Raw genomic sequence first — 57,671 nt, 5'->3', positions numbered from 1 at the left:
TGTTCTTATATGTCTTCGAGCTGGTGACCCGCTACAAATGCTGGCAGGAAATCAAGAAGGGAAATATGGCCGTCGCGATGGCGACAGGGGGCAAAATCTTTGGGATTTGCAACTTGTTTCGATTTTCCATCGAGGCGAACGAAACCGTATATCAGAGCATGATCTGGGCTACGTTCGGTTTCGCGCTGCTGCTCGCCGCTTATTTTCTATTTGAATTTCTTACGCCTGTCTTTCGCATTGATGATGAGATTCAGAAGGATAATCGGGCCGTCGGCTTTATTGCCATGATTATTTCGATATCGCTGTCTTACGTAATTGGTGCTACCATTGCCTAGCGCGCTGCCCGGCACGAAGATCTGGAGGATGACAACACAAATGAAGTATTTATGGGGAACTTTATTTGCGATTGCCGCACTATTCGTCATTTTTGGCGTCGTATACTTATTACAATAATAGAGAAACAAGGAGAGACCGTACATGAACGACAAGCATGAGCATAACGATCCCGTGATTTGCCCTTGGTGTCACACGGAAATCGTTTGGGATGAAGAGATCGGGCCGGAGCGCTATTGCCCGCATTGCGAGAACGAGCTTACCGGTTACCGTACGCTTCAACTCGGACTGGATGATGAGGAAGAGGTTGATGAAACTGCGGTGCAGCCCGTAGAGGATGAGGATGAGGACGAGGAGGAAGCCGATTGGGAAGCAGACAGCCCACGGGACTTGACGGATCTTCGGGAATTCGGCCGTGAACGGCTGGCGCTTGAGGAGACGATGGAGGGCATTCTCGATGAGCAGCTGGAAGCGCCGGAATGTCCGTCTTGCCGCGAGTTTATGCTCGAAGCCGGCACGCAGTTCGTAACCGGCGAACAGTTCAAGCCAAGAACGCCAGCCGTGCTCGGCGAACCGATCGTCGAGACGCCATTCGCGCTGCTGCTCTACGTTTGTCCGTCGTGCTTTCATACGGAGAGCCGTCTTTCCGTGCATGACCAAGAACGACTGGTGCATCTGCTGACGAAAGCTTCCGCTACTGATTCTGAGGAACAATAAGAGTACGATCCATCACGAGCCAGTTGGCAAGTATTTGTAATTCGCGTTTTTCGGCATGCCTCCCGTCCCATGAGGGAAACTTACGCCTAGCAGCTGCAAGTGAAGCAGCAGGCGGGAGGGATCGATTTGGAGCAAGGTAAACATGCCGCGAAGCCGCGTCGGTTTGCAGGCGGAGACAGTGCTAAGATGCGTACGGTTTCAAGCGATAGCGGCAGCAAACGAAATTATACCGAGCGTTCGCTGGACGGTCAGGCTATGCTGCTGTTGGCCGTGCAGGCAATGCTGGGGACGGCCAACGCACTATCCGGCACCTTTTTGCCGGTCTATTTGTGGAAAGCGAGCCAGTCGTTTGCTGTGATCGGCTGGTTTAATTTTGTCCAATTTGTTGTCAGCGGGCTTACGTTTTGGCTCGCGGGCAAATGGGTTAAGGAACATAATAAGATGAACAGTCTCCGGCTCGGCGTCGCGCTGTCCGGCTTGTTTTATTTTGTGGTGCTGCTCCTCGGCAAGTCCGCGGTGACGTATGTGGTTCCATTAGGCATGCTGATTGGACTAGGCAACGGTTTCTTTTGGCTGGCCTTCAATGTGGTCTACTTTGAAGTGACGGAACCGGGCAACCGCGACCGCTTCAACGGCTGGGCAGGGCTGCTTGGCTCGGGAGCGGGCATTATCGCGCCGTGGATTTCCGGATGGCTCATTACGGCTAACAAAGGCGAACGGGGCTACACGATTATATTTACGGTTTCGGCTGTTATCTTCGCGCTTGCGGTCGTGCTCAGCTTCTGGCTGAAGAAGCGGCAAACGGACGGGACTTACAAGTGGCTCTACGGCATCAGGCAGCTCCGCCAGTCCGGCAATCCTTGGCGATATGCAGTCCCAGCGATCATCTGCCAAGGCGTGAGGGAAGGCGTCTATATGTTTTTCGTCGGACTACTCGTTTTCCTAGCGACGAAGAACGAGGGGAAACTTGGCAACTTCTCGCTGATCACATCGATCATGGCGCTTTTCAGCTTCTGGATGATCGGAAGACTGCTGACGCCGCAGCGAAGAAGGACCGCCATGCTGATCGGCGCTTTGATGATCACGGCTGTCACGGCGGTTCTCTTCTGGCCGCTCAGCTACCGGACGCTGCTTATTTTCGGCATTGGGACAGCGCTGTTCATACCGCTTTATATAATTCCGATGACGTCAACGGTGTTTGATCTCATCGGCAGCAACGAAGAGAGCGCCAAGCAGCGCGAGGAGTTCGTTATTTTGAGGGAAGCCGGACTTACGGTCGGAAGGATGGTCGGTGTAACGGCCTATTTGATCGTGCTGCCGTACATGGAACGTTCTCCTTACGTCGTGCCGGGCTTAATGGTGGCCGTAGGCGCTTTTCCGATTCTAGGCTGGTGGCTGATGCGGCGCTTATTGGGCCATACGATTCAAAGGAATAGCAAAGCTTCGACCTGAGGCGGATGGAGAGGAGGGCGAATGATGCCCCGCGTTGTTGACAATGTAACGGAATTAATCGGGGAGACGCCCGTGGTGGCGCTGAACCGGATGCAAGAGAAAGGTGCTGCGCAGGTCTTGGTTAAGCTGGAACGATTTAATCCAAGCGGCAGCGTGAAAGACCGCGCAGCCTCGGCGCTGATCGCCGCAGGCGAAGCACAAGGACTCATACAGCCTGGGGCGACTATTATCGAGCCGACCAGCGGAAATACGGGCATCGGCCTTGCGATGAACGCTGCGGCCAAAGGCTACAAGCTCATACTCGTCATGCCTGATAACATGTCGAAGGAACGTATCGGACTGCTGAAGGCCTACGGCGCCGAAGTCGAATTAACGCCCGCGGCTGAACGGATGCCCGGCGCAATCAAGCGCGCGTTCGAGCTGCAGGCGGTACGTCCCGGCAGCTTCATTCCGAATCAATTCGAGAATGAAGCAAACCCGGACATTCACCGTGTCACGACCGCCCGGGAAATCCTACGCCAGACGGAAGGCCGGCTGGACGTATTCGTGGCTACAGCAGGTACGGGCGGCACGATTACAGGCACCGGCGAGACGCTGAAGGCCGCGCTGCCCGAACTCTATGTCGCGGTCGTAGAACCGCAGGGATCGCCTGTGCTGTCGGGCGGCAAGCCGGGTCCTCATAAGCTGGTCGGCACAAGTCCCGGCTTTGTCCCGTCGATCCTGAACACGTCCGTCTACGACGAAATTGTTCAAGTGTCAGACGAGGCCGCAATCGATACGATGCGCAGACTTGCCCGTGAAGAAGGGCTGCTGCTTGGACCATCGTCCGGCGCAGCCGTCTGGGCGGCGATGGAGCAGGCCCGCCGGATCGGATCGGGCGGGCGAGTGCTTTGTATCGCGCCGGACAGCGGCGAGCGATATTTAAGTATGAATTTGTTCTAAGGACTTCAGCCGTGTCCCGCAAGGGCAGGCATGCGCTAATCTTTCCACGTTTTTAATTCTGCAATAATAATGGCCCTGCGCTCGTTGATGTAGCTGCGAAACAATTCCGGCTCCGCTTCGAATGAGCGAAAGGGCCATTTGCGCGTGAAATCGTCCCTGATGGCGGGCGTAAGCTTCTCGTACAGCGCCTCAATGACGGGTTCGATTGCGCTGAGCGTGAATTTACTCACGAGCAGTCTGGCAAGAATTTTGCGGTACGCCCTCCGGCACGCTTTATAGGACAATACTTTGCGGGTCAGCATGTTATAGCCTTTCACGTCTACCAAATCGCTGCCGCATAGTCTTCCATAGCAGTTTCTACCCCAAGTCCCCTCGTAATCCCACGGTATAATCCGGTATTTCCCTGTCGTTTTGTGCTCATAGAGCGCATAGTTCTGGTCAAACCCATCATAGTTTCCCGTCAATACGGCACCTGCGAGCCATTTCAAATATAAGGAAATATCAAGCCGCTTCGCCATGTACGTGCGGAGTGAGCGCCCCGGCAGCTGATTGATGTCGCGAACGAAGCGGACCAAACGCTTTCTGGTATAGTCGGTGCCCTTCATGACGCGGTAGCCCTCAAACAGCGATTCCTTCTTCTCCGCGGTATCGGGATCGATGAGGCTGAAGTTCGCCTTATCATTAATCGCATAGATGAGCGCGCGCGAGCTGATGTTCCGTTTTCGGAAGAAGGTGGAGTCGACAGATTCAATCTCCAGGTAGACGCCGTGCGGATACCCGTTCCACTCCAGCCACATATGCTTCGTAGTCGGCGAAGGCACGCCCATGGAATTGAAGAAATGGAAGGAGAGCGCATTGCGGATCATGGACGGGTCATCGAACTCTGCATTCCAGTGCAGAATTTGATTGTTTCCATAATGGATTTCGTAGGACTTCTTCGGATAATTCCGTGTATGGCCTCCGCGAAACCTCAGCTTGGCGTCTATCTCTTCGCCGTTTAATTCGAGCTTCACAGTTGCAAACTCATTGCTCCACACGTTCTCTTCGAGCCGCTGCAGATCGGCTTTCGCAATCGTTATCTTGCGAGTAGGCAGTCCTTCCCCGGACATGAGACCATCTCCTTAGGCAAAAGATAAAGCCTATCTCAATCGATAGGCTTCAGCTTATTTACACTATGCGGGCGATCGTCTATTGGTCACACCTTACCTTGCGCCGCGGGAACCGTTGGAGCCTTTAGAACCTTTAGAACCTTTAGAACCCTTTGAGCCTCGAGATCCCTTGGAACCTTGCGAGCCACGGGAACCTTGGGTGCCGCCTACGCCTTTCGAGCCATGCGAACCACGGGAACCTTGGGTGCCGCCTTCGCCTTTCGAGCCTTTCGAACCGCGGGAGCCTTGCGTGCCGCCTTCGCCTGGGGAACCCATGGAACCTTGCGTGCCGCCCACACCTTGTGTCCGGTCGTAACCGTAAACACCTTCAGAACGCTGTTGAGCCTTTTGATTTTTCTTCTGATTGTTTGGCAATTGCTCCAACTCCTTTTAATAGTTTCTATACAAGCTATGTCTTAAATCTAGTAATCGATCTGGGTCATATGCTTAATCTTATAGAAAATAGATATCAATCTAGTACCGCTCTCATACGGGATACATATAAATACATTATAAATTGTCTCCCATGATAGATTTCACAGGGGCAAGTAATGGAGGGATGAGTGCCGAAGCGAGTAGATGAACCGTTATTTTGGTAGTGGTAATCGGATCGTGTTGCGCCCTTTGGTCTTTCATGGGTACAGGTTAGAATCTATTAATTACGGAGGGATTTTAGTATGAATTATTGGAACGATGCAGTGAGCTACAAACCGTACGGTATGTATGCGAACCAAGGTATGGGTAACCAAGGTATGGGCAACCAAAATCACTGCTGCGACAAAGGCCACAAGAGTCACAAGAGCCACAGAACGTCCGGAAGCCAAAACTTCCTGGCAGCTCAAGTCGGCATGAATGTTAAAATCAACCGCGGCGGCCCGGAATCGCTTGAAGGTAAATTGGTTTCCGTTCAGCGTGGCTACGTCGTCCTCAAAACAACAGGCGGCCTTGTATATATCAATGCCAGCCATGTTAAAAGCGTCACCGATCTTGCAGGCAATACGAGCAAATCCGGCGGCAACACGCAAGTAATCGTAGCAGGCAGCTTCGTCGGCGTTCTTCGCCAGCTGACGCAAAAATTCGTGCAAATCAACTGGGGCGGCCCTGAGAAAATCGAAGGCTTCATCACGCAAGTCGGCAACGAATCGCTTCTACTTGTCGTAGGCCAAGAGCTTGTCACGATTCCTCTCTACCATATCAAAACGGTTAAAACCGCTGGTATGTATGCAAGCAACAACACCAAAGGCAGCAACGGCAGCGGCGGAAACAAATCCGGCAAATCCTCCGGCTCAAACAAAAACGCAGCGAACAACAACACAAGCAGCAAAAGCGGCGGCAAAAAAAGCGGTAAAACTTCCAGCACGCGTACAGGCTCTCCGCGCGGCAATAAAGGCTGATTGCTAGACAGGGCTGGCCTCGGCCGCCAGCCCTGTCGCCAGCCTCATAAGCTGGCATGGGGGGAGTTCAATTGCTGGCATTCTGTGCGGCGGTCATCGGTTTGCTGACCGGAGTTCCGTTCGTACTCATGCATCATTTTGGCCGTCGTCCTATTCACATGCACGATTCCTTTCACCGTTTGGCGCCCCCAGCATTTATTTCCCATCCTTCCTTCAACAGCAGGAGCCGTCGTTCTTATTGCAGCCGGCATCGTACCTTCCGAGCAGCTCATTCCTGCCGCCAATATCGTCAGCGGCGCCGCGATTACGATCCTCGCTTCCTGTCCGATGTCAATTCTGCTGGACAGCATCGGCTTCTGCACGCGGGTCCGGCATTGATTATTCTGATTTATTCTGGCGCTTTGCTTCCTGATTGGCATTCGTGTCATGACAGGGCTGCTGTATCTTATTTTTCTCAGACAAATACCTAGGCAGATTTCGCCGCCTCGTTCAGCAGGGACGAAGCATAACGAAGCTGCCGACGGCAGAGAGCGTAATGCCATGGATGAAAGAAGCTGCTTTAGGAAGAAGAAGCCTGTTTGAATCTTTCATGGAATCCCATGAGGATGCTCCTGTCGATTGGCGGCTTTTTCAAATTTGTATGTCCATCGTCGTGGCCACCCGGGCGGGGTTCTTTATTGGATCCGGCCTAGGCGTGCCGATGGAATGGCTTGCTGCTGCTGCGCTGCTGTCCTTATTGGCGTTAGGGAGCTGATGTCCTCACCCTTCATCATTTCCGGACATCATGCAGGCGATCTATTATGCAAGCATGTTTGGCAGCAATGTCTGTTCAATCTCTATGCATGGATGCAAATTATAAGATGAAAGGAGGTCGATTTCATGAAACAACGCCACCCTTTATTAGATCGATTTGTAGAATTGGATATTTCAGGGAAAACACTCCCGATACGCGGTAAGCTCATTGATTTGGGTCAAGATATTCTCGTTATTCATAACGGTACACAGTTCCTCTACATTCCGCTTCTTCATCTGCAGCAGCTCCGCTTGGCGAAAAGCGAGACGCAGGAAATTGATGTACCCGATCTTCCGTTCGAACCGCAGAATGACCCCATCTCTTACCGTAAAGTGCTCATGAACGCCAAGGGGATGTTCTCCGAAATTTATATCACAGGAAATCAGTCTATCCACGGGTATTTAACGAGCGTGATGAATGATTTCTTCGTTTTCTACTCGCCGGTGTATCATTCCGTGATCGTGTCACTGCAGCATCTGAAGTTTTTGATCCCCTACAACCCGAACGTTACGCCGTACACGCTGACGCCGGAGCAATTCCCGCTTAAACCGTCACCCATCACGCTTGCCCGCACCTTTGATCAACAGCTACGCAAGCTGATCGGCGAATTCGTTATTTTGGACCTTGGCGAGAATCCAAGCAAGATCGGCGTGCTCAAGAGCCTCGACCAAAATATGATCGAGCTGTCCACGGCGGGCGGAAACGCGGTCTATCTACATTTTGATCATGTGAAGACGGTGCATTTGCCTTAGATGCCGCCTGAATCGGTTTCTTCCCTTCGGGGGAGAAGCGTTACATAGGAAATAACCGGGCAGGACATACTAAACTGGGGTTAAATGCCATGGAAATTAGGAGGGGTTATGTTGATTCAAGCGTTAACGTCCAAGGAATTGGAATACCTGGTAGACTGCATTTCAAATGAGGATTTGCTCATTAAACAGAATGCGGTCATGGCTGTATCGGCGAACAACGCCGCGCTCAAACAAGCGAGCATGCATATGATTCAGCAGCATCAGCAGCACGCCCAAATGCTGCTTCAAGCAATCGGTCAGCATCAGCAGCTTGCGCCTACACAGCCGCAGCAGCATTAATTCATGAAACCAATACAGCGGGAGGAATAACCTATATGTATCAACAACAAGGACAAGCCCAAGCGCACGCTCATGCCCTGCTGTCGGACGAGGACCTGGCATCCTCGGTGCTGTCCGACCTGAAGCGCGTAGTCGGCGAATATGCGACTGCGGCAACGGAATCCAGCAGTCAGCAGGTTCGCCAATTGTTCACTAACTTATTGAACAGCACCCTGCAAATGCAGGGACAGTTCTTTCAAGTGATGGAACAGAACCAATTATATACCGCGGCATCGCCGGTGCTTCGCCAGGAGATTGACAAGCAGTTGAAGCAGAATCAGCAGATGGAACAAAAGACGGTTCAGCTGCTGCAGCAGCTGGGTCTGGGTCAATCGATCCACAACCAGCAGTACCAGAACCAGCAGCATCAGACCTATCAGCAAACGCAGCCGCAGAGCGGCCAGCAGCAGGGGCAACATCAGTTCTATATGTAGCGGCTTCAGGAAGACCCCATTCGGGGTCTTTTTCATTTTGATCGCTATGCGGCAGGGAATCCATCTTCGGCAAGGGGCGGGCTTTGACGCTTTTATGCTTTGCAGGAAGCTTGGATTCGTTGTAATATAGTCCTTATAGTTAAGATCAGGAGGGTTTGACGATGAATGAACGGAAAATGCAAATACTTGAACTGCTGAAAGAGGATGCAAGACGCTCTGCGGATTTGATCGCGACGATGCTCGCCGCACCCGTGGATGAAGTGAAGCAGGCGATTGCGGAGATGGAGCAGGATCATGTCATCGTCAAATATGCGACCGTTGTCAATTGGAGCAAGGTTGAAGATGAGAAGGTTACCGCACTTATAGAGGTTCAGATCACGCCGGAACGCGGCCGAGGCTTCGAGGGCATCGCGGAACGGATTTATTTATATCCTGAGGTGAAATCGGTTTATCTCATGTCGGGCGCGTACGACCTGCTTGTTGAAGTACAAGGGAAAACATTGAAAGACGTTGCTTCCTTCGTATCCAATAAGCTGTCCCCGATCGATGCCGTGCTTTCCACGAAAACCTTTTTTATTTTGAAAAAATATAAGCAGGACGGCATTATATTCGAAGAGCATGAGGATGACCATCGTCTTCTCATCTCACCGTAAGGGGTGATTTCCTTATGATTAAAGACGAGGAAAAACAAATCGCGCCGGCTATGCGCGCATCGATGGCCGACTATTTATCGCCGCAGGTTAGAGCGATTAAACCTTCAGGCATCCGCCGTTTCTTCGATTTGGCAAGCGGCCGCAAGGATATCATCACGCTGGGCGTCGGCGAGCCGGATTTCGTCACGCCGTGGCATGTCCGTGAAGCCTGCGTCTATGCGCTGGAGATGGGCAAGACGCAATATACGTCCAATGCGGGAACGCCCGAGCTTCGCGAGGAAATCGGCTATTATTTGCACAGCCAGTTTGATGTTACTTATGATCCGGGTAAAGAAATTATAGTGACCGTCGGAGGCAGCGAAGCGATCGATTTGGCGCTGCGCGCCTTGATTGCTCCCGGGGATGAGATTCTGGTTCCGGAGCCGTGCTACATCTCTTACTCGCCGATTACGTCGCTGAGCGGCGGCGTGCCGGTTGGCGTGGAGACGTTCGCGAAAGATCAATTCAAGCTGACGGCGGAATCGCTGCGGGCTTCGATTACGCCGCGCTCTAAGGTGCTTATTCTCTGTTATCCGAGCAATCCGACGGGCGGCATCATGACCTATGAGGATTGGCTGCCGATCGCGAAGGTGGTGGAAGAGAACGATCTGATTGTCATCTCCGATGAAATTTATGCGGAGCTTACGTACGGCACGAAACATGTCAGCTTCGCGGCGATGCCGGGCATGAAGGATCGCACGATTCTAGTCAGCGGCTTCTCGAAGTCGTTCGCTATGACAGGCTGGCGGATCGGGTACGCCTGCGGACATCCGGACCTGATCTCCGCAATGCTGAAGATTCATCAATACACGGTTATGTGCGCCTCCAATATGGCGCAGGTGGCAGCGCTTGAAGCGCTTCGCAACGGCATGGAAGAGAAGAATCGCATGGTGGAATCGTATAATCAGCGCCGTAGGCTGGTCGTACACGGCTTCCGCGAGATCGGACTCCAGTGCCATGAGCCGCAAGGTGCATTCTATGCGTTTCCTTCCATTGCGGGCTTCGGCCTGACCTCGGAAGAATTCGCTACCGGGCTGCTGAACGATCAGAAGGTCGCGGCTGTACCAGGCGACGTGTTCGGGCTCGGCGGCGAAGGACATCTGCGCTGCTCCTACGCGACTTCCGTGACGCTCATTACGGAGGCGATCGAACGCATCGGCCTCTACGTTCGGAAGCTTAAAGGGGAATAACAGGATCCGTTTACTTCGTTGATTGATGACAGGAGGGATGGCATTGACTTGTGCGAGAACGGGTCTTACGCTTGTATCCTCATCGTCCATACGACGATTGGAAGACGAAATCAATATGCTGCGCCTCAAAATGGAACAATCCTACGTGGAAGAAGCGACGTTCGATTCGGAGAAGGTCATCGGCATCAGCCGGCTGCTGGATACGAAAATTAATGAATATATGCAATCTCAGAGAAAATGGGTTCAGACCTCAAATTGAGGAACCTTATTGAAATTGCTGGAGAGAGGTCCTTCGCGGGACTTCTTTTCTTTTTGCCAGAGGAAGGAGGTTCATCGCCATATGCATAGACCTGCAGCCATGCTGCGTGCGTTTAATTTTCTGTTCTTTGCACTGCTCGCTATTTTCATTTCATTCCTTCCTGTCTATCTCGATGCGCAGGGCATCTCGGCCTCGCGGATCGGCATCATTATCGGAACCGGCGGCTTTGTCTCGATTTTCTCCTCGCCATTCTGGGGCATCGTCAGCGACCGCGCCAAAACGATTCGCGGCGTGCTTCTCGTCCTGATTGCGTGCGCCACCGTCGTAGGCTATTTCCTCTACACGTCGGGCAGCTTCCTGCTGCTCGTTGTATTTACGATGCTGTTGTTCTTCTTCCTGCTCCCGATGGATCCGCTGACGGAGAGTCTGAACTTCCAGTCCTCCGAGATGATGAGTATCAGCTATGGCTCCATCCGTACGTTCGGGGCGCTCGGCTACGCCGTTATGGCGCTTACCGTCGGTTACGTCATGCTCTATTTCGGCAAAGAAAGCTTGGGACTGCTGTTTGCGCTTTTCGGCGTAATCAGCTTTATCGTTTGCTTGCTGCTGCGCGATGCGCCGTCGACAGGTAAGCCGGTCTCCATGAAGAGTCTGGGACAGTTTCTTGCTCATCGCGAAACGCTGATGTTCCTCATTCTCATCTTCATTGCGGCGATCCCAGCTCGGATGAACGACACGTATCTGGGGGTACACCTGCATGCGCTCGGCGGCGGCTCCGAGCTTGTCGGGCAGGCGTGGTTCCTGGCTGCTGGAAGCGAAATTCTGGTCTTCGCGCTCAGCTTCTGGTGGATGCGCAAGGGCAGGGAGATGGCCCTGATTGCGCTGGCGAGCTTTTTCTATTTTCTCCGTTTCTTCCTATCGGCTTGGATTACGGATCCGCATGCCATGACGTACCTGCAGCTGCTGCAGGTAGTTACGTTCCCGGTCTTCTATTCCGCGGCCATTCAGTATTTGTACCGGATCGTTCCGGAGGAATGGAAGGCGACGGGACAAACGGTACTGGCGCTGGTGTTCTTCGGTATATCAGGCATAGTTGCATCCTACGCGGGAGGATGGCTGTACGAGAAGGTGCAGGGCCAACATTTCTATCTGATTCTCTCCGCGATGTCGCTCGCCGCCCTGCTGTTCAGCCTTGTACTGATCGCGGTATATCGAACGGGGCAATTCCGCGGGGAGGCTGCCCAAGAGCGAACGGCTTAGACGTTCGAAGCTGTTTGAAGCGGCGAGGTCTGCGAATCGCAGCCGCCTGGCTTGATAGGGGTGCGCTCGATCGGCAGCCGTGTCGGCGGGCGCCTGTAAATGTGCTATAGTTTAACTAGTGTTATGCGAGTACGAGGGGGAGTAATGACAGGATGAAATTATATACGCGAACAGGAGACGGCGGGGAAACGTCAGTCAAAGGCGGACGCGTCCGCAAGGACGACAGCCGGGTAGAGGCGTACGGCACGATCGATGAATTGAACAGCTTCGTTGGCCAGGCGGCTGCGCTGGCAGCGGCTGCGGGTCAGCTGGATGAGCTGGCTGCCCAGCTCCTTGAAATTCAACAGGAGCTGTTCGACTGCGGCTCTGATCTGGCGTTTCAAGATCCGGAGGGACGGGATTTCAAGCTGGCTGCGGAGTCGGCGGCGCGCCTTGAAGCGTGGATGGATGAACATGTCGCGGCATCGCCGGAGATTACGCGGTTTATCCTGCCCGGGGGCAGTGAGGTGTCCGCACTGCTGCATGTATGCCGGACGGTTTGCCGCAGGGCAGAACGTCGCGTCGTGACGCTTAGCGGGGAGATGAAGGTGCATCAGCCGGTCATGATATACATCAACCGGTTATCGGATTATTTCTTCGCAGCCGCCCGTGCAGCGAATGCGAAGCTGGGCGTGCCGGATACGGAATACGTGCGAAGCGCGCAAGTGTTCCGCACGCGGAAATCATGAGCGAGCTGCAGTACTATCCGCCATTGACGGTGGACGTAACGGCGGAAGATGAGGGGAAAATGGTGCGCACCGTACTGGAGCGGCGGCTGGGTGTTTCGCGCAAGCTGCTGTCGCGGCTGAAGCTGACTGATCATGGCATTACCGTGAACGGGGAGCGGGTCTATACCAACGACCGGGTAGCCGCGGGCGATTTGCTGGAGCTGCGCATGGAGCAGGAAGAATCGGATGATATTCTGCCGGAGCCGATGTCGCTCGATATCGTCTACGAGGATGCTGACCTGCTCGTTGTCAATAAGCCCCCTGGTATCATCGTGCATCCGACGCACGGCCATTATACGGGAACGCTGGCCAATGGGGTCGTGTACCACTGGAAGCAGCGCGGCGAACGCGTGCGGTTCCGACCGATCCATCGGCTCGACGAGGAAACCTCAGGGCTGGTCGCCATAGCTAAAACCGCCTATATTCATCAGCAGCTGTCCGAACAGCTGCAGAGCGGCGAAGTGGATAAGCGCTATCGAGCTTACGTGTATGGCTGCCCGGCAAAGCGTGCGGCAACGATTGACGAACCGATTGACAGGGATGCGGATCAGCCGCATCTCCGCGTCGTGACGCCTGACGGCTATCCGTCCGTTACGCATTATGAAGTCGAGGCCGTTTACGGGGAGGCAGCCGCTTCTAAAGTGAATCTGAAGCTGGAGACGGGCCGGACGCACCAAATTCGGGTACATATGAAGCATGTCGGCTGCCCATTGATTGGCGATAAGCTGTACGGCTTCGCGATCGGCGCGGGCGCTGCTGCGAAGGCTGGCACAGAAGCGAGAGAGCCGAATGTGCCGAGAGCAGAGGGTGATGCGGCCGTGAAGCCTGGAGGCTCCGCGAGGCTCGAGGCTGCTGTGAACCGTCAAGCGCTGCACGCTGCGCTGCTCTCGTTCACCCACCCCATCACGAAGCAGCGATTAACCTTTGAAGCTTCGCTGCCGGGTGATTTACGGCAGCTGGAGGACGAACTGCTTCGGCTGAAGCCGTGAGGGAACAGTGACGCTGATTAACTTGGCTGCATGCAGCCCAATATTTTGAGGAATTGGAGTAGCTGAACAACGATGAAGAAGCTGACGATGTACGAATATCCCAAATGCGGAACATGCCGCAGCGCAATAAAGTCGCTGGAGAGCAGAGGCTTTCAACTCGAGAAGCATAACCTGTTTGAAGCCGCGCCGTCCGCGGACGAGCTTGAGGCGATCATTAAGCGCAGCGGCCTTGAGGTGAAGAAGTTTTTCAATACCTCCGGCGAGGTTTACAAGGAAATGGGACTGAAGGATAAACTGGCGGGCATGTCCGACCGCGAGAAAATCGAATTACTGGCTTCCAACGGCCGCCTGATCAAGCGCCCGGTCGTCACGGACGGAGCTGTTGTAACCGTCGGCTTCAAGGATGAAGAATACGACCGCATATGGTCGAACGACTAGGGGGCGAGTGCTTGTGACGACGAAACAATGGCGCGCCGAGCGGCTGTCCCGGCTCGGCTCTTCGATCTTCGCGGAGGTTGCGGAGTGGAAGCGAACTGCAGCGAGCAGAGGGCTCGATGTCATTGACCTCAGCATCGGCAGTCCGGATCTTCCGCCGTCTGCCGCGATCAGACAGGCACTGAGCGATGCCGCTTCGCGGGCAGATGCATACGGCTACCCCGGCTCGAAAGGGACAAAGGCTTTCCTGTCGCAGGCTGCGAAATGGCTGCAATATCGCTTCGGCGTCGAAATTGATCCCGAGCATGAGCTCGTCTCCCTGATGGGCTCGCAGGATGGGCTGGGCCACTTGGCCTTGTCGCTGTGCAATCCGGGAGATATCGCCTTGCTCCCGGACCCCGGCTACCCTGTATACGCAGCCGGCCTTGCGCTGGCAGGCGTAGAGCCTTACCTGATGCCTCTGAAGGCGAAGAATCAGTATTTGCCTGATTTCACCGCCATTCCCGAAGACATCTGGCAGCGCGCAAAGTTCATGCTGCTGAATTATCCAAGCAATCCTGTGTCGGCGGTTGCGGACTTATCGTTCTTCAAGCATGCCGTTGAAACGGCAAAGCAGCATGGCGTCCTTATCGTTCATGATTTGGCTTATTCCGAGATGGCATTCGACGGTTATCGGCCGCCAAGCATTCTGCAGGCAGAAGGCGCGGTAGAGACGGCGGTCGAATTCCACTCCTTGTCCAAGAGCTTCAATATGGCGGGCTGCCGAATCGGCTTCCTCGCAGGCAATCGCGAGGCGGTCGCCGCTCTTCGCGAGCTGAAAGCCAATATCGACTATGGCGTGTTTCTACCGGTGCAGGAGGCGGGCATTACCGCGCTTGAACTGGATATGCAGGGCGCACAGCCAGCGGTCGGCCAGTTGTACGAAAGCCGGCGCGATACGCTTGTGCAGGCCCTTCTCCAGCAGGGCTGGGAAGTAGCCTTACCTAAGGCGACGATGTTCCTATGGGCCAAACTGCCTAAGATGCAGTGGAATATGTCCGAACCGTGGACTTCGCGTCGAATTTCCCGGGAAATGCTCGAACGGGCGGGCGTAGCCGTTATTCCCGGCGATGCTTTCGGGGCAGAGGGCGAGGGTTATGTCAGAATTGCTTTGGTCGAGAAGGAAGAGCGTCTTGCGGAAGCGGCGCTGCGGATCGGTAAATTCATTCGCGGCGAGTTGTAATACGCTGCCGCGTCCAAGTGACTGTGCAACAAATACGATAAAGGCGATGCCGGCTCATGATGTTCATGAATCCGGCATCGCCTTTATTTGATTGATTTTAGCGTAGTAAATTCACAGTTAGAACAGCAGCGTTAAGAAGGCAATGTGATTATGCCTGCTCCACTTTACGAGTGTCCAGGTGGGATCGGCTTGACGAAGAAGCACGGATGCGCCTCTTACGCACAAGGACGACGATCACCGTCAGTGAAAGTGCTAAGAAGATAGCAGAACCTGTTATGGCTGATCCTGCAGCATGAGCAAGCACGTATTGTGCCTCCGTGTGCGACGCGCCTGCCGAAGGAGATGGCTGGCTGGCTGCATGGCGGCTGGCAGTGCCGAATACGGTGATTAGAATCGCAAGTCCGAGCGAAGCGCCCATTTGGTGGGCGACGTTCACGAGACCGGATGCCGCGCCGGCATCACTTGGTTCAACGCCCGTAATGCCCGCAGCGGTCAGCGGAATAAAGGCGATGCCCGCACCAACCCCAAGGACGACAAGCGGAATGGCGATGCTTGGGAAGTAGGCCGAGTCCACCGTGATTCGGCTGATCCAGACCATCCCCGCTAAGGCAATCAGAACGCCGCCGCTCAGCAGGCGGATGCTTCCGAGGCGGGCCAAGAGGCCGGGCACCGCGTAAACCATGCCGAACATGACGCCTGTCATCGGCACGAAAGCAATGCCTGCCGTAAGCGCGCTGAAATTCGTGACGCCCTGCAAGTATTGCGTCAGGAAGAAAAACATCGAAGACATGCCGCCGACGAAGAGCAGCCGGGCCAGGTAAGCGCCGGAACGTTCGCGGCTTGCGAACAAGCGAAGCGGCGTAATGGGCTGCACGGCCCGCTTTTCAATGACGATGAAGGAAGCCAGCAGGATGACGCCTGCGATGAAAGCAGTCATGGCCAAGCCGCTGCCCCAGCCGTTGGCAGCAGCGCGCACGAAGCCGTACACGAGGGAGGTCATCCCAAGCGTGGAGGTCACAGCGCCAGCAATATCAAAGCGTCCTGGTCGCCGTTCCGTTTCGATCAAGAAACGCGGCGCCAGCAGAACAAGCGCAATGCCGATCGGCACATTAATAAACATGCCCCAACGCCAAGAAATCAAGTCGGTGAGCACGCCGCCGAGCACAAGGCCGACGCTTCCGCCGGCTCCCGAAACGGCGCTGTACAGCGATATGGCGCGTGTGCGCTCCTTGCCTTCGCGGAAGCTGACCATGAGCAGCGCCAGCGTGGATGGAGCAGCGAAAGCGGCGGCGATGCCTTGAACTGCCCGTGCAATCAGCAGGCTTTCAGCGGATTGAGACAATCCCGCGATGAGGGAAGCTATCGTAAATAATGCGATACCGCCCATAAAGACGCGCCTGCGTCCCCAAATATCGCCGGTACGGGCACCGAGCAGCAGAAAGCCGCCGAACGTCAGCGTATAAGCATTTTGTACCCAGGAAAGGCCTGTGGCGGATAAACCCAGACTCCTGCCGATTTCAGGCAGCGACGTGAGGACGATGGAAGCGTCCAGAATAATGATGAGCTGGCACGCGAGTATAATGGCCAGGACGAGATTCGAAGAGGAAGAACGCCCGTTTTGTTGAGAAGCGGTTGAAGTCATTTCGATGGTTCATCCTTTCAATTTGGAATGTTTAATCCATGGTCATCATCATATAGCGCCATTGAGATGAAGTCAAGCGGATTTTGGAATATTTACTCCAAGTAAACTTTAGATTAAGGGGGCAAATAGCAATTATATTTGATTTTAATCCTATTTTTCATTGAATAGATTGAATGTATAATCCAAATACTTGACGTATTCTTCTGCACATACTAAAGTGAGTTTAATGAGGTGTGTACAATGAGCAAACGCCAAGATATTCTTGAAGCAACGCTGGATTTGATCGACGAAGAAGGCTTGCAATCCGTCACTTTTGCCAAAATCATGAAGAGGGCGAATGTCGGCTCCGGCACGATCTTTAATTATTTCAGTAATAAGGAAGACCTGGTGAACGAGCTATACCGGGACTGCAGAAGGCTTCTGGGCGACCATCTTATGATGGGCTACGACCCAGAGCAAAATTTGTACGAACGGTTCAAATATTTGCAGCGAAATCGGTTGAAATTCGCGGTCGAATTTCCGAAGCAATTTCGGTTTATTGACGCGTATTCGTATTCTCCCTGCATCAAGCCGGAGATGCGTAATTTGGATGACGACGCGGCTTCTCGTGAAGCCGTGCTTGCGATCATTACGGAAGGGCAGAAGCTCGGCATCATTCGGGAGATGGATCCTAAGCTTTGCCACTCCATATCCCATGGTATCGTTACAGCGATTGTCAAAGGCTTCCATGTGAACAAGTTCCCGCTGACCGACCAACAAATCCAGCAGACGATGGAAGCTTCCTGGAAAGCGATTCTAGTATAAAGAGGCCGGATAGCCGGTCATACCCGTGTCAAGAAGACAGATGAAAATAGCTAAGCTGCCAACGCGCATCGATACTCAATCGGTGCGCGTTGTTTTCATTTGGCTTATACGTCTCGCGAAGAGAAGGTGATGCCGAATTTTTTTGACGTATGTGGCTCAAGACAAATGAGTGCAATGAGCAAACAGAAGAAGGCAGCTGAGAGGATCAGCTGCCTTCGTTTAACTACAGAACCGACCATCTTTCTGAGGAGCCTGAAACGGCTCGGCGTTTAACGACTCCTCCGATAGGCCTTTGGGGACATGCCATATGCTTTGGTAAACTGACGTGTGAAATAGTTGCTATCGTTGAAGCCGCTTTTAAAAGAGATTTCCGATATAGGGATGTCTTTCGTCTCAAGCAGCATAGATGCATGTTCCAAGCGAAGCTTCTGGAGGTAAGCAAAGGGTGTCGTCTGGTAATAGGATTGGAAAATCCGATTCAAATGTCTGACGGAGATATTGGATTCGGCTGCAATTTGCTCACGCGACAATTGCTCTAGATAGTGATCTTCGATAAAGGAAATGGCATTTGCTAAATGCATCAAGTTGCCCTGAACACCTTGTCGCTCCTGATTCTCATACTGCCTCGACAAGTAGACCACGAGTTCCATAAACCGAGATCGCAGCATCGTTTGATAGCCCTGCAGTTTATTGCCGTATTCCTCGATCATGAACGCAACGAGAGACGAAACGTATTCCAGACTCGGGATTACCAAGCTCAGTTTACTTTCGAAATGATTGATATTGCGGTAAAACGGTTCCAAAACAAAAAGCGCCTGATAGCCATTGGACGTTCTAAGATCCGGTCCGGCCAATTTCAGAAAATCAGGACGATACATAATGTTGCAAATGCGAAATTCATGAGGATCTTTGTAGGCATGAGAAGTTGAGCCGTCAATGACGAAAACGTCCCCTTTCTTGATAAACGTTTCTTCCTTATTGACGACATGCGTGGCATTTCCGCGTAACACAATGACGAGCTCGGAGAAATCAACGTGATGATGCATGTACATGTCCTCATCGTGCTCGCCGTATTGAATATAGAATTGGAATTGCTCATCGGTCGTAAACCATTCCAAATGTATGCTTCTCATGTCTACTCCCCTTCCATCACGGTATACGGTTGTCCTAATCATGCTAGTTTACGACCTTAAAATCAAGGTTTGAGAGGTGCTGCTTGAACTATAATGCTAGATGAAAGCATGGTTTTTGCAACGCCTGGTTCAGCAGAAATACCTCTATTTCATGTCAATTCCTTTCGTGATTTGGGCTTTTCTTTCGCATCCTTTTCAAGACGACCCGTTTTTAAACGCGCTCAGGAATACGCTTGCAATGAGCGCCATGGAGCTCGTTGCTTGGTTTACGGTTCCAATCCTATTTGCCGTCTACCGATGTAACGGGCATGACGCTTGGCGTCGTGAAGAGTTAGCCGTTCTGGTTTGGCATTCAGTATTGGCAGGGAAACTTGTTTATACAATATATCGATCTTAAATGGGGGATTGAAATGAGGAAAATGTGGAAAACACCGCAGTTATTCCTGGCGATGACGCTCGGGGTCGCCTTGCTGGCCGGCTGCAGCAATGACAACGGAGGCGGTAACGGGAACGGCGGTACGTCGAACAGCACAGGAACAGCAAATCAGACGAAAGAAAACGATACGTCACCGGTTACCTTTACCTTCTTCAGCGCGGATCCGAATCCAAATTGGCAGAAGATGCAGGATGACGTTGGTAAAGAAATTACGAAGCAGACTGGCGTAACGTTGGATGCCGAATTCGCGGTCGGCGACCCGGCACAAAAGATTGCTCTGATTGCAACTAGCGGTGAATATCCGGATCTAATCAGCCCCAAGGGAGAACTCAACAAACTGGTTGACGCGGGAGCCATGCTGGATCTTACCGATCTGGTCGATAAGTATGCTCCGAACCTTAAGAAACTGTTCGGCAGCCAAATGAAACGCCTTCGCTACGGCAACGACGATCAATCGATTTACGTGATTCCGTCGTATTCGGCCGTTGACGGGAAGACCTTTGTCGCAGGCGGCGGATTTGAATTGCAGCACCGCGCCGTTAAGGAAGCGGGCTACCCTCCAATCAAGACGCTGCAGGATTACGAGAAAGTTATTAAATCTTATCTCGATAAGCATCCGACCGATGAAGCGGGAAACAAGAATATCGGTCTTTCCCTTAATGCGGATGATTGGCGGATGTACATATCCGTCACGAACCCGGCTGCCGAAACGACGGGTAAATCGGGAGACGGAGAGTATTACATCAATCCGGAATCGTATGAAGCCACTTATCACTTCCGCACAGAAGGAGAGAAAGAGTATTTCAAGTGGCTCAACCATATGTATAATGCCGGCTTGCTCGATAAAGAAAGCTTCGTGCAGAAGTATGACCAGTATCAGGCTAAGGTAGCTTCGGGACGAGTTATCGGGCTGGTCGATGCGGACTGGGATTATGCGGACAGCGAGAAGTCTCTTAAGACTGCGGGCAAGCTTGACCAGACATACGGGCATTACGCTGTGATGCTTTCCGACACGTACAAGGACAACCGATTCCAACCGACAGGCTTCATGGCCGGATGGGGTATAGGCATTACCAAAGACTGTAAAGACCCTGTCCGTGCAATCAAATTCCTGGATTACTTGGCATCAGAGCAGGCGCAGATTCTCAACAATTGGGGCATTGAAGGTAAAGATTATCAGATGACGAACGGCAAACGGGTCGTTCCTGAGGATGTGCAGCAGCGAATTGTCAATGACAACACGGCGTTCAGCAAGGAGTCAGGCATCGGTTTTTATACGATCAGTGCTCATTACGGTGATGGTGTGAAGGATTCCAGTGGAAATTATTTTACAAAGAATTTCCCGGAACAAATTTTGGATGGGTACACGAAAGCCGACAAGGAAACGTTGAAGGCTTACGGTGCGACAACATGGCTGGACTTGTTTCCGAAAGAGGATGAATTCCAGCCAAAAGCCTGGGGAGCGGCTTGGAATATTGCCGTCCCTGGCGATGACGATGTCACGATTCTTGGCAATAAGATGAAGGATATTACGTGGAAGAGAATTCCGGAGGCGATTATGGCAAAGCCGGAAGCATTCGATAAGATTTGGGATGATTACCAGGAAGATCTAATTAAAGCCGGCGTAGAGAAAATGGAAAAGGGCTTCACGAAATACGTGCAAGATCGCGTAAAACTTTGGAACGAGTAATAGGGTTAGCATGTAGATTGCAGAAGAAAGTCGTGGTTATGCCGCTTCGGCAGCATCACCACGACTTTTCTGTGTTAATTAGAGAGAAGGAGAGATACTATGCTATATCGCAATCCCGTCATCAGCGGCTTTCATCCGGACCCTAGTATTTGTAGAGTCGGCGAGGACTATTATTTGGTGAATAGCTCATTTGAATATTTCCCCGGAATTCCGTTGTTTCACAGCAAGGACTTGGTGAACTGGGAGCAAATTGGACATGTCTTAACACGAACGAATCAATTGAACTTGCGTATGGCTTGGAGTTCGGGCGGCATTTATGCACCGACCATCCGCTATAACAATGGCCATTTCTATGTGACCACCACGAACGTTTCGGGTGGCGGCAACTTTTATGTACATACGGATGATCCGCGCGGCCCTTGGTCAGATCCCATCTATGTGGATCAACCAGGTATTGACCCCGATCTATTCATAGACGAAGACGGATCGGTTTATTACACGACTTCCCATGATGCCGTGGGGCAGGGCGCGTATCAGAGCCGGATCGATCTATTGACAGGGAAGCGCTTGTCGGATATTACGCTCATATGGAAGGGGACAGGAGGTCAATATCCAGAGGCGCCTCATCTCTATCGGGTCGGCGAGTGGTATTATCTTATGATGTCAGAAGGGGGCACTGAATATGGCCATATGGTAACGGTGGCGAGAAGCAGAAGACCGGACGGTCCGTTCGAGAGTTGTCCATATAATCCCATTCTGTCCCATCGAAGCCTGCTGAAGCCAATTCATGCAACGGGGCATGCCGACTTGGTTCAAGCTCCGGATGGCAACTGGTGGGCCGTATTCCTTGGCATTCGGCCTATTGGCTATCCCATGCATCATCATCTCGGTCGGGAAACGTTCCTGGCACCGGTCACATGGACGGAGGATGGCTGGCCAATCATCGGTGATCATGGAACCGTCTCCGAAACCATGCCGGCGGGCGATCTTACGCTTGGTCAGGAACAGGATGCCTCTTCGAGAGATGACTTCGACGGAGAGGTTCTTGCTCCATGCTGGAATTTCCTGCGTTCGCCGGAGACGGAAAATTGGTCGCTCTCTGAGCAAAGCAGCAGGTTAACGCTTTATGGGTCCCCGGTTACGCTGAATGAAACCGGCAACGTTGCCTTTATTGGCAGGAGACAGCAGCATTTTGCATGCCGTATAGCCGCACATCTGACGTTCGTACCGCAGTGTGACGGAGAAGAAGCGGGCATCACCGTATATATGAATGAACGATTTCATTACGAGATTGCGGTAACGCGGGAAGCGGGCGAGCGCAAACTCATTTTCCGTAGAAGACTGGGCTCGCTCTGGAAGGTTGAAAACGAAGTCTTATGGTCGGCCGATTCGGTTGTGCTGTCGATTATCGCGGACAACATGCAGTATAATTTCGGATATTCCGGCTGCGAAAGAGAAGAAATGGTACAATTCGGTCAAGGGGAATGCGGGATGTTGGCTACGGAAGTTGCAGGCGGGTTTACGGGTGTTTATATCGCCATGTATGCGACAGGAAACGGTCATCGCTCCGTCTCGCCTGCACGGTTTGACTGGTTCGAATATTTGGTCAGTGAGTAGATCAACGTAATCAGCAGTACTTTGTTTGTAAAAAAGTGGTCTAAGGAGCATGGAACAATGACAACCGAGAAAAATGCCCCGTATTGGGACACTGACCTGCCGCTTGAGGATCGGGTGAATGATCTGATCGCCCGACTAACGTTGGAAGAGAAAATCGGACTCATGCCGCAATACCAAATCGCGGTGGAACGTCTTGGGGTGCAGGCTTATAAGCATGGTACGGAGGCGGCGCACGGCATGGCTTGGCTCGGGGAGGCGACCGGTTATCCGCAGCCGATCGGCCTAGCCTGCACGTGGGACAAAGAGCTGCTGAAGCGGATCGGCAGCGCGATAGGCGACGAAGCCCGCGGTTTCTATAAGCGAAATCCGACTCATAACGGCCTCACCTTATGGGCGCCTACCGTCGATATGGAGCGCGACCCGCGATGGGGCCGAACGGAAGAAGCGTACGGCGAGGATCCGGTATTAGCCGGCAAACTGACCGCGGCACTGACGCAAGGCATCCAAGGCGACCATCCGTTTACTTGAAGGCGGTCGCCACGTTAAAGCACTTTATCGGTAACAATAATGAGGCCGGAAGAGGTGATACCTCCGTCAGCCTCGATCCGCGCAACATGCGCGAATACTACCTTAAGGCATTCGAGATTCCATTTAAAGAAGGCGGCGCCCAGTCGATGATGACGGCATACAATGCGATCAATGGCGTGCCCGCGAACCTGAGCCGGGATGTAATCGACATTGTTAAGCGCGAATGGGGGATGAACGGCTTTGTCGTCAGCGATGCCTTCGACGTAACGGGCACCGTGCGGGATCACCATTACGTGGCGACATTGAAGGAGGCTGTAGCACGGTCGATTCGTGAAGGCGGCATCGATAGCATTACGGACGAAGCGGCCGTGGTGACAGATGCAATTCGTGAGGCGCTTGCGGACGGACTCCTGATAGAAAACGACCTCGATACCGCGCTTCGTAACACGTTTCGCGTCAGGTTCCGGCTCGGGAGTTCGATCCGGCGGAGCGAAATCCGTATACGCAGCTTGATGAGTCGGTTATCCTCCGGCCTGCACATGCGGAACTGGCGCGGGAGGCGTCGCAGAAAGCCGTCGTACTGCTCAAGAACGACGGGCTCACACTGCCGCTGCAGGCGGACAAGCTGCGCAAGGTTGCCGTTGTCGGCCCGCTGGCCGATAGGGTATACCGGGACTGGTACAGCGGTACGCTGCCATATGCGGTTTCGCCGTTGCAGGGGATCCGCGAGCGACTCGCGGCAGCTGGTGCCGATGCCGAGATTGCGTACGCCGACGGCACTGATCGCGTGCGCCTGAAAGCGGCGCGTAACGGCCGGTACGTCAGGCTGAGCGGAGACGAGAAGGCGACGCTCGTCGCAGCCGCGGAACGGCCGGAGGACGGTGACGTGTTCGAAGTAACAGATTGGGGCTGGGGCAGTCACACGTTAATTGCGCAGCGGAATGGTCACTATCTAACGACGGACGACAAGACGGTACAGGCGTCGGCACATCAGATTTGGGAATGGTTTACGAAAGAAGTCTTCTTGATTCGCCCGAAAGAACAGGAAGGCGTACTTGCGACTATTTCTACCTGGAACGGAACGCCCGTGACTACCGATGCCGAGAACGGCACCCTACTCGTTGGCAACGGCCGCGCAGCCGAGACTGCGAACGAAATCAACGTAAGCGGCGCAACGGAGGCCGGCAATTCGGACGCAGGAATGCAGGGAGAGGCATTTGAGCTTGAACGTGTGGCAAGCAGTCTGGAGGCAGCAACTGCAGCGGCACGCGGCGCAGACGCGGCAATCGTATTTGTCGGTAATCATCCCTTGATCAATGGCAAGGAGACCATGGACAGACCCGACATTACGCTTGCGGAATCGCAGGAAAAGCTGGTCCTTGCGGTACTCGAAGCGAACCCAAACACGATAGTCGTGGTCGTTGGCAGCTACCCGTTTTCAATAGCAGCTTTACAAGAGAAGGTGCCGGCGATTCTGTATACGTCGCATGCGGGCCAGGAGCTCGGCAATGCCGTGGCCGACGTACTATTCGGAGAATTTAATCCGGCGGGCCGCGTAAACATGACGTGGTATAAGTCGGTAGACCAACTCGCTCCCTTCATGGATTACGACATCATACAAGGAGGAAGGACATACCAGTATTTTGAAGGCAAACCGCTGTATCCGTTTGGACACGGTCTCTCGTTCAGCGAATTCCATTATGAGGAGCTTCGGTTGTCTGCGAACCGGGTTGAAGCAGGGAAAGACGCGGCCGTCGAGGTAACCTGCCGCGTAACGAATACGAGCAGCCGCGCGGGTGAAGAGGTTGTGCAGCTTTATGTACGGGCTGAAACTTCCCGGGTCAAGCGCCCGCGTCTGCAGCTGGCGGACTTCAAACGAATCGCGCTTGCTCCGGGGGAGACTTCAGAAGTAACTTTCCTTTTGCCGCTTGAATCGTTGGCCATCTGGGATGTAACGCGCGAACGCTTTTGCATCGAAAGCGGGGAATATGCGGTTATGCTCGGCGCTTCGTCCGGCGACCTGCGTCTGGAAGGCCGTCTTGCGGTTGCCGGCGAGGCGATTCCGCCGCGTGACCTCAAGCAGGTGACCCGGGCGGTAAACTATGATGCTTACGAAGGCGTCCATCTTGGCGAATGCGTCGAGGGCGGCCCCGCCGTCGTAAGCGGCAAGAAGGGGGGGCTTGTGTTCCGGGACGTGGAGCTTGGTTCCGGCATTTCGGGAATCGAACTCCGAGCCGCAGCCACGGAAGACGCGGCGGTAGAAGTCAGGCTGGACGGACCAGCGGGACCGCTTGCAGGCAGGTGCACAATCCCTGCTGGCGGGGAGCAGCAATGGCGCAGTTTCTCGTGCGGGCTTAAGGCTGCCTCCGGACGGCGCGACGTGTATCTCGTACTAGATGGACCAGTAGCACTTGGTTGGTTTCGGATGATGGCTAATTGAAAGACAGGAGGGATTGGACATGCATGATTTTCAAATAAAAGGCGACCAAGGGAATGGAACGTATGTTAATCCTATTCTGGCAGGAGACTATGCCGACCCTGCGATTGTAAGGGTGGGGAATGATTATTACATGACGCATTCCAGTTTTCAATTCGCTCCTGGGCTGCTGATCTGGCACTCCACTGACTTGGTTAACTGGGAGCCGGTTGCAAAAGCCTTGCAGGAGTATGTCGGCAACATCTGGGCGCCGGATCTGGCTTACTATCAAGGTCAGTATTATATATACGTCCCGATCGACGAAGAAATTATGGTGCTGACGGCATCATCGCCTAAGGGGCCATGGAGTTCTCCCCGCAAAGTAGGGATTCGGGGAATTGATCCGGGGCATATCGCAGACGGGAGCGGCCGCCGTTTTTTGTTTTACGGGCCAGGTTATATGGTGGAGCTTGCGCCAGACGGCCTCACGGCAATTGGCGAGCCGCGTAAGGTTTACGACGGGTGGAGCTTCCCGAATGAGTGGGTGGTCGAAGGGAATTTTTTGGAATCATGTAAGTTGACCTACCGGAACGGTTATTATTATCTCACTGTGGCTCAAGGCGGATCTTCCGGGCCGGCGACAAGTCATATGGTGGCGTCGGCCAGATCCATGCATCCATGGGGCCCTTACGAGAATTCTCCCTATAATCCGATCGTCCGGACGCATAGTCGGAACGAGAAATGGTGCTCGAAAGGACATGGTTCGATCATCGATACGCCGGGTGGCGACTGGTGGATCGTTTATCATGCGTATGAGAAGGACTATTATACACTGGGGAGACAGGTGCTTCTAGAACCTCTAGAATGGACGGAAGACGGCTGGTTTCGCGTCCCGGATGGCGTTGCTGCCGATCAGCCGATTTTAAAGCCTCATGGCCAAGCGGTCAGGCATGGCCAGGGAAATGCTGGTTTTCAGTCCGGCTCGGACGTTCTGGGCTATGCTTGGAGTTGGTATAAACCGGTTCTCTCGCATGCATACACTGCCGGTCCGAACGCCATCACGATCAGCGCTGGTCCAGGCAGCGCTCCACTCGTATTTATGCCGGAAGATCATGCCTACGAAGCGCAAGTGCAAATCGAAATAACCGGTGAAGCAGCAGGTCGGTTTCTTTTGTTCTATAATGAGTCCACTTATAGCGGGCTCGCTCTTTCGAGTGACGGCTTGCATGGCATTATCCGCGGTTGGCAGACCCATGCAAAACCGCTTTCTACCCGGCAGTTGTTCGTACGGCTTCACAATACAGAGCATGAAGTGGTCTTTTTCTTCAGCACCGATGGTGTAGTGTGGACGAAGTTTGAACATTCCTTCGAGACGTCAGGCTGGCATCACAATGCACTTGGAGGCTTTTTGGCTTTACGATTGGCCTTATGGGCGCGAGGTGAAGGGAACGTGACGTTCAGAAACTTTGTTTACCGACCTTTGTCCTGAGTTTTCAACACCTCTTGAAATTACATCCAGCTCACGATTTACATTGCTATCAGCAAAGCTCCTGTTCTATTATGAATAGATAGACTGAATAGAATAGGGGAACTATACCAGCTTCTAACGGGAATATTCCCCCTGGTTATAAGTCTACGGAGTGTGCAGCAGGATTGACTCGAAAGGAATGGAAAACATGGAGAAAATACTACTGGTCGATGGTATGGCCTTGCTTTTTAGAGCTTTTTATGCGACTTCATATTCAGGTTATATTCGCAAAACTAGCGCAGGTGTTCCAACAAACGCTGTATACGGTTTTATTCAGTACTTTTTTGATGCAATAACGACCTTTTCTCCAACCCATGTTATTTGTTGCTGGGATATGGGAAGTAATACTTTCAGGAATGAGACCTACAGTCAATACAAACAGAATCGTTCTGAAGCGCCGCTAGAACTTATTCCTCAATTCGATTTAGTAAAAGAAGTAGTGGAAGCTCTGGGAGTGCCTAATGTTGGTAAAGTTGGTTATGAAGCTGATGATTGTATTGGTACGCTATCCATCTATCTGCAAGATAAGGATTCTGAAGTGATGATATTAACTGGAGACCACGATATGCTGCAGTTAATCACGGATAGAGTAAAAGTAATCATTATGAATAAGGGCCGTTCAAATTATACTGTGTATGATCTTGAAACCCTTTATGCTTCAAAACAATTGACACCATCTCAAGTAATTGATTTGAAAGCATTTATGGGAGATACAGCTGATAATTATCCCGGAGTAAAAGGAATCGGCGAGAAAACTGCACTTAAATTAATTAGTGAATATCATTCAGTTGAAGGTTGCCTTGATAACCTTGACAGCATTTCAAACAGTATCAGAAAAAAGATTGAGGATAATATAGAGATGTTACATCTATCAAGAGATTTAGCGCGCATAAGGCTAGATGTTCCAATCGAAATTGATAAAAATCAAAGTCTCTGGAACTTGCAGCGTGATGAGGCCATAAAAAAGTTTACTGAATTAGAATTTGGGGGTCTTGAAAAAGTTCTTGGTTAGGCTGACTATTAGAAGTTTACTTTGAGTCCACGTTAATTCGTGGGCTTTTTCATTTCAAAAATCGACATATCAGACTGGTCAAGCGACTCCGCAGCCGACGCCAGGGCATAAACGGGAGGGAAGTCGGTGCATGATGATGCGCTGCGCGGTAAAAATCTTTCCCTATTTATAGTATCCTTCACTTGACAAACGGACCGCAGTCCAGTTATATTGAATTGTATGTGGACCGCAGTCCACTTGAAAATGACTACCATACATTAACCATGAATAAGGAGATTATCATGAATCAACATAACGGTTTACAACGTGCAGTCTTCACACATAGCAAGGATTTGGAATGGTTTACAACGATGCCGGGCGAGCAAATGGCAATCCGAATTCACAGCAGCCAGGTTGGCGGAGCAGTCACCATCATGGAAGCTCGCGTACCGTCTTTCAGCGGCCCCCCGAAGCATTTCCACAAGGATCGGGAGGAAATCTTCGAAGTATTGGAAGGCACGTTCCGTTTTCAGTGCGGCGAAGATGAATTCGAAGTCACCCCAGGGACAAGTGTCGTCGTCCCTCGCGGCGTCCCGCATGCTTGGGCCAATGTGGGCACCGAGCCGGCACGTATACTCTTCACATTCGCGCCAGGCGGAATAGATGATATTTTCGCTAAAATCGGTCTTACGCCGCCAGAGGGCTGGCAGGAGCTCTGCGAAAACTACGATACTTGGATTGTCGGCCCTCCAATGGTTATGCTAAATAAATAAATAAACAACAACGACAACTCAACGTTCGATGGCTGTATTAGCGCAGCCATCGGACGTTGAGTTTTTTTGTGCGTTGAAGTTAGGCAGACACCTAAGTTAGAAGGATTGAATATGATGAGGTCGTATAAAAAAGATGGAGGTATCGGCATGGGATATTATATTACAGTAGAACAAGGTGTCAAAATTTTTGTTGAAGATATCAATCCCGAGGGTAAAAAAACCATATTGTTTATTCATGGTTGGCCTTTAAGTCATAAGCAATTCGAATATCAGTACAATGTGCTTCCTTCCATGGGCTTCCGATGCATTGGAATGGATTGGAGGGGATTCGGAAATTCTGATAAACCGTATACAGGCTATACCCTGGATAGATTGGCGGATGATGTCTGTGCTGTCATTGGTGCACTTCAATTAGAAAATATAACCTTGGCGGGACACTCCACGGGTGGAGCAATTGCAATACGCTATATGTCTCGTTATCGGGGATACGGCGTTTCGAAGCTTGTCCTTATAGATGCTGCAGCGCCAACCGGATTTACGCCAGAAACGGCAAGCCTGCTCTTGGGAGAATCATTGAATGACCGGCCGAATATGTGGAACCGTGTCATGGACAGCTTTTTTTTCCAATATGTTTCACCGCCATTCCGGGATTGGTTTCAGCAGATAGGAAATCAAGCAGCGGGTTATTCTACTGCCGCAATAATTAAGATGCTGCGAGATGAAAATACCTATGCCGATCTTCCCAAAATCGAAGTGCCCACGCTGATCGTTCATGGCATACATGATAAATCCATTCCATTTACACAAGCGCAGGAAATGAATAAGTTAATCAAAAATTCAACCCTTGTTCCGTTTCAATACAGTGGTCATGCTACTTTCTGGGAGGAACGCGATCGGTTTAATCAGGTATTGACGCAATTCATTGGATAACATGCGCGATAATCCATTGCAATGGAGAAACTTTATTTCATCTTATGCATTTTATGTGATGCTCCCCACTCATGAATAGAGATTAGAACCGGTTTCAAGCTTTTTCCGTATTCCGTGATGGAATACTCGACTTTGAGCGGAATCTGAGCGTATACAACCCGTTCGATAATATCTTCTTCCTCTAGCTCACGTAATTTGTTCGTTAGTACCTTGTTTGTAATGCCTGGAATAGCACGACTTAAATCCCTGAATCGAATGGTGCCGGACACTAATATATGAAGCAAAATAATGAATTTCCATTTACCGGCGAGTATATCCAGCGTTAATATACCGCTGTTTACGTAACTTGTGAGCATCTCCTGTTTCGAGGTATGCCGATTGATGGCTGCCAGTTTATTAAGCGGCTTCTCCGACCCTATTTTCACGCTTATATCTAACCTCCATTGACCGATTTGGTTGAAAGGCAAAGAGGAAAGGCTTTTAGCCTTTCCTCGCTGCGGATGCGTATAGGGTCAATCCTCGAACGGAAGATATAGTTCAATCATCGACCATACGCCATCAGGCAGCAGCAGTTCGGATTGATCCCCACGGTATAACTTCGTCTTGATTAGATCCTCTTTGCCTTCTCGTACCTTTTGAACCCACCTAGGTTCCAACAGCATTCCTCTTGCGATCGCGACAAGCTCTACGCCGGTTGAAAGTGCCTTAGCGGCATTTTCCGGTGTTTTTATTCCGCCTACACCGATAAGGGCCGTACGGTTACCGACGACCTCGTTAAAGATTTCCATCCGGGCGCGGCTATCGTTCACATCCCGACGCGGTGTAGACCAGAAATCATGAAGGGCTACGTGGATGTAATCCAGTCCCTGATCCGCGAGCGCATCTATGTTTCGAATGGCGTCCGCCATCGTCAATCCATTCGTATCCGGTTCCTCCGGAGAGATTCGGTATCCGATGATAAAGGGGGTTCCGCTTTCTGCCACCACTCTCTTGACTTCGGCAATGATGGCAATCGGGAAAGCCAAGCGTTTTTCCGGGGAGCCTCCCCAACGGTCTGTCCGGCGATTGTAATGAGGTGAAGTGAATTGTTGAATCAGATAGCCGTTCGCTCCGTGAATTTCGACACCGTCGAAGCCTGCTTGAATGGCTCGTCTTACCGCATCGCCGAATTTCTTGACGAGAGCCTCGATTTCGGCATCGGTCAATTCGCGCGGCAGCGGAGAATTGGAATTATCCGCCACCACGGCGCTCGGCGCTTCGTTATCCTCTATTCCGCTAGCCCCCTCATGGAATAATTGCAGAATGGCAACCGCTCCATGGGATTTCAAGACGGTGCTGAGCTTGCGCAGTCCAGGAATATGTTCGTCGGCCTCCGCCGCCGGTAATCCCGGATAGTGCTTTCCTTCTTTAAACGTCGTTGCCGACGTAACAACCATCCCGACGTCTTTGACCCGCAAGTTGTAATAAGCCAATTCTTCCTCGGAAATAAACCCGCCGGGCAATGATCCCAAATGACCCATTGGGGACATAACGATTCTATTTTTCAATTCCTTGCCGCTGCGAAGCCGAAGCGGTTCGAAGATCACTTTGTAGTCTTCTTTCATAAGTTCCTCACCTTCCGATGGATTATACAAATTGAACGATATCTTCCATGGGGCGTCTTGTTTTAGTACGAGCGGGTTGTTGGGCACGATAACCGAATGCTGCCATGACGCTTAAGCTGAATTCGTCGTCTCCAAGGAGCCCTTTTTTCTGAAGCAAATCATTTACGGCGTCCATTGCAAAGCCTTCGATAGGACATGAATCAACGCCTATATAAGCGGCTGCCGTCATCATGTTGCCCATGGCCAGGTAGGTTTGTTTCGATGACCAATCCAGCAGCGCTCGATCGGAATCCAAGTGAAGGTCATTATAAAATTGTTCGTAAGCCGGTCTCATGCTTTTGTAAGTTTCAAGCGGCATTCCTTTGATTTTGGTTTGTTGTTCCAAAATATACGGGGCATCATAATTCAGTCCTTTTCTGGTCAAAATGATGACGAAATGACTCGAAGTAGGAAGCTGCTTCATTGCTCCATATACATAAGGCGCAAGTTCCCTTCTGAATTCCGGGCTTTGTACGATCAGAAACCTCCAGGGCTCGTTCCCGCCGGAACTAGGTGAAAGACGCGCTGCCTCGAGAATGAATTGAAAATCCTCGTCAGAGATCTTTTTGGCAGGGTCAAATGCTTTGGCAGCGTGCCGGAAATAAAACGCTTCTAACAATTCTGTTTTTTTTGCAGTGTTATTCATCATAAATGCCTCCAAAATGTAGGATGAGTAAAGTGAAAAGTAGTCATTTGACTTGATGTATAGGGCAATGTCCCGAGAAAGAACACCTCGAATGTCTCGAGTGGACCGTGGTCCATTTATGTATAACTATAATCGGACTGCGGTCCGCTTGTCAAAGGGAGAAATGAACCAAAAGAGAAGATGGCCGTAGTTCGAGGGGCGATGCAGTCCAAACTCAGACTGAAATGCTCATTTTGTGCTGCGATTAGGAGGCTTCAGGTTTTTTTCTTGAGAGTAATAGAAATGAGATAAGATAAATCTTATTTTTATTTATGTTATAAAAATTAACGCATGATGTTATCTTTTTCTTGCCGTAAAGGGCAAGAAACTGCGTTTTCTTTGATTTAAAGGATTGTAAGTTTCTTCCTGGAACCTATGGATGAAAAATGTGCCTACTTTAAATGATTCTGCCTTCGGTACATAATTAAACAATAGTAAAGAAAGAGTAAATACTAGTTGATTTATCTATCATTCTTCTAAATCTTTGATCCTCGTATTACCGTGTGTCCCCTACATTGGAGCAGCAGGACATCGTCATCGGATTCTCACTTTTTTTGCGATTTCACTATTTAATGTTAGTTAATCTATCATCAATTAGCGTTTGTTGAATCAATTAGGAGGCGATTCACGGAGAGAAGAGCGGGCATTTATAACAAAAACTCAAAATTAGTAGAGGAAGTGACAAATTGCCAAGTTCACCTAGAAAATCATTCGTATCCATTGCGCTCGCGCTTTCGCTTGCGCTTGTTCCGGTCACACCCGTAATCGCCGGCAATACCGCGAAAACAGAAGACGCCTACTCGCATCAAGATAAGCTTAGAAAGAGCAAGCGGCCAGAGAGTCCAATGAATGAAGGCATCGTGCAAGTCGCCAAACCGCAGGAGTCGTCAGGCGCATCCCCTTCAGTCGCAAACCAAGCGGAGGACGTCAAATTCTCCCAAGATCGTGTCATCGTCAAATTCAAAACGAGCGTCAAAAGCGTATCGTCGTTGTCGCGCAGCATTGCGGGGAAGGTAGAGAGTCTTCGGCTGCTTCCCGGCACGGAATCCAGCCTGTTGAAAGTAAATAAGGGAACGGCTATTCTTCCACTCATTCAAGAGTTGAAGAAGGATCCCAACGTACAGTACGCAGAGCCTGATTATCAAGTTTCCTTGGCCCAGCCGGCAACGCAAATTCCGGTTCGATCCAATACGGGCAAAGCTTCACAAAAAAACGAATATCCGGAGGCTCCTGCTCCTGTAATTCCTAAATACGATGAAGAGTTTTCAGAACAATGGGCCTTAAATAATACCGGCCAAGAACTTCACCACGGCTATTACGAGGGAGGAACGCCGGATATCGATATTGATGCGCCCGAAGCCTGGGCAATCACGAAAGGCCGGAAGGAAGTTATCGTTGCTCAGATCGGTACTGGCGTCAAAATCGATGTACCGGATATTCGATTTAAAATTTGGCAAAATCCGGGCGAGATTCCCTTTGACCGCAAAGATAATGATGGCAATGGACTCATAGATGATGTGAATGGCTGGGATTTCTTCCATAAAGACAATACGGTCTTCGATGAGCGGGATCACTTCAACGATTACTTCGGAACTTTCGCCGCCGGCACTATCGCCGCGGAATTTAATCAGGGCGGGATGGCAGGCGTGGCCCCGATAGTCACGATTATGCCACTCAAGTTTCTTGCAAATGGTGGCGGATACGTATCCGATATCGTGGATGCGATCGCGTATGCCGAAACGAATGGCGCTTCTATCGCAAACTTCGATTGGGGCCTTCGCGTGTATAGCGAGGAGCTGTACCAAGCCATAAAATCCTCCTCGTTGCTCTTCGTCAGCCCTTCAGGCGATAATGATGTCGCGCAAAACAGGGATGAAATCAAACTATATCCGGGTGGATTCCATTTGGATAATGTGCTCACGGTTACCGCGATCGATAACAACGGCAATCTAAAGAAAACCTCCGGTTACGGCAAGTCAAGCGTTGACATAGCGGCTCCGGGAGTAACGGTCTTAGCCACCGCCCCAGATTATAACATCGGTTATGGGGCGCAGATTAGTAAAGCTGCGGATCCTAACGATCCAACGAAAAAAGCCTATAAAGCCATCTACAACGGTATCGGATTCGAGGAAGTTCCCGTTGGAGAAGGCTATGACCCTAACCAGCGTCAAGACATGTTTAACCAAGCCATGAATTACTTGAATGACGGCTTCGGCCCCGCGGACCAGACGAGGGTACTGTTCGTCCAAGACGAGAAGAACCCCAATGATGGCGGAATTTTTATCGAAAATGAAATGTATAAGGGCTTGCTTAACAAGGCTGGATTTACCAACTTCGATATTATTGAAGTACCGGATGGCAAAGTAGACGGTCCGTCGTTTACTACGCTGAAGGATTACGATATCGTGATTTGGTCCACGGCAATTGCTGATGGCCTAGCTGACAATCTCCTTACAGACGCCGATCAACTGGCATTAACGAAATTCTTGAATGGCGGTGGGCATCTCTTATTATCCGGCCAAGATGCGATTGACTCGATTATGGACTCTTACTTCGTACTGGACATGCTGCATATCGTATTCATGGGTGAAGGAAGGTATGGCGAAAAAGGTCTCATTACCGGCGCCCCTCATAGTATCTATAGTCAAAAATCCTACTATGTGAAGGATATAGGCATCATGACGGACACCATTATTAGCGAAGATCCGAATATTGCCCAAATCAACCTTGAAACGGTTCAAAGTTACTACTGGTTACAATCCGGTACAACCCAAGCCGCCGCCATTACATCCGGAACGGCAGCTCTTATTTTAAGCCAGTTCCCCACAATGAGCGCCGCGGATGTGAAGACACGCATGAATAACAGCGGAATGAAACTCAGTTCGCTTACGATTAAGACGGTCAGCGGCAGTATGGTTAATGCGTTTCGGGCCTTGTATGCTCATGATATTCCAGGTGTTCCGCTTCGCGATTCTTCCGTGACCAACCGGATCGACGCTTCTACCGAGCCGGAAGATGTATACGCCATCGAGATGGGGGCTGGAGAGAAATTCACTCTGTCCTTGAAAGGCGACGCGAACACCGACTTCGATCTATATTTATATGATTCATCTGCTGCTACGGTCACTAGCAAGCTCGGCATGGTGGCTTCTTCAGAAAACGAAGGAACATCGAGCGAATCGATTACCTATACCGCGCTCGAGACGGGAACTTATTATATGAACGTGAGTGCCTTCTCAGGTGCCGGCAGCTACACGTTGATCGTAAAATCAGGCAACCAGAACGGTCTTTTCCAGGATAATCATGAAGCCTTGACGTACAGCGGTCCTTGGCAATCGCTTTCCGGATCGTCCTATTCGGGTGGCTCGTCCAAGCAGCTTGACGCAGCCGGCAGCGTAGAATTCGGCTTCAATGGCAACGACATCCGGTGGATTGGAACATTAAATAACAAGCAAGGAATAGCCGATGTGTATATCGACGGCGTGAAGGTTGCCACGGGATCGCTCTACAGCGCAACGCCTAAAGAACAGCAAACCATCTTCCATTACGCGATGAACAATGGTCATCATACGATCAAGATTGTTTGGACCGGCAAGCCTGATCCTTCTGTCAAGAAGGACGGAATGACGGCGATCAACGTCGATGCTTTTATCGTCTCGAATTTGATCTTCTCTACGGCTGGGAATGCTTCCATGGTCGGACCATGGATGACCAGCTACAGCAAAAACTATACACGGAACCAACAGATATCGAGCGATAAAGCAAACAGCTCCGTAGAATATCCGTTCACGGGCACGGAAGTGACCCTATACGCCAACACGGGGAAAAACCGCGGCAAGGCGAGTATTTATATCGACAACAAGCTCGTCACTACAGTCGATATATATAGTCCGGCGACCAAATACCATGTACCGGTGTTCTCCTCCGCAGTTCTCGTCAACGGCAAGCACACGATTAAAGTAGTGAACACGGGTGAAAGGAACAATCAATCGACAGGAACGCTGGTTACGATCGATGCTCTAAATATCGTGAACTGATCTTACTGATTTACTGCTTTACTGCTTCACGCCACTAACCTGTTAGAAATGAGGAAACGAATTTGAACTTCTTACGATTCCATAAGATAACCTCCCTCCTCACCGCTGCCGTTCTATTGAGCGGCGTATGGGGCCAAAGCGTTTTCGCTGACGGTCCTGAAGCTGAAGTGAAGCCCCGTATTCCGATGGATATTTCCAAGCTGGATGCCATCGTTCAAGAGAAATTAAAACAGCAATCTGACGCGGCTTCGGCAATCAAGCAACCGATTATCGCCAAGGACATTAATACATCCTCTTCCGAAAAAATAAACGTCATCGTTCAATTGAGCTCACAGCCGGGAGCGATCGGCAAATATGCGGCTCAAATGGGGCTTCGTACGATGGGGGTCGAAGCTCTCGAACAACAAGTTCAGACCGAGCAAGCTGATTTCATCAGCAGTGTCGGTCAGCAGGGGATCGACCTTAAAGTCAACTACCGGTACGAAACGGTCCTCAATGGCATGGAAGTCACTGTTCCCGCCAATCAAATTCCGCTGATGGCCAAGCTTCCGGGCGTTGTCTCGATTCATACGAACTTAACCTATTACTCGATTCCGGAAGAGGGCAGCGCTCTCGGAGTCGACAATCCCAAATACGATAGTAACCCTTTGAAGCAAATCGGGGCCGATATCGCATGGGATAAAGGCTTGACCGGCAAAGGTGTCAAAGTAGGCGTCATCGATACCGGCGGCGATTACGTGCATCCCGATCTCAAGGATGCGATCGATCCGGCGCATATCGGTTACGACTCGTTCAATCAGGATCCTGATCCCTATGAGGACTTACCTAACCCGGCTTACGAGTACGGCGGTTCGGTTCACGGAACCCACGTATCCGGAACCATTGCCGGCCGATTCGCCAATGCATCCGCCGCGGATATGGTTCAAAAAGGGGTTGCATACGAAGCCAGTCTCTATCTGTATAAAGTGCTCGGGGGAGAGTCGGGCGCTACAGGCTCCTCCGCTCAAGTCATTGATGGCATTGAGCATGCGGTCAAAGACGGCATGGATGTCATCAACTTGTCGCTCGGCAGCGATGCCGAGAAGGACCCGGACTCTCCGGACTCAATCGCGGTCAACAATGCGGTGTTGGCTGGAGTCATCGCCGTCGTTGCTAGCGGCAACGCTGGTGCTGCGGGCCACTATTATTATTCGATGGGATCGCCAGCTTCTGCGCAGCTTGGCATTTCTGTTGCTGCCGCCACCAGCCCTAGTGCGTATTACACGACCGCGTCGGTGACAAGCACGGTTGCCGGCGAAGCCTTCACTTCCATGCCGATTATGGGGACCTGGAAGAAAGGCGAAGAGGATTTTGAAACCATGCTTGGTTCCCGAACGATCGATGCCGTCTATGTCGGGCTGGGCAGAGAAAGCGATTACCTCGACTCGAGCTTCAACCCGATTGACGTAACGGGCAAGATCGCCTATATTTCCCGCGGAGACATTACGTTCGAGGAGAAAATCAAAACAGCTACCCTGCATGGTGCGGCGGCTGCTATTATTTTCAATGGTAATTACAAGCTGGACGAGTCGATGCAACCCGTTCCCGATCTTCAGGATGAGATGACAGATAGAAACGGTCCGATCGGACCGAACGCGTCGCTTGGAGATAGCTTGCGCTATCTGCCCACCTTCGATTGGGAAGGGAAACAAGGACGCGCCATCGCAAGAAAAGTAGTAGAGCATCCAGGAGCGCCATTCCAAATTACATTTGGCGATCCGAATCAACCAGCAGAACAAACGTTTACGAGAGTCGATGTGCCTGGCGATACCGTGGCGGATTTCAGTTCCCGCGGACCGAATTCGGATGGGAATTACGGCATCAAGCCCGACGTTACCGCACCCGGCGTTAACATTTACTCTACCCTGCCCGCTTATGGGAAGGACGATCCTAGCAAAAGCTACGCAGAAGCATATGGCCGCGAGAGCGGTACCAGTATGGCCACGCCGCACGTGGCAGGCCTGGCTGCCCTCTTGAAGCAGCAGGATATGCTAGACGGCGTAGAAGACTGGTCCCCTACCGATATTCGTGCCGCTCTGGCGAATACCGCGGAAATTCTCGGTACGGATAAAACGATCAACGGCATTCAATACGATGTGTATTCACAAGGTGCCGGGCGGGTGAATATCGCCAAAGCGATGGAAACCCCGGCGGTGGTGCAAGCTGTCGATCCCATTACCATCTATGATTTGAAATTAGACCCGATCACGATCGATAGCGAAGCGAGCAGCGTAAGCTTCGGGATGATCGACCCTGCATCGGACATGCCTGTAACGAAGCCTTTGCAGGTTAAGAACTTGTCCAATAATGAAGTCGTATACGCCGCGTCCGTCGTGATGCATCCGCAAGTGACGTCCGACCCGAGCGGACCGACGCCTACTCCGGACGTGAATGATATTCATATGGAGCTCGGCGGTCTGGATGTTGGCAGCGGAAGCTTGATTACGGTTGCTCCGCACAGTAAACACGCCTTCACCTTGTCAGGTAAGGCCGAAGCCAGCGACGAGATTGGCGTTGCGGAAGGGGTATATGAAGGTCATATTTTGCTCGAAAGCGCGGGAGACCCTTCGTTACCGGCTTTGCATTTGCCGTTTGTTATTCACATTGGGGAGAATTCGGATGATAACGAGCTGGGATTCCAGAATGTAACCTTATCCAGTCCTTATCTTTATTCCGATTCGACCATCGATCTATCAGTAGATGTCAGGTCGAATAAATTCGATTTGATCGAACTTTTGGTTTATAATTTGGCTGGCGAAGGCTTAGGCGTATACAATATAACCATGGATTTTGATGAAAAGAAGAATAATTACAATCCGCTCCCTAGCGGTAAATTAACGGTATCGGATATCGATACCAGTTATGGCTATGCTTACGATGTAGATTCCAATTATTATACGGAAGACTTATCGGAAGGACTCTATTCTTTCATGCTCGTTGGCGTAGATTTAGACGATGCTACCTTGGCGATCAAGGATAGCGCTGTTGCTTGGAAATCGTTCTACGTCAAGCCCGGACCGGCGCCAGACGGCAACGAGCCCGAACCGACGCCTGGCTCTGGCGGCGGTCCTGTATTTGGCGGTGGTTCAGACCCAGTACCGGCAGCGCCGGCTGGTAATCAAGAACTCATCGACTCGGTTGTTCCGAATGGGCAAACTACGTTTGAATTGCCTGCTGCAACCGAACCGAAAGGAACGCAATTGGGCGTAAACGTGAAGGACGACGATGTGCAAGAAGCAGTGGCAGCGGCCAAGGATACACCGGTTTCCTTCCTTGTGAACGTTTCCTCGGAGGAGCTGGATGAAGCGGAGCTTCAGCTTACAAGCTCACAAGTGAGTCAGCTGCGGCACGCGCCGAAGAATAGCTCTCTTGTGTTTACATGGAACCACGCAACCATTGCAACGCCGATTTCAGCGCTCGCTAATGTGCCCAATGGCTCCGATTATAGGGTCCGTATTGCCAAGGACGCACCAAGCGTGTCCAAGTTCGAACGGAAGTATGAGAAGTCCAAAGTCATCGGCACGCCTTATGCCTTCGAGGCAGTAACCGTTGATCATGGCACTGAGACTCCGCTTCCTTTAGAAGAAAACCAGGCGTTCAAACGGTCATTCCTGGTTGAACAAAGCGTAGACGCTGGTCATACCGGTGCCTTGTACATCGAAGGAAATAACGTTTACGCGGTGCCTGCGTTGTTTACTCGAACTTCCAAAGGACAAACGATCGTTACCGTAAGTCGTCCAGGCTTCTCGACTTACGCTGCGGTCATTCGAACTGCTGCATTCGAGGATATCGATAAATCGTGGGCGAAGACCCAGATTCAGTTTCTTGCCGATAAATTCATTCTAAGCGGCACTTCCGTGGCGGCCTATGCGCCGAAGAAGAACGTAACGCGTGCCGAGTTCACTTCCATGCTCGTTCGTTCACTCGGATTACAGAAAACGACAACACCTGTGCAGTTCAGCGATGTGAACAGCGATGCATGGTATGCTCAAGACGTAGCTGCAGCATACAAAGCCGGTCTTGTTTCCGGCTCCGGGGGGAAATTCAATCCGAATGCTGCAATCAGCCGTCAAGATTTGACCGTGATTCTTGCAAAGGCAATGAACCTGTTAGGCCTCTCCCAGCCGGTTGGAGCTCATCCATCGTTTAAGGATGCGGAACAATTCAGCAGCTACGCGAAAGAGAGCATCGAGATGGTTACCGAAGCAGGATTCATGCAGGGGGTTCAACTAAACGGAAGCAGCTACTTCCAACCTAAGCAGCCTACCACGCGTGAAGCCGTCGCTATCGTACTGAGTAACTTGCTCAAAAGCGCAAAATTAATTAACGAATAAAAGTATGTAAGATGGCTCCTGATTTCATCGGGAGTCATCTTTTTTGTTAAGCAATTTGTTCGGTTAAAACGCGAATGACCCGCAAGAATGGCACTATTCTCAAAGTGTCCATTTTACGGGTCAAAGTTAATTCGAGCGGATATCCGAAGTTTCGGGAGATGCTGCTTTTGTTTTTTGGCGTTTATGTAATTTATGCGATACTCCCCATTCATGCATCGTGATCAGAACCAGTTCTAAGCTTTTTCCGTATTCCGTGATGGAATACTCGACTTTTGGAGGAACCTGAGCGTAAACAATTCGTTCGACAATATCTTCTTCCTCTAACTCGCGCAGCTGCTTCGTAAGCATCTTTTGTGTGACGCCAGGGATCGCACGTCTTAATTCTCCAAACCGAATCGTATCGGACTTTAATAAATGAAATAGAATAATAGGTTTCCACTTACCGACAAGTATATCTAACGCATCGTCGACAAGGCATAGTTCCGGATCAAATTTGATTGTCATCGCAAAGCTCCTTATTGTCTTTGGTTAATGATGCTAGCTAGGTTTATTATGTTACGAAGATATCAATTGCGCCAGTAGTTTCATTGGTGTTTCATAGTATCCTCTAAGAAACTAGAGGGTGTGAGAAAACCCTGAAGCCGTCTTTCAGTTTCCTTTTGTAAACTATGTCACATTAATGTGCGTACTTAAGTTTTGGGTTATTAGGTGCCATAATAGTGTGCATAGAACTTCCCAATCGTTCTTATAGCAAAAGCAGCAATAATCACATCCGTAGAGAAGGAAGGTTGGTCTAAGATGGAACAATATCGTATCGATTCGAACAAAGGTTTGGAATTTGGTATTTACACGTTAGGTGATCATATTCCCAACCCTCATACCGGAAATCGGATTTCTGCCGAACAGCGCATACGTGAAATTATCGAATTATCCAAGCTGGCTGATCAGGCGGGCATCGATTTCTTTAGTGTAGGCGAAAGTCATCAGGAACATTTCACGACGCAGGCGCATTCCGTTGTTATTGCCACGATCGCCCAAGCGACGAAGAATATAAAAATCGGAAGTTCGTCGACGATCATTAGCACGTCGGACCCGGTTCGCGTTTACGAAGATTTCGCGACCATAGACCTCATTTCGGGAGGACGCGCGGAAATTATTGCTGGACGGGCATCACGCGTCGGGCTTTTCGATCTATTGGGCTATGACGTTCGAGATTACGAAGAGCTCTTCGAAGAAAAATTCGAGCTTCTAGTTAAATTAAATCAAGAAGAAACGATCACCTGGAACGGGAAATTCCGCGCGCCGTTGAATAAAGCTAACGTATACCCAAGACCTAAACACGGCTCGCTGCCGATTTGGCGTGCGGTAGGCGGGCATCCGGCCAGTGCAATCAAAGCGGGATATGCGGGCGTGCCAATGATGCTCGCTACATTAGGTGGGCCGGCTTCCTCCTTTAAAACTTCGATAGATGCCTATCGGGAAGCCGCGAAGCAAAGCGGATTCAGTCCTGAGAAGCTTCCAGTCGCAACCGCCAGCTTATTCTATGTGGCCGAAACGACGGAGCAGGCGATAAGCGGAGCCTACCCTCATGCGAACGCTGCACTTCAGTTAATTAATGGCGCTAATTATTCAAAACAACACTTTGCCCAGGGAGTCAATCTACGCGATGCCATGATGGTCGGTACGCCGGAAAGCATCGTCGAAAAACTGCTCTATCAGTACGAGCTGTACGGTCATCAGCGTTTTATCGCTCAAATGGATGTCGGCGGAGTTCCTTTTGAACAGCTTATGAAAAGCGTCGAAGTCATCGGATCGAAAATTTTGCCTGCCATTCGCAAATATACAGCTAGAAAAGAGGGGGATTAAAGTGAAGGTAGTCGGCATATCAGGCTCGAAGGTTGGCTCCAAGACCCGAACTGCAATGGACTATACAATGAATGAATTTGCTAAGAAGTATCCTGAGGCTGAAATATCGCTTATCGACTTGGCCGATTATGACATTCCATTTAGCGATGGCCGCAATTACTTGGATTATGATGGCGATGCGGGTTATGTAACGGCGAAAATCATGAAAGCCGACGCAATAATCATTGGCACTCCGATTTTTCAGGCATCAATACCCGCTACATTAAAAAATATATTCGATTTGCTGCCTGTGAACGCCTTCCAAGATAAAATCGTAAGCATGGTAGTAACAGCAGGCACGCCGAAACATTATCTAATGGTCGAGCAGCAACTAAAACCCATACTTGCCTATATGAAAGCCCAAATTGTTCAAACCTTTGTGTTTATAGAAGAAAAGGATTTTCATCGCAAAGAAATTATTAACGATGACGTCATTTTTCGTATTGAACGTTTGACAGAGGATACATTTGTTTTAACTGAAACGTATAAAAAAATTCGAGAAGAGAAGGAAGCGAGCTATAATTTCTAACTAACCGATCCTCAAGAGAAAGGGACATGCAGGACTAACACCTGCGTTGTCCCTTTTCGTTTGTCAAAAAAATAAAATAATCGCTTGACTTAAAGTCGACTTTAAGGTTTAAAGTGGTTTTTGCAGCCGGCGCAAAACATTTATGAAGGTTCAAATACAAGTTCAAAGGAGAGTTACAGCATGAGAACGATCGATCACATTTATATAAACGGGAAATTCGTGAAGCCGCATGGCACGGAAGTAATGGATATTATTAATCCTGCTAACAAGGAAGTAATCGGCAGAGTGACGCTTGGGGATGAGCAGGATACTCGTGATGCAATTGCAGCGGCGAAGGCAGCTTTTAAAACCTTCGCCAAGACGTCGATCGAAGAACGGGCTCACATGCTGCAGCGTCTGCATGATGTAATTATCGAGAAGTTTGACTTATTGAATGAGGCGGCGGTCGAAGAATATGGAGCTCCGGCCGCCGCAACAGCCGGACGTACCATGTATGCGGCCAAAAACTTCCTTCATAATCTAGATGTCATGAAAGAATTCCAATTCGAGAAGCGAATCGGTAAAGCAAAAGTCTCGCTTGAACCGCTGGGCGTTATTGGTCTGATCACGCCTTGGAATGCGAATTACACGCATATCTCCACGAAGCTGGCTCCTGCGATTGCGGCAGGGTGCACGGTCGTCATCAAAGCGAGCGAGCTAAGCGCCATTCAAACGCAAGTAATCGCGGAATGCTTCCACGAAGCCGGTATTCCGGCCGGCGTCATCAACTTCGTTAACGGCAGAGGCGATGTGGTCGGCGCGGAATTGACCCGTCATCCGGATGTCGCGATGATTTCGTTCACGGGTTCCACGAATGTTGGCAGAATCATTGCCCGGGACGGTGCCGCAACGATGAAGCGACTCGTGCTAGAGCTTGGAGGCAAGTCGCCAAACGTGATTCTCGACGATGCCGATTATCAAAAAGCTATTCCGCTGGCTGTCATGACCGCTTTCAGCAACAGCGGACAAGCCTGCCATGTCGGATCGCGATTAATCGTTCCCGAGCATCGCTTGGAGGAAGTTAAGCAGCTGGTGATCAAAACGGTGGAAGGCATCAAAGTGGGGAACCCTTGGGAAGAAGGAACGTTTATCGGTCCGATGGTCAGCCAGAAGCAGTATGAAACAGTCCAACACTATATCCATCTTGGTGTAGAACAAGGCGCTGAATTGATCATCGGCGGCTCGGGGCATCCGGAAGGCTTGGATAACGGCTACTATGTCAAGCCTACCGTATTTGCGAATGTCACCATGGACATGACGATTGCCAAGGAAGAAATTTTCGGACCTGTCCTTTCGATCCTGAGCTACAAAACAGAAGAAGAAGCGATCGCGATTGCTAACGATACGATCTATGGCTTGTCCGCCTATGTCAGCTCCAGCAATCTGGAGAGAGCGAATGATGTTGCATCCCAGATTGTATCGGGCCGAGTACTCATTAACGGTTTGTACGACGAGCCGAAGGCGCCGTTCGGAGGATTTAAACAGTCCGGTATTGGAAGAGAATGCGGCATTTACGGTCTTGAATCCTATGTCGAACCCAAAACAATCCTAGGTCACGATGCTGTACCGCAATAATATCGGATAAGTTTCAGTAGGTTACGCTGGCAGCAGCATGGGGTCCCCCAGAGGGGGGTTCCCTTCTTGTCTGTTCCAGTTCACCAAGAATAAGACTTTTTATCATCGGAAAAACTATCCTCAAATTAAGAAATGAGAGGATAATTACAGGTGCGTACACTTAATCAGCATTTTATTAACGGGCAATTCGTACAATCAATTGGCACGGATGTTCAGGAATTGGTAAACCCCGCTAATAAAAAAACGATCGGAACACTCGTTCTTGGGAACGAGCACGATGTACAATTGGCCATCGCAGCTGCCAAAGAAGCATTTAAATCGTTCGCCAAAACAACGGTAGATGAACGAATCCAGATGCTTCAGAGACTACACGATGCCATTATGGCAAGAGAAGAGGAGCTAACCAGAGCGGCTGTCGAAGAATATGGTTCTCCGGTAAAGCCATCTAAAGGCCGTACCACCTTCGCTGCGCTGACCTGCCTTTATGCCAAGGAATCCTTGAAACGGTTTTCCTTCGAGAAAATGCAGGGTACAACCAAAATTATTCTTGAGCCATTGGGCGTCATAGGCGCAATAACGCCATGGAACGCCAATTATACGCATATTTGCAATAAAATAGCCCCGGCCATTGCTACGGGATGCACGATTGTCTTAAAACCTAGCGAACTTAGCGGACTGCAGACGCATCTATTAATGGCATGCATAGCCGATGCGAAATTGCCGGCAGGTGTCGTGAATATTGTGAATGGAACGGGCCAAATCGTAGGGGCAGAACTTGTCCGGCATCCGGATATTGCCAAAATATCCTTTACCGGATCGACTCCTGTCGGAAAAATCATTTGTAAAGATGCATCCGGCACGCTCAAAAGATTGGCATTAGAGTTAGGCGGGAAAAACCCCAACATCATCCTGGATGATGCCGATTTCTCCAAAGCCATTCCAATGGCTATTACCATCGCGTTCAGCAATACGGGTCAAGCCTGTCATGCAGGCACGAGATTGTTAGTTCCTGAGAACCGATTGGACGAAGCGAAGGAACTGTTAAAGCAAGCCGTTGCTTCAACCAAAATCGGAAATCCCATGGATGAAGACTCTGTATTAGGTCCACTTGTTAGCCAAAAACAATACGATACCGTACAGCGCTACATCCAAGCCGGGATTGACGAGGGGGCAGAATTAATCGTTGGCGGACTAGGTCATCCTGAGGGATTGGATGAAGGGTTTTATGCGAAGCCAACCGTGTTTGCCCACGTAACGAATGATATGAAAATCGCCAAAGAGGAAATTTTCGGTCCGGTTCTTTCGGTCATTTCCTACAGAACAGAAGAAGAAGCGATTGCCATTGCGAATGACACGGTATTTGGTTTGGCCGCTTATGTTAGCTCCACGGATATGGAAAGAGCACGGCGAGTAGCTTCGCAAATTATCGCTGGGCGTATTTTGATCAACAAGGCCGTCCAAGATGATCCCTATGCACCGTTCGGCGGATTCAAGCAGTCCGGTTTGGGCCGAGACTCCGGCGTATACGGTTTGGAGGAGCATGTCGAGCCGAAAGCCATACTCGGGTATGAAGCTCATTAAGCGGACAAGGCCATGACGGGAACACCAGGCTTCATCTCATAACGATGCCTCAGCCCGGTTGTAACCAGCTTAGCCATTTCGTTTTAGTGGCTGAAAGGAGCAGGCCCTCATGAATAAAAGCTTTAAAATAACTTTGCTAGCGCTGGCGGTTACATCAACTCTGGCGCCCATGCTAGCGGCACCGGCAGTCAAGCTTCTTATGCTCGACTTCACAGAGGCGAATACGGTGCTTATTCAACTCGTCGTCACGTTCGCGTCGTTCTTTATTTTGCCGAGTTTGCTGATTGGAAACCTATTGTCCAGATGGCTTTCGAAGAAAACGCTTCTTGTCATCGGATTGATCTTATATGTCATTGGCGGAGTTGGCCCCGCATTAATGAATTCAATTGGAGGCATTCTGACCCTGCGCGCGGTATTGGGTCTCGGCATCGGCTTAATTACACCGCTGATGAATGCAATCGTCGCCGAGTATTTTGATGGCGAGGAACGCTCCAAAATGAACGGTCTCACTGTCGGAGTAAATGGACTCGGAGGCGCCTTCTTCCTCATAATTGGCGGAGCAATTACGGCATTAGGATGGAGAGGCGTGTTTTGGACTTATTCTTTCGGCATCGTTTTGCTGATCCTGGTACTGGCTTTTATTCCTGGCGGCAAACCGGTTATTACTAGAGGCGAGACCGCTAGCGACGTGAAATTGTCCTTGCCTGTCGGTGTTTATGCAGTTGGCTTGTTAACCACAGGTCTTATGGTGCTGTATTATGTCATTCCGACAAACCTGGCTTCTTTTGTCGTAGATAACCATCTTGGAAACTCCGCAACGTCGGGTTATTTAACAGCTGTTTCGTTCATATTCGTCTTTTTCGCCGGAATCATCGGAGCCAGACTCCAGCATTTATTGAGAAAAGGCTCCGTTGCCTTTATTTTATTTTTATTTGGTGCAGCGTTTTTGTTGTTGGGCGAGGCGCATAACCTATGGATGGTTGCTGCTGCGGTAGGTATCGTTGGATTCGGATTTGGTTTTGCTTACCCCATTTTGTTGAGTAAAATGGCGATCGTTGCAACGACTGCTCATCGAACGCTGGCTATCATGCTTATGACCGCATTTGCGAATGTAGGTCAGTTTATTTCGCCGCTTATCACAAACGGCATTCAATCGGTCTTGGATCTCAATTCCATTCGCGGCGTCTTACTCCTCATAGGGGTGCTTGTAACAGGTTTATTCATCGTCTCCGTTATTCGAGTGATCGTCAGCAAAAAGGAACTTGTTAAAGCTTAAATCTACTATACAGAGGGGGAGCGAAAGAATGGGAACGGGAATTACGATAAAAGAGGCTTCCGAGCAATTGGGGATCCCCGCTCACACGATTAGGCATTACGATAAAGAAGGCCTTATACCTTTCCTGGGACGCGACGAACATGGAAATCGTATCTTTAAGCCCCAGGATGTAGAATGGATCAAGCTCATGACCTGTTTCCGCGTAACCGGCATGCCGATAATTCAACTTAAGAAAATTGTAGATCTGGCTCTTCAGGGGGAGTCTACTTTGGAGTCCAGAAAGCAAATTCTAGAGCAGCATAAAGAAGAATTAAACAAGCGGCAGCGGGAACTGGACCTCGCTTTTGAAGCGGTTAATCGGAAGCTTGAGCGTTACAGAGAGATTCAGAAAGGGACAACCAGTGAGGAGTCGGCTTTCCGGATGGAATAAGGATCTTCTTAGCTCAGCTAATAAAACAGATGGCCTCTGAATTTATCGGGGGCCATCTTTTTTTATGATTGGTAAGGCTCGATCCGAGAACGCCTATCGCTTTGCATTAAATCATAGTATACAACGCATTCTAATAGCATCTAAATACGCTGGCTGCAGGCAAAGACGCATTCAAGCTCTCCGCCTATCAGGTCCCAGCACAATTCGCCTTTATTCTTATAGCTTCGATATCCTTTCAAAACCGCTTGACAACTGGACCGTGGTCCGGTTATATTGGGTGATGTAAAGCGGATCACGGTCCGGTTGATTGTATTTTACCCCTATACAGATAGCGGGTCAATAAGCTAGGGACGTATGTGACCATAGTCTGTTGGTTGTGTTTCCAATATCTTTATTAATTGAAGGAGGAAGAACAATGTCTAATCAATTCCAAGGAAACAACAAAAAAATCGGTGTAGGTGTTGTCGGAGCAAGCGCGACAAATCCAGGATGGGCGGTATTCGCTCATCTACCTGCTATCCAAAACTTGCCTGATTACGAATTGCGCGCCGTAAGCACCAGCAGACGCGATTCCGCCGAAGCGTCGGCCAAGGAGTATGGTGTGGTCGGTTACGATAACTATCAGGATATGATTAATGATCCGAATGTGGATCTGATCGTCATTGCTACGAATGTGGATACGCACTACAATATCGCTAAAGCCGCGATTGAAGCCGGTAAAATGGTGTTCAGCGAATTTCCGTTAGGCGTGACTACAGAAGAAGCGTACGATCTAGCTTCTCGCGCGAAAGCAGCAGGCGTTCGGACGATGGTCGGAACGCAGGCCAGATTTTCGCCGGCAATTCAATATGCGCATGATCTGGTCAAAGAAGGTTATATCGGAGAGGTCCTGTCTACAACGATGAATGGAACATCGTTGATCTGGGGTCCTGTTACACCGAAGAAATTCGCTTATACGTATGACGTCACCAAAGGCGCGACTTTGTTAACATCGCCGACTTTGCACGCGATCGACGGCCTGAATTATGTGCTTGGCGATTACGATAACGTGTCGGCGAAGTTCGCGATCCGCTTCCCGGAAGTGAAAGTTTTGGAAGATGAATCGACGGTTAAAGTAACGGCGCCGACTCACTTGGCTATTACGGGTACGCTGACGAGCGGTGTTCTTTCTACCGTCGTATACCGCGGCGAGACTTCGCGAGATGCCGACATGCGTTGGGAAATCAACGGCAGCAAAGGACAACTGGTTATCATTGCGGAAAATAACGGCAATATTCAAAATACCGCGTTGAAACTGTTTGGAGGCGTCGGCGAACAAACGAACTTAACCGAAATGGAAGTTCCGAGCAAATATTTCGATATCGTTAAAGACATTCCGGACGGACCGAGCAAGCTTGGCAACGTTGGATATGTCTATGCAAGCTTCGCCAAAGATCTTCGCGAAGGCACGCAAGTAACACCTGATTTCGCGCATGCCGTTAAGCGTCACCGCCTGGCAGATGCGATCACGAAAGCGAATGAGACAGGTACGACTCAGAAAGTAGATAACTCGAATCCGCTTTAATGCCATTCAAATGTTCATAAGAGGTGGGGGAACTTGTGGTTCCCCCATTTTATTTTGAGGGTGGCTGGTCGGCTTCTAAGATCGTACTAAGCCTATGAGGGGGATTGAAAAATGACAGCTGCCTACGCCAAATCATTTCAAGGCGTGCCTTTATCCATTCTGGATACGACCAATATCGTTGCCGGCGGCAATGCGAGGGAAACGCTGCTCAATAGTGCCGATTTGGCGCAAAAGGCTGAAAATTGGGGCTATTATCGCATCTGGTTCACCGAGCATCACAATATTCCAGCCATTGCGAGCTCAGCTACTTCTGTCGTGATGGGGTATATTGCAGCGGCGACGAAGCGAATTCGAGTGGGTTCAGGCGGTATTATGCTGCCCAATCATGCGCCCTTAGTAATAGCAGAGCAGTTCGGTACCTTGGAATCCATGTATCCGGGCCGCATCGATCTTGGCTTAGGCCGGGCGCCCGGCAGTGATCCGGCCACCTCGGCTGCGCTTCGCCGAGGTCGTGGTACAGGCGAGGACTTCCCGCAATTGCTGCAAGAGTTGAGAGGTTATTTTCAAGATAACGCCTCGGCCAGCGTGCGCGCATACCCGGGGACAGGACTTTCGATTCCGATTTGGCTGCTAGGCTCAAGCGATTTTAGCGCTCGGCTCGCCGCGGAGTTAGGGCTGCCGTTTTCTTTTGCAAGTCATTTTGCTTCCGATTTCACGATTCCGGCTGTTCAATTATATCGCGAATTATTCCGACCATCCAATGTCTTAAGCAAGCCTTATGTCATGGTCGGAATGAATGTGACCGTCGCGGAGACGAATGAACGGGCTCACTATTTGGCCTCGACTCAGAAGCAGATGTTTTTGGGCGTATTCAGCGGAAAAATGACGCCGCTCATGCCGCCGGTTGAAGATATGAGGCAGATCGCATCCGAGGAAGAGATTTTCATGCTCGAGCATAACTCGATGTATCGCAGCCTAACGATCGGAGATCGTGATAAATTGAAAACGAGCATGCAGAAACTGCTGCAGGATACTTCTGCCGATGAGATCATTATTACGACACAAATCTACGATCATCAAGACCGGCTTCGTAATTATGAAATCATCGCTGAACTGCTGGACTAATTTGGTTCGACGCGATACAGGGCGAGCAAACGCGATAGTACCGCTGGAACGAGATGCACGTGGTTTCGAATCGTGCTTCGCGAATTTTAGCGATAGTTATATTTGTATAATAATTTCATCTCAATATCAAAATAACTCAAATGTGCGAAGGGAGATCAATCATGTCGATATCTACAATGAAAGCCGCGATTTTGGAGCAATTCAAAGAACCATTTATCATCAGGGAAATACCACGGCCTGTTGCACGAAAAGGGGAAGTGGTTGTTAGAATCAAAGCGAGCGGCGTGAATCCACTTGATTTAAAAACGCGCGATGGCGCAGCCGCACATACCCGCACGACGACCCCTGCAATTTTAGGGCTTGATATGGCGGGGATCGTCGAAGTAGTTGGAGAAGGTGTTTCTGGATTCAAGCCTGGAGATGCCGTTTTCGGCATGACTGGCGGCGTCGGCGGTATTCAAGGATCTTTGGCGGAATATGCTGCGGTGGACGCAGCCTTACTGGCTAAAATGCCGTTAAAAATGTCGATGCGAGAAGCAGCCGCTTTGCCGTTGATCGCCATTACTGCATGGGAAGCCCTCATTGATCAAGCAAAGGTACAGTCGGGGCAAAAAGTACTCATTCACGGTGGAGCAGGAGGCGTCGGTCATATTGGTATCCAACTTGCCAACATGCGAGGCGCTAACGTGTTCGCGACCGGATCTGAAGTGAGTCAAACCGTCATCAAGAATCTAGGTGCGACGCCGATCGATTACACGGTCGCATCGGTAGAAGACTATGTACAAGCGCACACTGGCGGAGAAGGCTTCGATGTCGTGCTGGATACCGTTGGCGGCATAACGTTGGATAATTCTTTCCATGCCGTTAAGAAGTATACGGGCCACGTGGTCAGTATACTTGGCTGGGGAACGCATAGTCTCGCGCCTCTTTCTTTCCGTGCGGGAACTTATTCGGGGGTATTTACACTTATGCCCTTGCTTACCGGCAATGGGCGCGCGCATCATGGCGAGATTCTCCGCGAAATCGCGGCATGTTATGACCAAGGCAGGTTAAAACCGATTTTGAACGATCGGTTGTTTACCTTTGATCAAATCGAGGATGCTTATCGCGCTATGGGTGATAAGCAAGGCGGGAAAATCGTAGTGAGTATCGATTAACCGTAAAACGGTAAATTACATGATCAATCAAAGAGTGCTGTCCGAGGCGTTTGAACGCTACGGGCAGCACTCTATTTTTGTTTGTTCTTATCGCATACCAATTACAGGGATCGTACGTATAGATTTGAAAAATTGGTGAGAAGCTATTGTTGCAGGTGAGGTGAGCGAGGTGTGTCATGTTGGATGTGTTCATTTCTAAGGATCAGACAATAAGTCAGATGTTAGCGGAGAACGAACGAATGCTGAGGCAATTGTTCAATGCCTGTTTCGATATAACATTCCGGCCATTTCATCCATCCGATGGTCAAGCTGCATTACTTGTTTATATTGCCGGTCTAGCTGACACGGACAAGATAAATAATGAACTGTTCCGACCTGACACCCCTGAGCAATGGAAGGGTCTGTTTACGGATATTCATTTATCATCTGTTGCCTCAAGCGATGTAACGCAGTCCATGCAGGAAGCGGTCGAGCGATTGCTTCAGGGACAAACAGCCTTATTTGTTGAAGGTCGTTCTGACTGCATTTTTCTGGACTTGAAGGCAAAGAATGGACGAAGTATTCAGGAACCGGCGTTCGAACAAACGATTCGCGGTCCTCGAGACAGTTTTACGGAACAAATCGAAGTCAATGTGATCCTTATTCGCAAAAGAATACAATCGACGAGACTCAAGCTGGAATCGATCACAGTCGGCTCGATATCAAAAACAAGACTCATTATCGTTTATTTAGAGGGTATTGTTGAAGGGAAAGTCTTGAGCCAAGTCAAGGAACGGATTGGCCGCATTCATACAGATGCTATTCTGGAATCGGGTTACATCGAAGAATTGATCGAAGACGTGTCGTTTACGCCGTTTCCCCAAATTCAAATGACGGAGCGCCCGGATATTGTTGCAGCAAATTTGCTCGAGGGCAAGGTCGTCCTGCTAACCGACGGTACGCCTAATGCGCTGATTGTTCCAATGACGTTTTGGGCGACCTTTCAATCAGCGGAAGACTACTATGAAAGATTCATCTTCGCTTCCCTTATGAGATGGACAAGGTTGATCCTATTCGCTATATCGCTTTATCTTCCCTCGTTGTTTGTGGCTATCACGACATTTCATTCCCAGTTGATGCCAACGAATTTTTTATTCAGTCTCACCTCAGCTCGGGAGGGAGTACCTTTCCCTAGCGTGATTGAAGCGTTGTTAATGGAATTTATGTTCGAGGGTCTGCGAGAAGCAGGTATTCGCTTGCCCAAGGCGACTGGTTCTGCCGTCAGCATCGTTGGCGCCCTCGTGATCGGCCAAGCCGCCGTTCAAGCTGGAATCGTATCCGCTCCAATGGTAATTGTCGTTTCCGTGACCGGAATCGCTTCGTTCGCTATCCCTCGTTACAACATGAGCATTGCTTTTCGCATTTTAAGGTTTCCGATGCTCCTGCTTTCGGGAATGTTTGGATTGTATGGGGTTGCGATGGGCACGATCGGTTTACTTGTACACTTGGCCCGTCTGGAATCGTTCGGCGTACCGTATCTGTCTCCAGTTTCGCCTTTGCGGCCTCAGGGATTGAACGATGTGTTCGTTAGACCACCAAGGTCCAAAAATAAACGGTTTAGCAGTAGATATGCAAGCGTCCAGGAGGAAGACAGGCGATGAGGTGTAAAGGAATAACATTCTTTATGCTGCTAATGTTAGTCTCCATGTTGTGCGGCTGCTGGGACCGAAAAGAACTGAACGACCAACTTTTTGATTTGGCAGGCGGCATCGATTTGGACAGTAGTAAAAGTAACCACTATCTCATTAGCGCACAGATGTTCATTCCCGCTAAAACCGGAGAAGGACAGGAGTCATCGAAATCGACTTATTTTCTAGAGACGAGCCGAGGCAGAAACATTTACGACGCAATTGATAAGATGCAGCGCTATTTGTCTCGATCCATGACCCGTGCGCACAGGGGCAATCTTTTCATCGGAGAGAAGCTTGCCCGCACTGGGATTTCCGAAATTTTGGACTCCTATACACGCGATCCAAATAGTCGGATTCGGACTGATTTATGGGTTGTTAAAGACGGCACTGCGCTCGAATTAATGAAGGTAAAGTATCCATTAGAGAAACTGCCAGCGATGGCACCAATCAAGATCCATCAGGCTGCGGGAGGAGAAGTCGGAACCTCCTTGGTCGAGTATTTGATGGCTTCAAGAGGAGCAGGCAGTTTTCCAACACTACCGGTCGTGAAGATGATTTCCAAACCGGGTCTCGGCACTCGGACGATGACGTTTTATGGACGCGCCGTATTCAATCATGACCATAAACTACTGGGGTATTTGGACTACGATGAAGCGCACAACAGGGGATGGATCATCGGATTAATCAATAATGCCGTGCTTACAACCGAAATACCAGATCTGGTGACCGGGTTCGTTTCTCAACCGAAAAGCAAAATCCGAACCACGCTGTTGAAGTCAGGAGCCGTTAAGGCAGAGATTTTCATCAAAGGGCAGATCACTGTGAAAGAAAACGACTCTTCCCTTGATTTTTCAGAACAATCGAATCTTTTGAAATTGCAGCGATCTTTCAATCAGGAAATGAATAAGGAAATGATACAGCTTATCCATAAGGTGCAGAAAAACTTAAAGGCGGACGTGCTCGGCATTGGTGAGGTGGTTTATCGGCAACATCCGACTTATTGGAAGCAGAACAAAGAAAAGTGGGATGCAAAATTCGTGGAATCCGAAATCATAGTCCGTCCAAGACTGGAGATCAAACGAATCGGACTGCAAGGTTCGCCGGTACATGTAAAATGAAAGTTGGGCTCACATGAAACTTTCGACGAGTCAATTGTTTTGGCTCCTTACGACGATGGAGATCGGCATGACTGCGTTGTTGACGATCAGCGATACCTTTAAGGAAAGTGGACAAGCCGCTTGGATGTCAGTTATCCTGGCTGTTTTATCAAGCCTGGTCGTAACCTATATTTCACTCAAACTATGTATATTGTTCCCCGGCCAAACCTTCGCAGAGTTTGCTCCTGTTATTATCGGGAAATGGTTTGGCAATCTGCTTTTGATTCTGTATCTTGCGGTATGGTATTCCGTAGGGGGCATCATTCTTCGGGAGTATTCGGATTTCGTGCATATGGCATTGTTTTCGAAAACTCCTGTGTGGGTCGTAATGGTCATGATGATTGCAGTGATGCTCTTTGCCGGGTGGCATACAAACATTAGGGCGTTGCAGCGAGATTATCGGTCCATTTATAGTTGGAACCATCATGTTAATTACCGCTTTTTTGGCAAAAGACTTCCACCCATTACTGCTGTTTCCACTCCTACCTATGCAAGGTCTTAGCGCGTTGACGAAAGGAAGCCTTGGCGTGTTTTCGTTTTTAGGGGAATCGGTGGTGGTTGTAATGTTGATTGGAATCGTCTCTCCAAGACAAAAGGTTATCGCTGCTGCGACTGGAGGAGTTGCTTTAGCCGGCATGCTGCTTGTGGTGATGACGCTCAGCATTTGCATGGTCATCGGTCCTGTCTTACCAGGAGATTTTATTTATCCGATGTATTCAGTCATACAATACGTATCGGTCATGGAATTTATTCAAAATATCGACGTACTGGCGGTCATCGTTGTGATTTTCAGTATTTTTATTAAATTGTCCCTCTATTTGTTCGTTACCAGCTATGGGACGGCCAAACTCTTTAGAATCTCCAAGTGGAAACGAATGACTGGAGTGTCTGCGATCATTTTTTTTCTAATAGCTATGTACCCAGAAAACTTGGTGGAATCGCAAGTGGCTTTCCCGATATTTTGGAAAAAAATTGTGCTGCCGATCTTTATTGTCGGAATTCCACTTCTGTTGCTTTTAGTCGGTATGTTTAAAAAGCGGAGAGGTAAGCTAACCATGCCATAATGATTAAATGAATGGCGATAATGGTTCAAAAACACATACGAAAAAAAGGGGCCGCTAAACAGCAGTCCTATTTATCGTGAATTTCAATACTTGATTTGCTCTTGCTACGATAAGTTAGCGGGGAAACAAGGGATCAACATAAACATTGAGTATCCGTTGTCGAATGTCGGTTGGTGAATATTTTCGGTGTTCTTTAAGGAATATATATACAGATGGCTGCATTGTAGCCATCAGAGCATCAGCCATGAAAATCGGGTCCAGTACAACCCCCTGGTTTGTTGCAGCGACTGCTTCCAGTACTTTCAGAATAACAGAATGAATAGCTTCATAATGCTCAGAGTAGATAGGGGAGCTCTGTTGCTCACCGCTTGCTATGTCCGTTTGTATCACGGCTAGAATCGAGGAGTGCGTCTCCAAGGAATCCAAATGATAGGTGAGTACGGTTTCCAATTGCTCACGCAGCGGGATTTGAGTGTTTTTTGACAAATAATTATTCATTTTCTCATGGTTCCTTATGCAACTTTCTCCAATAAGATCCCAACAAAGCTCACCCTTATTTGTATAACTGCGATATAAGGTTCCCTGTCCGACACCAGCTTCTCTGGCGATCTGACGCATACTTACATGCTCCACGCCATACTCAGCAAATAGTGCAGCTGCCTTCTCTAAAATGATTTGTCTTCGTTGTTCTGCATCTTTTCGTAGTGTACGTTCTTGCGTCATGTCATCATCCCCTCGGGAAATATATGAATCCCATCGATAAACGGAAGGTTGTGGTGATTACAGATAAGCGAATCGCGTTCCACTTATGGTTGACTACATGGTACCTGTTTAGTCGTCTGCGGTCAATACTATGGTTTCCGCTAATGCAAGTTACCCCTTTGGAGCGCTATCGAGCGTCCAAAGGGGTAACTTTTTCATTCATTAGTTGTCAAACGGTATTACTTGCCGGTTACAGGATTCGTATTAGGATTCCAGTTTGCGAGAGGATCCATACGGAATCGGGTTAGAACCACGCTGCTAATTTTCCAGACGCCATCCACGCGCTTATAGGTTTCACTATATGAACCATACCCGTCATGCCCTGGTGGAGCGTCTTTGGCGGCAGGAAACGTCAACATATCCTCCATTGCCCAAATGCCCTTCGCGTTCTCCTTATCGATTATATCAATCTCGGGCATATGTCCGTGATGAACCGTAGGCGCCGCACCGATGACAGCCCCCGCCCCTTTGGCGAATGCTTCCCCGCCAGTAAATACATTTCCATCGATTTCAATACGAGCATCAGGCGTAAATAGCTGTGCAAAATCCGACCATTTTTTCTCGTCGATAAAACGGAAATAACGGGCTTTCAATTTTTTGATCTCTTCAACGTTTTCCAATTTTTTATATTTTTGTTCAAGTTTGGTAATTTGAGCAGCATGCTGGTCCAGGGATGATTGCTCTGCCTGATTATTTTGATCCGTGCATCCCGAAATAATAATAGTTAGAATAACGAACCCCAAAATCAAGCTTATTTGAAGCTTTTTGCTCTTCAACACATCGTCACGTCCTTTGTTTTTGTTTGTTTATGGTAAATTAATTTAAGTGTGCTGCACCAATGCTTCTTTTTTCTTTCTTAAACTGATCAAGGCCAGGAGCAACGCAACCAACGCGAAGCTGCCGCCAACGACTAATGCAGTTTGAAATCCCGACAGCATGGCTTCGTTGGACGATGGATCGGTTGCCGAAGCGGTTATTGAGCTTGCGACCGTAGCCAGGATGGACAATCCGAGACTGCCTCCTAGCTGCAGGAACGTATTTACGATGCCGCCGGCGACGCCATGCTCTTCCGGTCGCACATCACGCACGGAACCCACGATGATGGCCGTAAATCCGGCTGCCGTCGACAGACCGAGCAGAATGAAAATCGGTAAAATAAACGCGGCATACACGCTATCCATGGACATCGTGCTTAACCAGAATAAACCGAGCGCATTAACGAGCTGCGAAACGATCAACAACGTTTTGGCTCCGAATATGCGCATAAAGTAAGGCGTGATTTGGGTGGCTAGAACGGACGATAAGCCGAGCGGTAGAAAAGCTATGCCTGTTACTAATGAAGAATAGCCAAGCGCATGAAAATACAAGGTCGAGAAATAAATAAATGCGGTCATGAAGGAATACATCAAAAATCCGATAATATTCGATGATACGAGCGAACCGATACGAAACAA

At 50.0% G+C, this 57,671-nt stretch carries 51 protein-coding genes and 2 pseudogenes (2 of these 53 running past the window's edge); 42 read left to right on the top strand and 11 right to left on the bottom strand.

What is annotated here, in order from left to right; all coding sequences use genetic code 11:
* The 4 genes from KXU80_RS12820 to cysK form a co-directional block, all read left to right on the top strand.
* A protein-coding gene (locus KXU80_RS12820; RefSeq protein ID WP_219838585.1) for a DUF350 domain-containing protein crosses the window boundary here: on the top strand, window positions 1–335 show its 3' portion. The gene continues 85 nt to the left of window position 1, outside the view; 335 of the gene's 420 nt are visible here — the last part of the coding sequence; its start codon lies off the left edge, out of view; its stop codon occupies window positions 333–335.
* A gap of 142 nt (window positions 336–477) precedes the next feature.
* Window positions 478–1,050 carry a hypothetical protein gene (locus tag KXU80_RS12815; RefSeq protein ID WP_219838584.1) on the top strand — a complete coding sequence of 191 codons (573 nt, stop codon included), beginning with the start codon at window positions 478–480 and terminating at the stop codon, window positions 1,048–1,050.
* A 126-nt stretch (window positions 1,051–1,176) separates the two neighbouring features.
* Window positions 1,177–2,502: an MFS transporter gene (locus KXU80_RS12810; RefSeq protein WP_258171376.1), complete on the top strand. Its 1,326-nt coding sequence runs from the start codon at window positions 1,177–1,179 to the stop codon at window positions 2,500–2,502.
* A 24-nt stretch (window positions 2,503–2,526) separates the two neighbouring features.
* A complete protein-coding gene (gene cysK / locus KXU80_RS12805; protein ID WP_219839014.1) occupies window positions 2,527–3,444 on the top strand; it encodes a cysteine synthase A in 918 nt (305 codons plus the stop codon).
* A gap of 35 nt (window positions 3,445–3,479) precedes the next feature.
* On the opposite strand, the gene KXU80_RS12800 is transcribed toward cysK, so the two are convergent.
* A complete protein-coding gene (locus tag KXU80_RS12800; protein WP_219838583.1) occupies window positions 3,480–4,553 on the bottom strand; it encodes a CotH kinase family protein in 1,074 nt (357 codons plus the stop codon).
* Between the two features lie 93 nt (window positions 4,554–4,646).
* Complete coding sequence (locus KXU80_RS12795) at window positions 4,647–4,967, bottom strand: hypothetical protein (protein WP_219838582.1); 321 nt, start codon at window positions 4,965–4,967, stop codon at window positions 4,647–4,649.
* Between the two features lie 302 nt (window positions 4,968–5,269).
* Here KXU80_RS12795 and KXU80_RS12790 point away from each other — a divergent pair, with 302 nt between their 5' ends.
* From KXU80_RS12790 to KXU80_RS12725, 14 genes are all read left to right on the top strand, one after another.
* Window positions 5,270–5,986, top strand: a complete 717-nt coding sequence (locus KXU80_RS12790) for a hypothetical protein (RefSeq protein WP_219838579.1) — start codon at window positions 5,270–5,272, stop codon at window positions 5,984–5,986.
* 138 nt (window positions 5,987–6,124) lie between these two features.
* Window positions 6,125–6,364 carry an ArsB/NhaD family transporter gene (locus tag KXU80_RS28455; RefSeq protein ID WP_219838578.1) on the top strand — a complete coding sequence of 80 codons (240 nt, stop codon included), beginning with the start codon at window positions 6,125–6,127 and terminating at the stop codon, window positions 6,362–6,364.
* 166 nt (window positions 6,365–6,530) lie between these two features.
* A complete protein-coding gene (locus tag KXU80_RS12780) occupies window positions 6,531–6,740 on the top strand; it encodes a hypothetical protein (RefSeq protein WP_219838576.1) in 210 nt (69 codons plus the stop codon).
* Between the two features lie 125 nt (window positions 6,741–6,865).
* A complete protein-coding gene (locus KXU80_RS12775) occupies window positions 6,866–7,531 on the top strand; it encodes a DUF2642 domain-containing protein (RefSeq protein ID WP_219838574.1) in 666 nt (221 codons plus the stop codon).
* Between the two features lie 108 nt (window positions 7,532–7,639).
* Window positions 7,640–7,870, top strand: coding sequence for a hypothetical protein (locus tag KXU80_RS12770; RefSeq protein WP_219838573.1), 231 nt, complete (start codon window positions 7,640–7,642; stop codon window positions 7,868–7,870).
* Between the two features lie 35 nt (window positions 7,871–7,905).
* The gene (locus KXU80_RS12765) at window positions 7,906–8,343 is read left to right on the top strand and encodes a spore coat protein (RefSeq protein ID WP_219838572.1); all 438 of its coding nucleotides are present in this window, start codon (window positions 7,906–7,908) and stop codon (window positions 8,341–8,343) included.
* Between the two features lie 161 nt (window positions 8,344–8,504).
* A complete protein-coding gene (locus KXU80_RS12760) occupies window positions 8,505–8,996 on the top strand; it encodes an Lrp/AsnC family transcriptional regulator (RefSeq protein WP_219838571.1) in 492 nt (163 codons plus the stop codon).
* A 14-nt stretch (window positions 8,997–9,010) separates the two neighbouring features.
* Window positions 9,011–10,225, top strand: a complete 1,215-nt coding sequence (locus KXU80_RS12755; protein ID WP_219838569.1) for an aminotransferase class I/II-fold pyridoxal phosphate-dependent enzyme — start codon at window positions 9,011–9,013, stop codon at window positions 10,223–10,225.
* 43 nt (window positions 10,226–10,268) lie between these two features.
* On the top strand, window positions 10,269–10,484 hold the full coding sequence (locus KXU80_RS12750; RefSeq protein ID WP_258171374.1) for an aspartyl-phosphate phosphatase Spo0E family protein: 216 nt from the start codon (window positions 10,269–10,271) through the stop codon (window positions 10,482–10,484).
* 81 nt (window positions 10,485–10,565) lie between these two features.
* Window positions 10,566–11,744: an MFS transporter gene (locus KXU80_RS12745; protein ID WP_219838566.1), complete on the top strand. Its 1,179-nt coding sequence runs from the start codon at window positions 10,566–10,568 to the stop codon at window positions 11,742–11,744.
* Window positions 11,745–11,896: 152 nt separating this feature from the next.
* Window positions 11,897–12,472 (top strand): cob(I)yrinic acid a,c-diamide adenosyltransferase, encoded by a 576-nt coding sequence (locus KXU80_RS12740; RefSeq protein WP_219838565.1) that lies wholly within the window; start codon window positions 11,897–11,899, stop codon window positions 12,470–12,472.
* Window positions 12,469–13,500, top strand: coding sequence for an RluA family pseudouridine synthase (locus KXU80_RS12735; protein ID WP_219838564.1), 1,032 nt, complete (start codon window positions 12,469–12,471; stop codon window positions 13,498–13,500). Before KXU80_RS12740 ends, KXU80_RS12735 begins: the two co-directional genes overlap by 4 nt.
* Before the next feature lie 72 nt (window positions 13,501–13,572).
* The gene (locus KXU80_RS12730; protein ID WP_219838563.1) at window positions 13,573–13,938 is read left to right on the top strand and encodes an arsenate reductase family protein; all 366 of its coding nucleotides are present in this window, start codon (window positions 13,573–13,575) and stop codon (window positions 13,936–13,938) included.
* A gap of 13 nt (window positions 13,939–13,951) precedes the next feature.
* On the top strand, window positions 13,952–15,157 hold the full coding sequence (locus KXU80_RS12725; RefSeq protein ID WP_258171373.1) for an aminotransferase class I/II-fold pyridoxal phosphate-dependent enzyme: 1,206 nt from the start codon (window positions 13,952–13,954) through the stop codon (window positions 15,155–15,157).
* 148 nt (window positions 15,158–15,305) lie between these two features.
* Here KXU80_RS12725 and KXU80_RS12720 read toward each other — a convergent pair whose 3' ends face one another.
* Window positions 15,306–16,799 (bottom strand): MFS transporter, encoded by a 1,494-nt coding sequence (locus KXU80_RS12720; protein WP_219838561.1) that lies wholly within the window; start codon window positions 16,797–16,799, stop codon window positions 15,306–15,308.
* A 240-nt stretch (window positions 16,800–17,039) separates the two neighbouring features.
* Between KXU80_RS12720 and KXU80_RS12715 the strand changes: the two genes are divergently transcribed.
* Complete coding sequence (locus KXU80_RS12715) at window positions 17,040–17,603, top strand: TetR/AcrR family transcriptional regulator (protein WP_219838560.1); 564 nt, start codon at window positions 17,040–17,042, stop codon at window positions 17,601–17,603.
* A 269-nt stretch (window positions 17,604–17,872) separates the two neighbouring features.
* Here the strand turns inward: KXU80_RS12715 and KXU80_RS12710 are convergent, their stop codons facing one another.
* On the bottom strand, window positions 17,873–18,736 hold the full coding sequence (locus KXU80_RS12710; RefSeq protein ID WP_219838559.1) for a helix-turn-helix domain-containing protein: 864 nt from the start codon (window positions 18,734–18,736) through the stop codon (window positions 17,873–17,875).
* A 100-nt stretch (window positions 18,737–18,836) separates the two neighbouring features.
* On the opposite strand from KXU80_RS12710, the pseudogene KXU80_RS28035 reads away from it, so the two are divergent.
* From KXU80_RS28035 to KXU80_RS12675, 8 genes and pseudogenes are all read left to right on the top strand, one after another.
* Window positions 18,837–19,028 (top strand): annotated as a pseudogene (locus KXU80_RS28035) (sugar ABC transporter permease); the annotation flags it as partial.
* A 118-nt stretch (window positions 19,029–19,146) separates the two neighbouring features.
* The gene (locus tag KXU80_RS12705) at window positions 19,147–20,862 is read left to right on the top strand and encodes an ABC transporter substrate-binding protein (RefSeq protein WP_219838558.1); all 1,716 of its coding nucleotides are present in this window, start codon (window positions 19,147–19,149) and stop codon (window positions 20,860–20,862) included.
* 99 nt (window positions 20,863–20,961) lie between these two features.
* Window positions 20,962–22,479, top strand: a complete 1,518-nt coding sequence (locus KXU80_RS12700) for a glycoside hydrolase family 43 protein (RefSeq protein ID WP_219838557.1) — start codon at window positions 20,962–20,964, stop codon at window positions 22,477–22,479.
* Window positions 22,480–22,536: 57 nt separating this feature from the next.
* Window positions 22,537–25,447 (top strand): annotated as a pseudogene (locus KXU80_RS12695) (glycoside hydrolase family 3 C-terminal domain-containing protein).
* 19 nt (window positions 25,448–25,466) lie between these two features.
* The gene (locus KXU80_RS12690) at window positions 25,467–26,912 is read left to right on the top strand and encodes a family 43 glycosylhydrolase (protein WP_219838556.1); all 1,446 of its coding nucleotides are present in this window, start codon (window positions 25,467–25,469) and stop codon (window positions 26,910–26,912) included.
* Between the two features lie 178 nt (window positions 26,913–27,090).
* A complete protein-coding gene (locus KXU80_RS12685; protein WP_219838555.1) occupies window positions 27,091–27,963 on the top strand; it encodes a 5'-3' exonuclease in 873 nt (290 codons plus the stop codon).
* Between the two features lie 281 nt (window positions 27,964–28,244).
* A complete protein-coding gene (locus KXU80_RS12680) occupies window positions 28,245–28,715 on the top strand; it encodes a cupin domain-containing protein (RefSeq protein WP_219838553.1) in 471 nt (156 codons plus the stop codon).
* A 147-nt stretch (window positions 28,716–28,862) separates the two neighbouring features.
* Window positions 28,863–29,645 (top strand): alpha/beta fold hydrolase, encoded by a 783-nt coding sequence (locus KXU80_RS12675; RefSeq protein WP_219839013.1) that lies wholly within the window; start codon window positions 28,863–28,865, stop codon window positions 29,643–29,645.
* Window positions 29,646–29,677: 32 nt separating this feature from the next.
* Here the strand turns inward: KXU80_RS12675 and KXU80_RS12670 are convergent, their stop codons facing one another.
* From KXU80_RS12670 to KXU80_RS12660, 3 genes are all read right to left on the bottom strand, one after another.
* A complete protein-coding gene (locus tag KXU80_RS12670; protein WP_219839012.1) occupies window positions 29,678–30,001 on the bottom strand; it encodes a winged helix-turn-helix transcriptional regulator in 324 nt (107 codons plus the stop codon).
* A 156-nt stretch (window positions 30,002–30,157) separates the two neighbouring features.
* Entirely contained in the window at window positions 30,158–31,249 is a 1,092-nt protein-coding gene (locus tag KXU80_RS12665; RefSeq protein WP_219838552.1) for an NADH-dependent flavin oxidoreductase, read from the bottom strand.
* Between the two features lie 22 nt (window positions 31,250–31,271).
* Complete coding sequence (locus tag KXU80_RS12660) at window positions 31,272–31,937, bottom strand: NAD(P)H-dependent oxidoreductase (RefSeq protein WP_374987767.1); 666 nt, start codon at window positions 31,935–31,937, stop codon at window positions 31,272–31,274.
* A 722-nt stretch (window positions 31,938–32,659) separates the two neighbouring features.
* On the opposite strand from KXU80_RS12660, the gene KXU80_RS12655 reads away from it, so the two are divergent.
* Together KXU80_RS12655 and KXU80_RS28295 are read left to right on the top strand one after the other, a co-directional pair.
* The gene (locus KXU80_RS12655; RefSeq protein WP_219838551.1) at window positions 32,660–36,010 is read left to right on the top strand and encodes a S8 family serine peptidase; all 3,351 of its coding nucleotides are present in this window, start codon (window positions 32,660–32,662) and stop codon (window positions 36,008–36,010) included.
* 62 nt (window positions 36,011–36,072) lie between these two features.
* A complete protein-coding gene (locus tag KXU80_RS28295) occupies window positions 36,073–40,383 on the top strand; it encodes a S8 family serine peptidase (RefSeq protein ID WP_219838550.1) in 4,311 nt (1,436 codons plus the stop codon).
* A gap of 126 nt (window positions 40,384–40,509) precedes the next feature.
* Here KXU80_RS28295 and KXU80_RS12645 read toward each other — a convergent pair whose 3' ends face one another.
* Window positions 40,510–40,887 (bottom strand): winged helix-turn-helix transcriptional regulator, encoded by a 378-nt coding sequence (locus KXU80_RS12645; protein ID WP_219838549.1) that lies wholly within the window; start codon window positions 40,885–40,887, stop codon window positions 40,510–40,512.
* A gap of 294 nt (window positions 40,888–41,181) precedes the next feature.
* Here KXU80_RS12645 and KXU80_RS12640 point away from each other — a divergent pair, with 294 nt between their 5' ends.
* The 13 genes from KXU80_RS12640 (at window position 41,182) to KXU80_RS12580 (ending at window position 55,455) form a co-directional block, all read left to right on the top strand.
* Window positions 41,182–42,249, top strand: coding sequence for an LLM class flavin-dependent oxidoreductase (locus KXU80_RS12640; RefSeq protein WP_219838548.1), 1,068 nt, complete (start codon window positions 41,182–41,184; stop codon window positions 42,247–42,249).
* Between the two features lies 1 nt (window position 42,250).
* Window positions 42,251–42,817, top strand: coding sequence for an NADPH-dependent FMN reductase (locus KXU80_RS12635; RefSeq protein WP_219838546.1), 567 nt, complete (start codon window positions 42,251–42,253; stop codon window positions 42,815–42,817).
* A 180-nt stretch (window positions 42,818–42,997) separates the two neighbouring features.
* Window positions 42,998–44,431 carry an aldehyde dehydrogenase family protein gene (locus tag KXU80_RS12630; RefSeq protein WP_219838545.1) on the top strand — a complete coding sequence of 478 codons (1,434 nt, stop codon included), beginning with the start codon at window positions 42,998–43,000 and terminating at the stop codon, window positions 44,429–44,431.
* A 150-nt stretch (window positions 44,432–44,581) separates the two neighbouring features.
* Window positions 44,582–46,012 carry an aldehyde dehydrogenase family protein gene (locus tag KXU80_RS12625; protein WP_219838543.1) on the top strand — a complete coding sequence of 477 codons (1,431 nt, stop codon included), beginning with the start codon at window positions 44,582–44,584 and terminating at the stop codon, window positions 46,010–46,012.
* A 109-nt stretch (window positions 46,013–46,121) separates the two neighbouring features.
* Complete coding sequence (locus tag KXU80_RS12620; protein ID WP_219838542.1) at window positions 46,122–47,288, top strand: MFS transporter; 1,167 nt, start codon at window positions 46,122–46,124, stop codon at window positions 47,286–47,288.
* Between the two features lie 28 nt (window positions 47,289–47,316).
* Window positions 47,317–47,718, top strand: coding sequence for a MerR family transcriptional regulator (locus tag KXU80_RS12615; RefSeq protein ID WP_219838541.1), 402 nt, complete (start codon window positions 47,317–47,319; stop codon window positions 47,716–47,718).
* Window positions 47,719–48,133: 415 nt separating this feature from the next.
* Entirely contained in the window at window positions 48,134–49,282 is a 1,149-nt protein-coding gene (locus KXU80_RS12610) for a Gfo/Idh/MocA family protein (protein ID WP_219838540.1), read from the top strand.
* A 111-nt stretch (window positions 49,283–49,393) separates the two neighbouring features.
* Window positions 49,394–50,407 (top strand): LLM class flavin-dependent oxidoreductase, encoded by a 1,014-nt coding sequence (locus KXU80_RS12605; protein ID WP_219838539.1) that lies wholly within the window; start codon window positions 49,394–49,396, stop codon window positions 50,405–50,407.
* A gap of 176 nt (window positions 50,408–50,583) precedes the next feature.
* Window positions 50,584–51,564, top strand: a complete 981-nt coding sequence (locus tag KXU80_RS12600; protein ID WP_219838538.1) for a zinc-dependent alcohol dehydrogenase family protein — start codon at window positions 50,584–50,586, stop codon at window positions 51,562–51,564.
* A gap of 239 nt (window positions 51,565–51,803) precedes the next feature.
* Window positions 51,804–53,204: a spore germination protein gene (locus KXU80_RS12595; RefSeq protein ID WP_219838537.1), complete on the top strand. Its 1,401-nt coding sequence runs from the start codon at window positions 51,804–51,806 to the stop codon at window positions 53,202–53,204.
* On the top strand, window positions 53,201–54,352 hold the full coding sequence (locus KXU80_RS12590) for a Ger(x)C family spore germination protein (protein ID WP_219838536.1): 1,152 nt from the start codon (window positions 53,201–53,203) through the stop codon (window positions 54,350–54,352). The genes KXU80_RS12595 and KXU80_RS12590 overlap by 4 nt, the downstream gene beginning before the upstream one ends.
* A 13-nt stretch (window positions 54,353–54,365) precedes the next feature.
* Complete coding sequence (locus KXU80_RS12585; RefSeq protein WP_219838535.1) at window positions 54,366–54,893, top strand: GerAB/ArcD/ProY family transporter; 528 nt, start codon at window positions 54,366–54,368, stop codon at window positions 54,891–54,893.
* Entirely contained in the window at window positions 54,787–55,455 is a 669-nt protein-coding gene (locus KXU80_RS12580) for a GerAB/ArcD/ProY family transporter (RefSeq protein WP_258171450.1), read from the top strand. Before KXU80_RS12585 ends, KXU80_RS12580 begins: the two co-directional genes overlap by 107 nt.
* Before the next feature lie 114 nt (window positions 55,456–55,569).
* Here KXU80_RS12580 and KXU80_RS12575 read toward each other — a convergent pair whose 3' ends face one another.
* From KXU80_RS12575 to KXU80_RS12565, 3 genes are all read right to left on the bottom strand, one after another.
* The gene (locus KXU80_RS12575; protein ID WP_219838533.1) at window positions 55,570–56,178 is read right to left on the bottom strand and encodes a TetR/AcrR family transcriptional regulator; all 609 of its coding nucleotides are present in this window, start codon (window positions 56,176–56,178) and stop codon (window positions 55,570–55,572) included.
* 218 nt (window positions 56,179–56,396) lie between these two features.
* Window positions 56,397–56,996, bottom strand: coding sequence for a nuclear transport factor 2 family protein (locus tag KXU80_RS12570; protein ID WP_219838532.1), 600 nt, complete (start codon window positions 56,994–56,996; stop codon window positions 56,397–56,399).
* Window positions 56,997–57,038: 42 nt separating this feature from the next.
* Window positions 57,039–57,671, bottom strand: partial view of an MFS transporter gene (locus KXU80_RS12565; protein ID WP_219838531.1) — the 3' end only. Its footprint extends 780 nt past the window's final position; 633 of the gene's 1,413 nt are visible here — the last part of the coding sequence; the start codon falls outside the window, past its right edge — the gene reads right to left on this strand; its stop codon occupies window positions 57,039–57,041.

The sequence above is a fragment of the Paenibacillus sp. R14(2021) genome (assembly GCF_019431355.1).
In the GTDB taxonomy this organism is placed as follows: domain Bacteria; phylum Bacillota; class Bacilli; order Paenibacillales; family Paenibacillaceae; genus Paenibacillus_Z.
Note: the sequence above shows the minus strand (reverse complement) of the source record. Positions and strands in the feature narration are given on the sequence as shown.

Excerpts from the sequence above, each read along its gene's own strand:
- KXU80_RS12600 (WP_219838538.1), top strand. The coding sequence starts at position 50,584 with ATGAAAGCCGCGATTTTGGAGCAATTCAAAGAACCATTTATCATCAGG.
- KXU80_RS12640 (WP_219838548.1), top strand. The coding sequence starts at position 41,182 with ATGGAACAATATCGTATCGATTCGAACAAAGGTTTGGAATTTGGTATT.
- KXU80_RS12690 (WP_219838556.1), top strand. The coding sequence starts at position 25,467 with ATGCATGATTTTCAAATAAAAGGCGACCAAGGGAATGGAACGTATGTT.
- KXU80_RS12685 (WP_219838555.1), top strand. The coding sequence starts at position 27,091 with ATGGAAAACATGGAGAAAATACTACTGGTCGATGGTATGGCCTTGCTT.
- KXU80_RS12735 (WP_219838564.1), top strand. The coding sequence starts at position 12,469 with ATGAGCGAGCTGCAGTACTATCCGCCATTGACGGTGGACGTAACGGCG.
- KXU80_RS12670 (WP_219839012.1), bottom strand. The coding sequence starts at position 30,001 with ATGCTCACAAGTTACGTAAACAGCGGTATATTAACGCTGGATATACTC.
- KXU80_RS12585 (WP_219838535.1), top strand. The coding sequence starts at position 54,366 with ATGAAACTTTCGACGAGTCAATTGTTTTGGCTCCTTACGACGATGGAG.
- KXU80_RS12680 (WP_219838553.1), top strand. The coding sequence starts at position 28,245 with ATGAATCAACATAACGGTTTACAACGTGCAGTCTTCACACATAGCAAG.
- KXU80_RS12660 (WP_374987767.1), bottom strand. The coding sequence starts at position 31,937 with ATGATGAATAACACTGCAAAAAAAACAGAATTGTTAGAAGCGTTTTAT.
- KXU80_RS12715 (WP_219838560.1), top strand. The coding sequence starts at position 17,040 with ATGAGCAAACGCCAAGATATTCTTGAAGCAACGCTGGATTTGATCGAC.
- KXU80_RS12620 (WP_219838542.1), top strand. The coding sequence starts at position 46,122 with ATGAATAAAAGCTTTAAAATAACTTTGCTAGCGCTGGCGGTTACATCA.
- cysK (WP_219839014.1), top strand. The coding sequence starts at position 2,527 with ATGCCCCGCGTTGTTGACAATGTAACGGAATTAATCGGGGAGACGCCC.
- KXU80_RS12615 (WP_219838541.1), top strand. The coding sequence starts at position 47,317 with ATGGGAACGGGAATTACGATAAAAGAGGCTTCCGAGCAATTGGGGATC.
- KXU80_RS12770 (WP_219838573.1), top strand. The coding sequence starts at position 7,640 with ATGTTGATTCAAGCGTTAACGTCCAAGGAATTGGAATACCTGGTAGAC.
- KXU80_RS12645 (WP_219838549.1), bottom strand. The coding sequence starts at position 40,887 with ATGACAATCAAATTTGATCCGGAACTATGCCTTGTCGACGATGCGTTA.
- KXU80_RS12745 (WP_219838566.1), top strand. The coding sequence starts at position 10,566 with ATGCATAGACCTGCAGCCATGCTGCGTGCGTTTAATTTTCTGTTCTTT.
- KXU80_RS12720 (WP_219838561.1), bottom strand. The coding sequence starts at position 16,799 with ATGACTTCAACCGCTTCTCAACAAAACGGGCGTTCTTCCTCTTCGAAT.
- KXU80_RS12710 (WP_219838559.1), bottom strand. The coding sequence starts at position 18,736 with ATGAGAAGCATACATTTGGAATGGTTTACGACCGATGAGCAATTCCAA.
- KXU80_RS12590 (WP_219838536.1), top strand. The coding sequence starts at position 53,201 with ATGAGGTGTAAAGGAATAACATTCTTTATGCTGCTAATGTTAGTCTCC.
- KXU80_RS12605 (WP_219838539.1), top strand. The coding sequence starts at position 49,394 with ATGACAGCTGCCTACGCCAAATCATTTCAAGGCGTGCCTTTATCCATT.
- KXU80_RS12630 (WP_219838545.1), top strand. The coding sequence starts at position 42,998 with ATGAGAACGATCGATCACATTTATATAAACGGGAAATTCGTGAAGCCG.
- KXU80_RS12705 (WP_219838558.1), top strand. The coding sequence starts at position 19,147 with ATGAGGAAAATGTGGAAAACACCGCAGTTATTCCTGGCGATGACGCTC.
- KXU80_RS12700 (WP_219838557.1), top strand. The coding sequence starts at position 20,962 with ATGCTATATCGCAATCCCGTCATCAGCGGCTTTCATCCGGACCCTAGT.
- KXU80_RS12595 (WP_219838537.1), top strand. The coding sequence starts at position 51,804 with ATGCTGAGGCAATTGTTCAATGCCTGTTTCGATATAACATTCCGGCCA.
- KXU80_RS12730 (WP_219838563.1), top strand. The coding sequence starts at position 13,573 with ATGAAGAAGCTGACGATGTACGAATATCCCAAATGCGGAACATGCCGC.
- KXU80_RS12800 (WP_219838583.1), bottom strand. The coding sequence starts at position 4,553 with ATGTCCGGGGAAGGACTGCCTACTCGCAAGATAACGATTGCGAAAGCC.
- KXU80_RS12755 (WP_219838569.1), top strand. The coding sequence starts at position 9,011 with ATGATTAAAGACGAGGAAAAACAAATCGCGCCGGCTATGCGCGCATCG.
- KXU80_RS12675 (WP_219839013.1), top strand. The coding sequence starts at position 28,863 with ATGGGATATTATATTACAGTAGAACAAGGTGTCAAAATTTTTGTTGAA.
- KXU80_RS12780 (WP_219838576.1), top strand. The coding sequence starts at position 6,531 with ATGAAAGAAGCTGCTTTAGGAAGAAGAAGCCTGTTTGAATCTTTCATG.
- KXU80_RS12740 (WP_219838565.1), top strand. The coding sequence starts at position 11,897 with ATGAAATTATATACGCGAACAGGAGACGGCGGGGAAACGTCAGTCAAA.
- KXU80_RS12790 (WP_219838579.1), top strand. The coding sequence starts at position 5,270 with ATGAATTATTGGAACGATGCAGTGAGCTACAAACCGTACGGTATGTAT.
- KXU80_RS12775 (WP_219838574.1), top strand. The coding sequence starts at position 6,866 with ATGAAACAACGCCACCCTTTATTAGATCGATTTGTAGAATTGGATATT.
- KXU80_RS12760 (WP_219838571.1), top strand. The coding sequence starts at position 8,505 with ATGAATGAACGGAAAATGCAAATACTTGAACTGCTGAAAGAGGATGCA.
- KXU80_RS12765 (WP_219838572.1), top strand. The coding sequence starts at position 7,906 with ATGTATCAACAACAAGGACAAGCCCAAGCGCACGCTCATGCCCTGCTG.
- KXU80_RS12575 (WP_219838533.1), bottom strand. The coding sequence starts at position 56,178 with ATGACGCAAGAACGTACACTACGAAAAGATGCAGAACAACGAAGACAA.
- KXU80_RS12815 (WP_219838584.1), top strand. The coding sequence starts at position 478 with ATGAACGACAAGCATGAGCATAACGATCCCGTGATTTGCCCTTGGTGT.
- KXU80_RS12610 (WP_219838540.1), top strand. The coding sequence starts at position 48,134 with ATGTCTAATCAATTCCAAGGAAACAACAAAAAAATCGGTGTAGGTGTT.
- KXU80_RS12665 (WP_219838552.1), bottom strand. The coding sequence starts at position 31,249 with ATGAAAGAAGACTACAAAGTGATCTTCGAACCGCTTCGGCTTCGCAGC.